The organism is Promicromonospora sp. NPDC050249 (genome assembly GCF_040656015.1).
Classification (GTDB): domain Bacteria; phylum Actinomycetota; class Actinomycetes; order Actinomycetales; family Cellulomonadaceae; genus Promicromonospora.
In genome coordinates, this window is sequence record NZ_JBFAKY010000030.1 from 1 (window position 1) to 57,671 (window position 57,671).

Annotated in this window: 50 protein-coding genes, 1 tRNA gene and 1 pseudogene (1 of these 52 running past the window's edge); 10 read left to right on the top strand and 42 right to left on the bottom strand. The window is 71.5% G+C overall.

The window, feature by feature from the left end; translation table 11 throughout:
* Nucleotides 1–179: 179 nt before the first annotated feature.
* Nucleotides 180–1,826 (bottom strand): ABC transporter substrate-binding protein, encoded by a 1,647-nt coding sequence (locus AB0I32_RS21220; RefSeq protein WP_357509623.1) that lies wholly within the window; start codon nt 1,824–1,826, stop codon nt 180–182.
* 227 nt (nt 1,827–2,053) lie between these two features.
* On the opposite strand from AB0I32_RS21220, the gene AB0I32_RS21225 reads away from it, so the two are divergent.
* A complete protein-coding gene (locus tag AB0I32_RS21225) occupies nt 2,054–2,857 on the top strand; it encodes a class I SAM-dependent methyltransferase (RefSeq protein ID WP_357509625.1) in 804 nt (267 codons plus the stop codon).
* Between the two features lie 146 nt (nt 2,858–3,003).
* On the opposite strand, the gene polA is transcribed toward AB0I32_RS21225, so the two are convergent.
* The gene (gene polA, locus AB0I32_RS21230) at nt 3,004–5,733 is read right to left on the bottom strand and encodes a DNA polymerase I (RefSeq protein ID WP_357509627.1); all 2,730 of its coding nucleotides are present in this window, start codon (nt 5,731–5,733) and stop codon (nt 3,004–3,006) included.
* Between the two features lie 121 nt (nt 5,734–5,854).
* Between polA and AB0I32_RS21235 the strand changes: the two genes are divergently transcribed.
* Nucleotides 5,855–6,196 (top strand): hotdog fold thioesterase, encoded by a 342-nt coding sequence (locus AB0I32_RS21235; RefSeq protein ID WP_357509705.1) that lies wholly within the window; start codon nt 5,855–5,857, stop codon nt 6,194–6,196.
* Between the two features lie 98 nt (nt 6,197–6,294).
* Here the strand turns inward: AB0I32_RS21235 and AB0I32_RS21240 are convergent, their stop codons facing one another.
* Nucleotides 6,295–6,942, bottom strand: a complete 648-nt coding sequence (locus tag AB0I32_RS21240; protein WP_357509629.1) for a GNAT family N-acetyltransferase — start codon at nt 6,940–6,942, stop codon at nt 6,295–6,297.
* Nucleotides 6,943–7,067: 125 nt separating this feature from the next.
* Nucleotides 7,068–7,676 carry a response regulator gene (locus AB0I32_RS21245; protein ID WP_357443562.1) on the bottom strand — a complete coding sequence of 203 codons (609 nt, stop codon included), beginning with the start codon at nt 7,674–7,676 and terminating at the stop codon, nt 7,068–7,070.
* Nucleotides 7,677–7,813: 137 nt separating this feature from the next.
* Between AB0I32_RS21245 and AB0I32_RS21250 the strand changes: the two genes are divergently transcribed.
* Nucleotides 7,814–7,897, top strand: a tRNA-Leu gene (locus AB0I32_RS21250).
* A 22-nt stretch (nt 7,898–7,919) separates the two neighbouring features.
* Here the strand turns inward: AB0I32_RS21250 and AB0I32_RS21255 are convergent.
* From AB0I32_RS21255 to AB0I32_RS21390, 28 genes and pseudogenes are all read right to left on the bottom strand, one after another.
* Nucleotides 7,920–8,732: an oxidoreductase gene (locus AB0I32_RS21255; protein WP_357509631.1), complete on the bottom strand. Its 813-nt coding sequence runs from the start codon at nt 8,730–8,732 to the stop codon at nt 7,920–7,922.
* Nucleotides 8,733–8,833: 101 nt separating this feature from the next.
* Entirely contained in the window at nt 8,834–10,507 is a 1,674-nt protein-coding gene (locus AB0I32_RS21260) for a RyR domain-containing protein (protein WP_357509633.1), read from the bottom strand.
* Nucleotides 10,508–10,629: 122 nt separating this feature from the next.
* On the bottom strand, nt 10,630–12,066 hold the full coding sequence (gene pyk / locus AB0I32_RS21265) for a pyruvate kinase (RefSeq protein WP_357509635.1): 1,437 nt from the start codon (nt 12,064–12,066) through the stop codon (nt 10,630–10,632).
* Between the two features lie 70 nt (nt 12,067–12,136).
* Nucleotides 12,137–13,615, bottom strand: coding sequence for a glutamate synthase subunit beta (locus AB0I32_RS21270; protein ID WP_357509637.1), 1,479 nt, complete (start codon nt 13,613–13,615; stop codon nt 12,137–12,139).
* Nucleotides 13,608–18,179, bottom strand: coding sequence for a glutamate synthase large subunit (gltB, locus tag AB0I32_RS21275; protein WP_357509639.1), 4,572 nt, complete (start codon nt 18,177–18,179; stop codon nt 13,608–13,610). The genes AB0I32_RS21270 and gltB overlap by 8 nt, the downstream gene beginning before the upstream one ends.
* A gap of 114 nt (nt 18,180–18,293) precedes the next feature.
* Entirely contained in the window at nt 18,294–19,304 is a 1,011-nt protein-coding gene (gene lgt / locus AB0I32_RS21280; RefSeq protein WP_357509707.1) for a prolipoprotein diacylglyceryl transferase, read from the bottom strand.
* A 74-nt stretch (nt 19,305–19,378) separates the two neighbouring features.
* Nucleotides 19,379–20,311, bottom strand: coding sequence for a tryptophan synthase subunit alpha (gene trpA, locus AB0I32_RS21285; RefSeq protein WP_357509641.1), 933 nt, complete (start codon nt 20,309–20,311; stop codon nt 19,379–19,381).
* Nucleotides 20,308–21,582, bottom strand: a complete 1,275-nt coding sequence (gene trpB / locus AB0I32_RS21290) for a tryptophan synthase subunit beta (RefSeq protein ID WP_357509643.1) — start codon at nt 21,580–21,582, stop codon at nt 20,308–20,310. Before trpB ends, trpA begins: the two co-directional genes overlap by 4 nt.
* A gap of 11 nt (nt 21,583–21,593) precedes the next feature.
* A complete protein-coding gene (gene trpC, locus AB0I32_RS21295; protein WP_357509645.1) occupies nt 21,594–22,409 on the bottom strand; it encodes an indole-3-glycerol phosphate synthase TrpC in 816 nt (271 codons plus the stop codon).
* A gap of 212 nt (nt 22,410–22,621) precedes the next feature.
* On the bottom strand, nt 22,622–23,089 hold the full coding sequence (locus tag AB0I32_RS21300; protein ID WP_357509647.1) for a DUF2752 domain-containing protein: 468 nt from the start codon (nt 23,087–23,089) through the stop codon (nt 22,622–22,624).
* On the bottom strand, nt 23,073–23,381 hold the full coding sequence (locus tag AB0I32_RS21305) for a DUF4190 domain-containing protein (protein WP_357509649.1): 309 nt from the start codon (nt 23,379–23,381) through the stop codon (nt 23,073–23,075). Before AB0I32_RS21305 ends, AB0I32_RS21300 begins: the two co-directional genes overlap by 17 nt.
* Nucleotides 23,382–23,385: 4 nt before the next feature.
* Entirely contained in the window at nt 23,386–23,646 is a 261-nt protein-coding gene (locus AB0I32_RS21310; protein ID WP_357509650.1) for an HGxxPAAW family protein, read from the bottom strand.
* A gap of 60 nt (nt 23,647–23,706) precedes the next feature.
* A complete protein-coding gene (locus AB0I32_RS21315) occupies nt 23,707–24,345 on the bottom strand; it encodes a Trp biosynthesis-associated membrane protein (protein ID WP_357509652.1) in 639 nt (212 codons plus the stop codon).
* Nucleotides 24,342–25,973, bottom strand: a complete 1,632-nt coding sequence (locus tag AB0I32_RS21320) for an anthranilate synthase component I (RefSeq protein ID WP_357509654.1) — start codon at nt 25,971–25,973, stop codon at nt 24,342–24,344. The genes AB0I32_RS21315 and AB0I32_RS21320 overlap by 4 nt, the downstream gene beginning before the upstream one ends.
* Complete coding sequence (gene hisI / locus AB0I32_RS21325; protein WP_357509656.1) at nt 25,970–26,386, bottom strand: phosphoribosyl-AMP cyclohydrolase; 417 nt, start codon at nt 26,384–26,386, stop codon at nt 25,970–25,972. The genes AB0I32_RS21320 and hisI overlap by 4 nt, the downstream gene beginning before the upstream one ends.
* Nucleotides 26,387–26,992: 606 nt before the next feature.
* Nucleotides 26,993–27,979 carry a type IV toxin-antitoxin system AbiEi family antitoxin domain-containing protein gene (locus AB0I32_RS21330; RefSeq protein ID WP_357509658.1) on the bottom strand — a complete coding sequence of 329 codons (987 nt, stop codon included), beginning with the start codon at nt 27,977–27,979 and terminating at the stop codon, nt 26,993–26,995.
* 533 nt (nt 27,980–28,512) lie between these two features.
* The gene (locus tag AB0I32_RS21335) at nt 28,513–30,405 is read right to left on the bottom strand and encodes an ABC transporter ATP-binding protein (RefSeq protein ID WP_357509660.1); all 1,893 of its coding nucleotides are present in this window, start codon (nt 30,403–30,405) and stop codon (nt 28,513–28,515) included.
* Complete coding sequence (locus AB0I32_RS21340; protein WP_357509662.1) at nt 30,402–32,351, bottom strand: ABC transporter ATP-binding protein; 1,950 nt, start codon at nt 32,349–32,351, stop codon at nt 30,402–30,404. Before AB0I32_RS21340 ends, AB0I32_RS21335 begins: the two co-directional genes overlap by 4 nt.
* A gap of 200 nt (nt 32,352–32,551) precedes the next feature.
* A complete protein-coding gene (gene hisF / locus AB0I32_RS21345; protein ID WP_357509664.1) occupies nt 32,552–33,322 on the bottom strand; it encodes an imidazole glycerol phosphate synthase subunit HisF in 771 nt (256 codons plus the stop codon).
* Nucleotides 33,322–34,290, bottom strand: a complete 969-nt coding sequence (locus AB0I32_RS21350) for an FKBP-type peptidyl-prolyl cis-trans isomerase (protein WP_357509666.1) — start codon at nt 34,288–34,290, stop codon at nt 33,322–33,324. The genes hisF and AB0I32_RS21350 overlap by 1 nt, the downstream gene beginning before the upstream one ends.
* Before the next feature lie 91 nt (nt 34,291–34,381).
* Nucleotides 34,382–35,743 (bottom strand): Pup--protein ligase, encoded by a 1,362-nt coding sequence (gene pafA / locus AB0I32_RS21355; RefSeq protein ID WP_116675647.1) that lies wholly within the window; start codon nt 35,741–35,743, stop codon nt 34,382–34,384.
* 341 nt (nt 35,744–36,084) lie between these two features.
* A pseudogene (gene prcA, locus AB0I32_RS21360) lies at nt 36,085–36,768 on the bottom strand (proteasome subunit alpha); the annotation flags it as partial.
* Nucleotides 36,765–37,598, bottom strand: a complete 834-nt coding sequence (gene prcB, locus AB0I32_RS21365) for a proteasome subunit beta (protein ID WP_357509709.1) — start codon at nt 37,596–37,598, stop codon at nt 36,765–36,767. The gene prcB and the pseudogene prcA, both read right to left, overlap by 4 nt.
* A gap of 1 nt (nt 37,599) precedes the next feature.
* Entirely contained in the window at nt 37,600–37,797 is a 198-nt protein-coding gene (locus tag AB0I32_RS21370; protein WP_116675649.1) for a ubiquitin-like protein Pup, read from the bottom strand.
* Nucleotides 37,798–37,893: 96 nt separating this feature from the next.
* On the bottom strand, nt 37,894–39,555 hold the full coding sequence (gene dop, locus AB0I32_RS21375) for a depupylase/deamidase Dop (RefSeq protein ID WP_357509711.1): 1,662 nt from the start codon (nt 39,553–39,555) through the stop codon (nt 37,894–37,896).
* A gap of 142 nt (nt 39,556–39,697) precedes the next feature.
* A complete protein-coding gene (arc, locus tag AB0I32_RS21380) occupies nt 39,698–41,359 on the bottom strand; it encodes a proteasome ATPase (RefSeq protein ID WP_357509669.1) in 1,662 nt (553 codons plus the stop codon).
* A gap of 141 nt (nt 41,360–41,500) precedes the next feature.
* Nucleotides 41,501–42,514 carry a tRNA (adenine-N1)-methyltransferase gene (locus tag AB0I32_RS21385; protein WP_357509671.1) on the bottom strand — a complete coding sequence of 338 codons (1,014 nt, stop codon included), beginning with the start codon at nt 42,512–42,514 and terminating at the stop codon, nt 41,501–41,503.
* Between the two features lie 82 nt (nt 42,515–42,596).
* On the bottom strand, nt 42,597–43,769 hold the full coding sequence (locus AB0I32_RS21390; protein ID WP_357509673.1) for a site-2 protease family protein: 1,173 nt from the start codon (nt 43,767–43,769) through the stop codon (nt 42,597–42,599).
* A 93-nt stretch (nt 43,770–43,862) separates the two neighbouring features.
* Between AB0I32_RS21390 and AB0I32_RS21395 the strand changes: the two genes are divergently transcribed.
* Nucleotides 43,863–44,780, top strand: a complete 918-nt coding sequence (locus AB0I32_RS21395; RefSeq protein ID WP_357509675.1) for a PD-(D/E)XK nuclease family protein — start codon at nt 43,863–43,865, stop codon at nt 44,778–44,780.
* A 160-nt stretch (nt 44,781–44,940) separates the two neighbouring features.
* On the opposite strand, the gene AB0I32_RS21400 is transcribed toward AB0I32_RS21395, so the two are convergent.
* Nucleotides 44,941–45,630 (bottom strand): HAD family phosphatase, encoded by a 690-nt coding sequence (locus AB0I32_RS21400; RefSeq protein ID WP_357509677.1) that lies wholly within the window; start codon nt 45,628–45,630, stop codon nt 44,941–44,943.
* A gap of 99 nt (nt 45,631–45,729) precedes the next feature.
* On the opposite strand from AB0I32_RS21400, the gene AB0I32_RS21405 reads away from it, so the two are divergent.
* The gene (locus AB0I32_RS21405) at nt 45,730–46,290 is read left to right on the top strand and encodes an HD domain-containing protein (protein ID WP_357509679.1); all 561 of its coding nucleotides are present in this window, start codon (nt 45,730–45,732) and stop codon (nt 46,288–46,290) included.
* Nucleotides 46,291–46,322: 32 nt separating this feature from the next.
* On the opposite strand, the gene AB0I32_RS21410 is transcribed toward AB0I32_RS21405, so the two are convergent.
* The gene (locus AB0I32_RS21410; protein ID WP_357509681.1) at nt 46,323–46,865 is read right to left on the bottom strand and encodes a hypothetical protein; all 543 of its coding nucleotides are present in this window, start codon (nt 46,863–46,865) and stop codon (nt 46,323–46,325) included.
* 127 nt (nt 46,866–46,992) lie between these two features.
* Nucleotides 46,993–49,329 carry a hypothetical protein gene (locus AB0I32_RS21415; protein WP_357509683.1) on the bottom strand — a complete coding sequence of 779 codons (2,337 nt, stop codon included), beginning with the start codon at nt 49,327–49,329 and terminating at the stop codon, nt 46,993–46,995.
* A 187-nt stretch (nt 49,330–49,516) separates the two neighbouring features.
* Between AB0I32_RS21415 and AB0I32_RS21420 the strand changes: the two genes are divergently transcribed.
* Together AB0I32_RS21420 and AB0I32_RS21425 are read left to right on the top strand one after the other, a co-directional pair.
* Nucleotides 49,517–49,936 carry a hypothetical protein gene (locus AB0I32_RS21420; RefSeq protein ID WP_357509685.1) on the top strand — a complete coding sequence of 140 codons (420 nt, stop codon included), beginning with the start codon at nt 49,517–49,519 and terminating at the stop codon, nt 49,934–49,936.
* Between the two features lie 96 nt (nt 49,937–50,032).
* Nucleotides 50,033–50,599 carry an HD domain-containing protein gene (locus AB0I32_RS21425; RefSeq protein ID WP_357509687.1) on the top strand — a complete coding sequence of 189 codons (567 nt, stop codon included), beginning with the start codon at nt 50,033–50,035 and terminating at the stop codon, nt 50,597–50,599.
* Here AB0I32_RS21425 and AB0I32_RS21430 read toward each other — a convergent pair.
* Nucleotides 50,592–51,101 (bottom strand): NUDIX domain-containing protein, encoded by a 510-nt coding sequence (locus tag AB0I32_RS21430; RefSeq protein WP_357509689.1) that lies wholly within the window; start codon nt 51,099–51,101, stop codon nt 50,592–50,594. The two genes, AB0I32_RS21425 and AB0I32_RS21430, sit on opposite strands and share 8 nt — an antisense overlap.
* The gene (locus AB0I32_RS21435; protein WP_165827218.1) at nt 51,065–51,826 is read right to left on the bottom strand and encodes a helix-turn-helix transcriptional regulator; all 762 of its coding nucleotides are present in this window, start codon (nt 51,824–51,826) and stop codon (nt 51,065–51,067) included. Before AB0I32_RS21435 ends, AB0I32_RS21430 begins: the two co-directional genes overlap by 37 nt.
* Nucleotides 51,827–51,977: 151 nt before the next feature.
* Here AB0I32_RS21435 and AB0I32_RS21440 point away from each other — a divergent pair, with 151 nt between their 5' ends.
* On the top strand, nt 51,978–52,265 hold the full coding sequence (locus AB0I32_RS21440) for a hypothetical protein (RefSeq protein WP_165827219.1): 288 nt from the start codon (nt 51,978–51,980) through the stop codon (nt 52,263–52,265).
* Between the two features lie 105 nt (nt 52,266–52,370).
* A complete protein-coding gene (locus AB0I32_RS21445; RefSeq protein WP_357509691.1) occupies nt 52,371–53,249 on the top strand; it encodes a PAC2 family protein in 879 nt (292 codons plus the stop codon).
* Nucleotides 53,250–53,369: 120 nt separating this feature from the next.
* On the opposite strand, the gene AB0I32_RS21450 is transcribed toward AB0I32_RS21445, so the two are convergent.
* The 3 genes from AB0I32_RS21450 to AB0I32_RS21460 all read right to left on the bottom strand — a co-directional run bounded on the left by AB0I32_RS21450 (nt 53,370) and on the right by AB0I32_RS21460 (nt 55,991).
* A complete protein-coding gene (locus AB0I32_RS21450) occupies nt 53,370–53,585 on the bottom strand; it encodes a hypothetical protein (protein WP_116675661.1) in 216 nt (71 codons plus the stop codon).
* Nucleotides 53,586–53,696: 111 nt separating this feature from the next.
* Nucleotides 53,697–55,007 (bottom strand): cysteine--1-D-myo-inosityl 2-amino-2-deoxy-alpha-D-glucopyranoside ligase, encoded by a 1,311-nt coding sequence (gene mshC, locus AB0I32_RS21455; protein ID WP_357509693.1) that lies wholly within the window; start codon nt 55,005–55,007, stop codon nt 53,697–53,699.
* Nucleotides 55,008–55,070: 63 nt separating this feature from the next.
* On the bottom strand, nt 55,071–55,991 hold the full coding sequence (locus tag AB0I32_RS21460; RefSeq protein ID WP_357509695.1) for an undecaprenyl-diphosphate phosphatase: 921 nt from the start codon (nt 55,989–55,991) through the stop codon (nt 55,071–55,073).
* 68 nt (nt 55,992–56,059) lie between these two features.
* On the opposite strand from AB0I32_RS21460, the gene AB0I32_RS21465 reads away from it, so the two are divergent.
* Nucleotides 56,060–57,034 (top strand): aldo/keto reductase, encoded by a 975-nt coding sequence (locus tag AB0I32_RS21465; protein ID WP_357509697.1) that lies wholly within the window; start codon nt 56,060–56,062, stop codon nt 57,032–57,034.
* A gap of 34 nt (nt 57,035–57,068) precedes the next feature.
* On the opposite strand, the gene AB0I32_RS21470 is transcribed toward AB0I32_RS21465, so the two are convergent.
* On the bottom strand, nt 57,069–57,389 hold the full coding sequence (locus tag AB0I32_RS21470) for a primosomal protein (RefSeq protein ID WP_357509699.1): 321 nt from the start codon (nt 57,387–57,389) through the stop codon (nt 57,069–57,071).
* Nucleotides 57,390–57,512: 123 nt separating this feature from the next.
* Nucleotides 57,513–57,671: the 3' portion of a VOC family protein gene (locus AB0I32_RS21475; protein WP_357509701.1), read on the bottom strand. 240 nt of this gene lie beyond the right edge of the window; only the last 159 of its 399 coding nucleotides appear in the window; the start codon falls outside the window, past its right edge — the gene reads right to left on this strand; the stop codon is at nt 57,513–57,515.

Below are 57,671 nucleotides of genomic sequence, written 5' to 3' on the forward strand. Positions count from 1 at the left end.
CCGCCCTTGCCCCTGCGTTCTCCCCCCCCCCACGCTCCTCCCTGGGCGGCCCACCCCCCACACATCCGTTAATACCATTCTTCCCCGCGCCCGGGGGGGGGGGGGCGGGCGGCCCCCCCCCCCGACCTGAGCACTTCACCCTAAGGCGCGATGCGCCCTAGGTGTGTCATCGGGTTCCCTTACTCCGAGAACGTGATGACGCTGTAGACCTCGTCCTGCACCGGCGAGACCGGGTAGTCCTGGACCTGCTCCGTGAAGGCGAGCGACGGCACGGGGCTGGCGAGCGGCACGCCAGGCAGGAACTCCATCACGGCCTCGTTCGCGGCCTTGTACTGGGCCTCCTGCTGGTCGACGTCGGCGTACCGCGCGTCGCTCAGGCTCTTGAAGAGGTCGGGGTCGTTGAAACCCCACTCGGACGACTCGGCGCCGAAGAAGGTGCCGATGAAGTTGTAGGTGTCGTTGTAGTCACCCGTCCAGCCGAGCAGGTGCAGACCGTGGTTCTCGCTGCCCTGGATGGTGTCGAGGTAGGTGGGGCTCCACGGCTCCGGGGTCGCCTTCACCGTGATGCCGACCTCCTCGAGGTCTGCCGAGATGGCCTCGTAGATCGCCGCGGCGTCCGGCATGTACGGACGCGAGACGTCGGTCGGGTAGTTGAACTCGAGCTCGAGGTTCTCCTGCCCGGCCTCCGCCAGGAGGCTCTTCGCCTTGTCCTGGTCGAACTCGTACTCCGTCACGTCCTCGCTGAAGCCGGAGACGATCGAGGGCACGAACTGCGTGGCGACCTCGGTGCCCTCGGGCAGCGCGGCGGCGACCAGCGCCTCCTTGTCGATCGCGTGGGCGATCGCCTGGCGGACGCGGATGTCGTCGAGCGGCTTCTGCTTCTGGTTCATGCCCAGGTACAGGATGTTGAACGGCTCGCGGTCCAGGATCTGGTAGCCGGACTCCTTCAGGGCGTCGACGTCGGCCGGGGCGACCAGGTCGTAGCCGTCGATGTCGCCGGCCTCGAGCGCCTGGCGGCGCGCGGTGCCCTCGGCGATCACCGTGAAGACGATGTTCTTGACGTCCTTGATCTCGCCCCAGTACCCGTCGAACGCCTTGAGTGTGACCGACTCGCCGGCCTTCCACTCGCCGAACGTGTACGGGCCGGTGCCGACCGGGTGCGCCGTGGCGTACTCGGAGAGCTCGGGAGCGTCCTCGGCACCGCCGACCTCGTCCGCCTTGAACTCCTCGAGCGCCGCGGGCGACTGCATGGAGAACGACGGCAGCGAGAGCGCCGGGACCAGCTCGGGCAGGGGGCTCTTCAGCTTCACGACCGCGGTCGCGGCGTCCGAGGCCTCGCACGAGTCGTACTTGCCGTTCTCGCCCTGACCACCGAACACGTGCGTGTAGTAGTACGACAGCGACTCGGACGCGGCCAGGCCGGTCCAGTTGGCCCACCGGTCGAAGTTGAAGCACACGGCCTCGGCGTCGAAGTCCGTGTCGTCGTGGAACTTCACGCCTTCCTTGAGGTGGAAGGTGTACTCGAGGCCGTCCTCGCTGATGTCCCAGCTCTCGGCGAGCAGGGGCGCGGGGTCGGCGGTGCCGGGCTCGACTCCGACGAGGCCCTCGAAGATCTGGCGTGCGACCCGGAACGACTCGCCGTCACTGGCGAACGCGGGGTCGAGCGATCCGGGGTCTGCGGACGCGGCGAACACGAAGGTGTCCTTGCCGCTGCCCTCGCCGCTGCCCTCGGGGTCCCGCTCGCTGGCGACACATCCACTCAGAGCCACTGCGAGCGCAGTCACCAGGGTGACGCCGCCCGCAAGGCGCGTAGCGCGTCGACGCATGGCACTCTCCTTCCTCGAGCGCATCGGCGAGCCCGGGTTCGGGACACGACGACACGCAGACGTTTGCGCCTGACCTTAGGAGCCTTCTCGTTGCCTGCGTATTTCGCTTCCCTGACCGGAATCCAATCGTGACCCTTTTGTTATGGCTGCTGCTGTGGTATTCGCCCGCGACTCATAGACACAGCCGTACGAAACCATAGGAAGCAGACAGGCGCGATGATTGCCTCGTGAGCGACGACCAGCCCGTGTCCTTCGGCTACCGCGACCTGCCCGACGACGCCGGGGCCGCCCGGGCGTGGTGGGACGCCAATGCCGACGAGTACCTCGACGAGCACCGCGACTTCCTCGGCGACGCCGGCTTCCGCTGGGGCCCCGAGGGCCTGACCGAGGCGGAGGCCGGCCTCCTGGGCGACATCGACGGGCGCGACGTGCTGGAGGTGGGGGCCGGGGCGGCGCACTGCTCGCGCTGGCTCGCCTCCCGCGGGGCCCGGGCCGTCGCCACCGACTACTCGGCGGGCATGCTGGCGGGTGCGGAGCGCCTCGACGCCGCCACGGGCGTCGTCGTGCCGCGGGTTCAGGCGGACGCCAGGGCGCTACCGTTCGCGGACGGTTCGTTCGACGTCGTGTTCACGTCCTTCGGCGCGCTGCCCTTCGTGCCCGACGCCGTCCCGGTGCACCGGGAGGTCGCCCGCGTGCTGCGGCCCGGCGGCCGCTGGGTGTTCTCCGTCACCCACCCGCTGCGGTGGGCGTTCCCGGACGACCCGACCCTGCGCGGCCTGACGGCGTCGCGCTCGTACTTCGACCGCCGCCCGTACGTCGAGGCCGACGCCGCCGGCCGGGTCCTGTACGCGGAGTACCACCGCACCGTGGGCGACCACGTGCGCGACGTCGCCGCAGCGGGCCTGCGGCTGACGGACCTGGTCGAGCCGGAGTGGCCGGAGTGGAACGACCAGGTCTGGGGCGGCTGGGGCCCGGAGCGCGGCCGCTACCTCCCGGGCACGGCGGTCTTCGTCACCGAGCTGCCGAAGTAGCACCCTGGCGAAGGAGAACCCTGGCGAAGGAGAACCCTGGCGAAGGAGAACCCTGGCGAGACAGAACCCGAGCGATCCGTCATGAGCCGCTGGAGCTCTCCTTCGCCCTGGTTCTACTTCGCCGAGGTTCTACGTCGTGGAGAGGGCTAGTGGCCTGCCTCGTGCCAGGTGGCGCCCGTGCCCACCGAGACGTCGAGCGGGACGGTGAGCTCGTAGGCGGCGCCCATCTCGCTGCGCAGCACTTCCTCAGCCGCCTCGCGCTCGCCCGGGAAGACCTCGAGCACGAGCTCGTCGTGCACCTGGAGCAGCAGGCGGGAGGAGAGCCCGCGCTCGTCCAGCGCGGTCTGCACCTTGAGCATCGCGAGCTTGATGATGTCGGCTGCGCTGCCCTGGATCGGCGCGTTGAGCGCCATCCGCTCGGCCATCTGCCTGCGCTGCCGGTTGTCGCTCGTGAGGTCGGGCAGATAGCGGCGCCGGCCGAGGATCGTCGCGGTGTACCCGGTCGCCCGCGCCTCCTCGACCACTCCTGACAGGTAGTCGCGCACGCCACCGAACCGCTCGAAGTAGTCGTCCATGAGCGTCTGCGCCTCGCCCGTGGCGATGTTGAGCTGCTGGGACAGGCCGAAGGCGCTCAGACCGTAGGCCAGGCCGTACGACATGGCCTTGATCTTGGAGCGCATCTCCGCGGTCACGCCTGCGGGCTCCACCTCGAACACGCGCGAGCCCACGTACCGGTGCAGGTCCTCCCCCGAGTTGAACGCCTCGATCAGGCCCTCGTCGCCCGACAGGTGCGCCATGATCCGCATCTCGATCTGGCTGTAGTCGGCGGTCAGCAGCGACTCGTAGCCCTCGCCGACCTGGAACGCGCGCCGGATCTGCCGGCCCGCCTCCGTGCGGATCGGGATGTTCTGCAGGTTCGGGTCGGTCGAGCTGAGGCGGCCCGTCGCTGCGATGGTCTGCTGGAACGTGGTGTGGATGCGCCCGTCGGGGGCGACCGACCTGAGCAGCCCCTCGACCGTGGTGCGCAGGCGCGACACGTCGCGGTGCGCGAGCAGGTGGGCAAGGAACGGGTGCTCGGTCTTGACGAACAGGTCCTGCAGGCTCGCCGCGTCGGTCGTGTACCCGGTCTTGATCTTCTTGGTCTTGGGCATGCCCAGCTGGTCGAACAGCACCTCCTGCAGCTGCTTCGGGCTGCCGAGGTTCACCTCGCGGCCGATCACGGCGTACGCCTCGGCGGCGGCGTCGGCGACCCCCTGTGCGAACTGCTTCTCCAGGCCGGTCAGGTACTCCGTGTCGGCGGCGATGCCGATGCGCTCCATCCGCGCCAGCACGCCGGACAGCGGCAGTTCGACGTCGTCCAGCAGGTGGGTGGCGCCGCGGTCGGCGAGCTCGCCCTCCAGGGCGGTCGCGAGCTCTGCCACGCCGTGGGCCCGCACGGCCTCCGCCTGCCCCTCGGACTCACCTTCGAGCGACAGGTCCAGAGCACCCTGGGCGCCCTCGGCCTGTGCGACCTTGAGCTCCCGGCCGAGGTGCCGCACCGCGAGATCGCCCAGGTCGTAGCCGCGCTGGTCCGGGTAGCACAGGTAGGCGGCGAGCTCGGTGTCGAAGGCGACGCCCGCGAGGTCCATGTTCCGCGCGGCGAGCATGTGCGCTGCGGCCTTCGCCCCGTGCAGGATCTTGGGCGCCGCAGGGTCGGCCAGCCAGGCCGCGAGCGCCTTCTCGTCGTCGGGTCCGAGCTGCGTCAGGTCGAGGTAGGCGGCCTCACCGTTCGGCTCGGCCACGGCCACGGCCCACGCGTCCCCGCCACCCGCGACGGTCGTGCCGGCCACGTCGACGCCCACGCGCTCCGAGCGGGCGGCGAGCCAGGCGCCGAGGGCGCCAGGGGCGACGTCGGCCAGGTCGAGCTCGACCCCGCCGGCCACCGGCGCCTCCTCTGCGGCGGCGCCCGCGGGGTCGACGGCGAGGAGCCGGTCGCGCAGCTGGCCGAACTGCAGGGTGTCCGAGACGAGGTGCACCGCCTCCCGGTCGAAGCCCTCCAGGGCGAGGTCTGCCACGCCGAGCGGCAGCTCGACGTCGGTCAGGAGGGCGTTCAGCTCGCGGTTGACCCGGACCTGGTCCAGGTTCGCGCGCAGGCTCTCGCCGGCCTTGCCCTTGACATCGGAGGCGGCGTCGAGCAGTGCCGCCAGGCCGCCGTACGCGGTGATCCACTTGGCGGCGGTCTTGGGGCCGACGCCGGGTACGCCCGGCAGGTTATCGCTCGTCTCGCCGACGAGCGCCGCGAGGTCCGGGTAGCGCTCGGGGGGCAGGCCGTACTTGGCCTCGACAGCTGCCGGGTCCATGCGGGCCAGCTCGGACACGCCCTTCTTGGGGTACAGGACGGTGACGTCGCCGTTCACCAGCTGCAGCGTGTCGCGGTCACCCGAGCACACGAGCACCTCCATGCCCGCTGCCCTGGCCTGCACGGCAAGCGTCGCCAGGATGTCGTCGGCCTCGATGCCGGCGAGCTCGATCGAGGAGATGCGCAGCGCGTCGAGCACCTCCTTGATGAGCGGGACCTGTCCCTTGAACGCGTCCGGCGTGGCGTCCCGCGTGCCCTTGTACGCGGGGAACCGCTCGGTGCGGAAGGTGACGCGGCCCGCGTCGAACGCCACGCCCAGGTGCGTGGGCTGCTCGTCGCGCAGCAGGTTCGTCAGCATCGACGTGAAGCCGTATACGGCGTTGGTGATCTGTCCTGAGCTGGTCGCGAGGGTGTCGGGCAGCGCGTAGAACGCCCGATAGGCCATGGAATGGCCATCGATCAGCAGGAGACGGGGGCGGCCCGAGGAAGGCTTGTCCGGAGTACGGCTTGGCACGGTGGAGGTCACGCCTGACAACATAGCCCGCATGACTGACACGAGCGCTTCCGCTGCGCCTTCCGAGCCCACGATCGACGAACCCGCGATCGACTGGAAGGCCCTGTACGCCGGAGCCGAGACGACGGGCACGCTCTTCGAGCGAATGGAGATGGAGCTGCTGGAGCTCGCGCCGGACCGCGCGGTCGGGCGGATCCCGGTCAAGGGCAACACCCAGCCGGCCGGGCTGCTGCACGGTGGCGCCTCGGTGGTGCTCGCCGAGACGCTCGGCTCGCTCGCCGCGCAGGCGCACGCGGGCCCGGGGAAGCAGACGGTGGGCATCGAGGTCAGCGCCACGCACCACCGCGGCGCCCGGGAGGGTTACGTCACGGGTACGGCGACGGCGGTCCACCTGGGCCGCACGACGGCGTCGTACGAGATAGCCATCACCGACGAGGCGGGCAAGCGGGTGTGCACGGCCCGCCTCACCTGCATGATCCTCGGCTGAGCGCAGAGTGCAGCGCAGGGTGAGGGCCGAGGAACGAGGCACTCGCCCGGAGCGGAATGCCGCGCTCAGCCGACAGAAGGCAGAGCAGAGCTGAACGCTCAGCCGGCCTTCGCCGGGCGGCGGGACGGCGCGCCGCCGCCCACCGGGCGCATGTCGATGGGCCCGGACTCGAGGACGGAGCGGGCGCGACGCCGGCGGGCGATGAGGTCCTCGAGGCCTACGCGGGCGAACCGGCGGCCGGCGTGCGCGCCGTCCCGCGCCGCGGCGTCGGTGGCGAGACGGCGCTGGAGCGCCACGACCGACGCCACACGGTGGCCTGCCGCCGGGGCGAACCCGAGCCGCGCGAGGAAGCGCTGTACCCCGCGGTTACCGGGCACCGGCGCGGAGTAGATGTCCTCGCACCCGTGCTCCGCCGCGAGATCGGTGGCCGCGCGGAGCAGCGCGTGCCCGACGCCGTGGCGACGCGCCCGCGGCGCGACGAACACCATGTCGAGGTACAGGCTCGCGCGAGGAGCGAAGAGGTACGCCGCGACGACCCGGCCCAGGACGACACCGGCGACCTGGCCGTTCTGCTCCGCGACGAGCACGTGTCCGCCGGCGGCGAGCAGCACGCTCAGGTGCTCCAGCAGCCGACCGGTGTCCTGGGCTCCGAGCTGGGCCCCGGTCGGCGAGTCGTCGCGCGCCTCGGCGGCCAGTGCGGCGACGGCCGGCAGGTCGTCCTCGCGGGCAGGGCGTATAGCGAGCACGCTTGTCTCCTTCCGGGATCTGGGCTTCCGGACCGAGGGCCCGGCTGAGCGGAGAGACTAGTCCTCACCCGGCCGACAGAGAACACGCGAACCGCAATTTCACCCGCTCTAGAGCGAGGTTCGCGTCAGGCGCCGACCTGCTCGATGACGGCGTCCGCGACCTCGCGCATGGTGAGGCGACGGTCCATCGACGTCTTCTGGATCCAGCGGAACGACTCGGGCTCCGACAGGCCCATCTTGGTCATCAGGAGGCCCTTGGCACGGTCGACGCGCTTGCGGGTCTCGAAGCGTTCGGTGAGGTCAGCGACCTCCGCCTCCAGCGCACCGATCTGCGAGTAGCGCGAGATCGCGATCTCCACGGCGGGCAGCAGGTCGGCCGGGGTGAAGGGCTTCACCACGTACGCCATGGCACCGGCGTCGCGGGCGCGCTCGACGAGCTCGGTCTGCGAGAACGCCGTGAGCAACACCACAGGAGCCGCGTGGGCCTTGCCGATGCGCTCGGCCGCCGAGATGCCGTCCAGCTCGGGCATCTTCACGTCCATCACCACGACGTCGGGCTTGAGCTCGATCGCCAGGTTCACGGCGGTCTCGCCGTCGCCGGCCTCACCCACGACGTCGAACCCGGCCTCGCGCAGGGTCTCCACGACGTCCATACGGATGAGGGCCTCGTCCTCGGCCACCACGGCGCGGCGGGAAGGGCGGGCGGGAGCTGCCTCGGGCTCGGCGTCGATCATCGGGGGCAGATCCAGGGAAAGCTTCTCGGTGTTCTCGTCGGTCACGGGGTACATCCTACGTCCCGCGTACCCGGGCTTGGGGCCTGGACCAGGGGTGTGGTTCGATGTCCGCCGGGACATGTTTCACGTCCCGGCGGGCCGGGTTGGCGGAACAGGCAGACGCGGCGCTCTCAAAAAGCGCTGTCCGAGAGGACATGTGGGTTCGAGTCCCACACCCGGCACAACATTCTCACCACGGAGAGCTCACCGGACCGAGCGCAGGATCATCTCGTCGAACGCGCGGTCCGGCAGCGTCCGGCCGAGGCGCAGCAGGTCCTCCGCCATGAGGCCGACGGCGTAGCGGGTCTCCGGCTGGTCGGCCTCGATGGCCTGTCGCACCACCTCGGCGACCACCGTGGCCTCGGAGCCCTGCTGGTCAGGTCCTGACCCCATGCGTCCAGCCATGCCGGCGGCCATGTCCTGGTAGGCACCCTGGCCGGAGAACTCGCGGAGCTGCTCGGCGGCGTGGTCACCGAACTCGGTACGGATGATGCCCGGCTGGATGATCACGACGTCGATCCCGAAGTGCCCGACCTCCATCCGGAGCGTGTCGGAGAGCGCTTCGAGCCCGTGCTTGGCCGCGTAGTACCAACCGCCGAGGGGCATCGCGATCTGGCCGGCCACCGACGACACGTTGACGATCGTGCCGGACCCCTGCGCGCGCATGTGCGGCAGCACGAGCTGCGCCAGCCGGGCCGGAGCGAGCAGGTTCAGGTCGAGGTACTCACGCGCCACACCGAGCGGTACGTCCTCGACCGCGCCGTGCAGGACCGTCCCCGCGTTGCTGACCAGGACGTCGATCCGCCCTTGCTCCGCGATCACCGTCTCGACGAGCCGGTCGAGGTCATCGGGGTCGCACAGGTCGGTCGGGACGACGTGCCCGCCCGCCGCGCGGACGACGTCCATCCGCTCCACGCGCCGCGCGGCGCCGTACACCACGTACCCCGCGCCGAGCAGGTCGAGCGCTGTCGCGAGCCCGATCCCCGACGAGGCTCCCGTGACAAGACACACCTTCATCGTTCACACCTCTCCGGCACAGGTCCGATGGACGGGCAGTGCCCCGCCGGAGCGGGGAGCAACGGCCATCCTGCCAGGTGACGCGCCCGTCCCCCGGACGGTCAGGTCATCGCGGCGGGCACCGGGCGCTCGTCGTACCGCACGACCTCCAGCCCGAACTCCGCGAGGATCTCGGGCAGCAGCCGCACCACGTCGCGGTCCTTCTCCCGGTTCTCCTCGGGCAGCTCGGACCACGGCACGCCGATCATCGGGTGCACCTTGGCGGCGTCGTCCCGGACGGGACCGCTCCGCCAGCCCTGGTCCACCCGCACCGACTCCCACAGCTCGTGCTCCGCCTCGGCGAGCTTGTCCAGCTCGGCGCCCTCGAACACCACCTCTGGCGCCCCGTCGCGCGGCGCGATGGTCGCGCCCATCCGCGACAGCCGCGCCGGCAGCCCGACCACCCAGCCCCGGTTGGAGGCCCGTAGGTCCTCCGAGAGGTCCTCCCAGCGGACCATCGCCGGGACCTCGCCCCAGCGGACGCCGCGCTCGCGCTGGTTGCGCAGGTAGACGTGGTGCACGGCCCGCGCGATCCGCTCGTACATGTCGGCGTGGGCGCGGGCCTCCTCGCGCTCGACGTCGGCGAGCAGGTCGCGCATGGTCACCGTCCGCAGGCGGCCGTCGAGATTGTCGAGAACCCGCGAGGCCTCGGTGCCGAACGCACCCGTCAGGCCCGCCAGGCCGTCGAGCAGGAGCACGAGCGACCCGGGGCCGCCGTGCCACAGCTTCGTCGCGGTGAGGGCCACCCGCAGCGATCTGCCGTCCGAGGCGTGGCAGACGTAGACCACGTCCGGCGCCCCGAGGCTGCCCGTGCCGAGCGCCGGCGCGACGCGCAGCTCGATCTTCTCCGCCACGGGCGACCAGCGGGTCCGGAGCGCCTCGACCACCTGTTCGGCGTCGTCCGCGAGCAGGTCGACCGCCAGCCGGACGCCGTCCCCCGCGAGCTCCCACTCGCGGGCCAGGCCGACCACCAGCGCCTTCGCGAACTCGCCGGAGCCGACGACCAGCACCTGCGTCAGCGGGGCGGGACCGCCCGGTGCGTCCACCATGCGCCGCACCTCGCGCACCGCGAGCGCCTGCGCGGCGATGACGTCGAGCGTGAAGAAGTCGACGCCCGGTTCGGCGCAGCTCAGGTGCCGCGCCTGGAGGGCTACGCCGAGGTCCGGGTCGCTGACGTGGGCGTACAGGCGCTGGGGCCCCCTGCCCGCCGCGCGGACGGCGCTCTCCGCCTCCGCGACGGCCAGCACGTTGGCCGTCGCCTCGTCCGTGTCCTCGCCGCACGCGTACAGGACCGTCGCGCCCGTGAGGCCGACGTCGTGCAGACCGGAGGCGTCAGGGGTGCGCAGGACCCGGTGGCCTGCCGCCTCCAGGGCCGCGGTGACGGTGTCGGCGGCGTCGGTCTCGCCGACGACGATCGCGTGACCGCGAGCGCGGCGGTCCCTGAACCGGCGGATCTCCCCGGTGAACAGGGCGCGGGCGGCCTCGAACAGCGCGTAGACCGCGGTGGCCGGGGCGAGGAACCGCGCCACCTGGAGCTGCCAGGAGAGCGGTCCGCCACCGCTGGCGGGGTCGGCACCCATCACGAAGAGCTGCAGGTCGTGGTAGACGACGTCGTACCAGGTGCGGTCCGGCTGGTGGCTGGTGTCGAGCGCGAGGCCCCACCACCCGAGACCGAGGGAGACCACGACGAGGACGGCGAAGCCGAGGCGGGTCCAGGGAAAGGAGGTGCGGGACACGAGAAGGAACAATAGCGACATCTCCCCCGACCCCGAACACACGAAAGCTGAGTGCGTGATCTTCGCCCTGCAAATCGGATTTGCAGGGCGAAGATCACGCACTCAGCTTGCTAGGACCAGCTTCAGTTCGCGCTGCGGCCGTCGGTGTGCGAACCGATGCGGTGCACCAGGATCGAGTTGGTCGTGCCCGGGACGCCGACCGGCGCACCCGAGACGACGACCACCAGGTCGCCCTTCTCGGCGAGGCCCTGGTCCTGCAGGGTCAGGTCCACCTGGTCGACCATCGCGTCGACGTTCTCGACCTTCGGCACGAGGTACTCGGTGGTACCCCACGTCAGCGCGAGGGTGTTGGCGACGTGCTGCTCCGGGGTGAAGGCGAGCAGCGGGATCGACGAGCGCAGGCGGGACATCCGGCGTGCGGAGTCACCGGACTGCGTGAACGTCACGAGGTACTTGACCCCGAGCGTCTCGCCGATCTCGGCGGCGGCACGCGTGATGGCGCCACCGCGGGTGTGCGGCGTGGAGCCGAGGGGCGCGATGCGCTCCCGGCCCGCCTCCTCCGTGGCCTCGATGATCCGGGCCATGGTCTCGACCGTGATGATCGGGTAGTCGCCCACCGAGGTCTCACCGGACAGCATCACGGCGTCGGCACCGTCGAGCACCGCGTTGGCGCAGTCCGAGGCCTCGGCGCGGGTCGGCGTCGGCGACGTCGTCATGGACTCGAGCACCTGGGTGGCGACGATGACCGGCTTGGCGTTGCGCCGCGCCATCTCGACGATCCGCTTCTGGACGAGCGGCACCTGCTCCAGGGGCATCTCGACCGCGAGGTCACCGCGCGCCACCATGACGCCGTCGAACGCGGCGATGATCTCGGCCAGGTTGTCGACGGCCTGCGGCTTCTCGATCTTGGCGATGACGGGGACCGTGCGGCCCTCCTCCTCCATCACGCGGCGGACGTCCTCGTAGTCCTTGGCGGACCGCACGAACGACAGCGCGATGAAGTCGGTGCCGAGCTGGAGCGCCCAGCGCAGGTCGGACTCGTCCTTGTCGGACAGGGCAGGCACGGACACAGCGACGCCGGGCAGGTTGATGCCCTTGTTGTTCGAGACGGGGCCAGGGACCTCGACCTCGGTGACGACCCGCGGACCGTCGACGGCGGTGACGCGCACGCGCACCTTGCCGTCGTCGATCAGCAGCGGGTCGCCGATCTTGGCGTCGTTCGGCAGACCCTTGTGGGTGGTCGACACGATCTCCCGGCTACCGAGGATGTCCTCGGTGGTGATGGTGAAGGTGTCGCCCTTGTTCAGGAAGTGCTTCTCGTCCCCGGCGAACCGGCCGAGCCGGATCTTGGGGCCCTGCAGGTCGACGAGTACGGCGACCGACTTTCCGGCCGCCTTCGCGGCCTCACGCACGTGACGGTAGACCGCCGCGTGCGCCTCCTGCTCGCCGTGGCTGCGGTTGATCCGCGCCACGTTCATGCCGGCGTCTACGAGTTCCCGAAGTTTCTCCGGCGACTCCGTGGCGGGTCCGATGGTGCACACGATCTTGGCTCTGCGCATGTCTCCAGCCTAGGCAGGTGGGCGCCGCAGCGCCCTGTGGGGGTGAACAACTCCCGGTGAAGTTCTCGGGTCACGACCGCAGAGCGAACGTGCGCGGACGCACCGGGGCAGGCAGCTCGGTGCTGCCCTGCAGGTAGGTATCAGCCGCGGCGGCCGCTGCGCGGCCCTCCGCGATGGCCCACACGATGAGGGACTGCCCGCGACCGGCGTCGCCGGCCACAAAAACTCCGGGCAGGCTTGCAGCGTAGTCCTCGCCGCGGGCGACCAGGCCACGCTCGGTGACCTCGATGCCGGTCTGCTCCTCGAGCACGCCGGTCTCGGGGCCGGTGAAGCCCATGGCCACGAGCACGAGGTCCGCGGGGATCTCACGCTCGGTGCCCGGGGTGGCCGCACGGCGGCCGTCGGGCAGGTACTGGGTCTCCGCGACCTTGAGGGCGCGGACGTTGCCGTCGGCGTCGGGCAGGAACTCGACGGTCGAGGCGAGGTAGGTCCGCTCGCCACCCTCCTCGTGCGAGGTCGAGACCTCGAACAGGATGGGGTCGGTCGGCCACGGCTGGTTCGCCGGGCGCTCGGTCGGCGGCATCTTGCCGATGGCGAGCGTGGTGACGCTCGCGGCGCCCTGGCGCAGCGCGGTGCCGAGGCAGTCCGAGCCGGTGTCGCCGCCGCCGATGATGACGACGTGCTTGCCCTCGGCCGACGGCGCACCCTCCGGCAGGACGTCCGGCGTACCGGCAGCGACCGCGTGGTTGGCGGGGGTCAGGTAGTCCATGGCGAAGTGGATGCCGGCCAGGTCCCGCCCGGGCAGGGGCAGGTCGCGCGGCACCGTGGCACCCGTGGCGACCACGACGGCGTCGAACCGGCGGCGCAGGGCGTCCCAGCTCATGTCCGTGCCGATCGCCACGCCGGTCCGGAACCGCGTGCCCTCGGCCTCCATCTGCGCCAGACGGCGGTCGATGTGCAGCTTCTCGAGCTTGAAGTCCGGGATGCCGTAGCGCAGGAGGCCGCCGACGGCGTCGTCCCGCTCGTAGACGACGACGGTGTGGCCGGCGCGCGTCAGCTGCTGCGCGGCAGCGAGACCCGCGGGCCCGGAGCCGACGACGGCGACCGTCGAGCCCGTGAGCCGCTCCGGCACGTGCGGCGTGACCAGGCCGCGGGCGAACGCCTCGTCGATGATCGAGACCTCGACGTTCTTGATCGTCACCGCCGGCTGGTTGATGCTCAGCACGCAGGACGACTCGCACGGCGCCGGGCACACCCGGCCCGTGAACTCCGGGAAGTTGTTCGTGGCGTGCAGACGGTCGATCGCGTCGGCCCACTGCCCGCGCCACACCAGGTCGTTCCAGTCCGGGATCAGGTTGCCCAGCGGGCAGCCCTGGTGGCAGAACGGCACACCGCAGTCCATGCAGCGGCCGGCCTGCTCCTTGAGGAACGGCTGTCCCTCCGCACGGTGCGCGTGGGTGTCCTTCCAGTCGCGCAGCCGGACCTCGACGGGCCGGTTCGGCGGGAGCTCCCGCTCGGTGACCTTGAGGAATCCTCTGGGGTCAGCCACGTGCCACCTCCATGATCTGGTCCCAGACGGACGGGTCCCACTGGGTCTTTCCGGAGACGTCGGCGCCTGCGGCCTCCGCCTCGCTGAGGGCCAGGCGCACACGCGCCCAGCCGGGCGGCAGCATGCGGGTGAACCGGCCGCGTGCCGCGGCGGGGTCGGCGAGCAGCTCGGCCGCGACGGCCGACCCGGTCTCCGCATGGTGCCGTTCCAGGAGCCCGCGCACGGTCTCCCACTCGGCGTCGGTCAGCGCCTCGAGCGAGAGCTCGCCCGCCTCGAGAGCCGCCTGGTTGACGCGCGAGACCCGCAGGTCCAGGAAGTACGCGGTGCCACCGGACATGCCTGCGCCGACGTTCCGGCCCGTGGGCCCGAGCACCAGCACGGTACCGCCCGTCATGTACTCGCAGGCGTGGTCGCCCACGCCCTCCGCGACGAGGGTGGCACCGGAGTTGCGCACGCCGAACCGCTCCCCCACGCGACCGCGCAGGTAGACCTCTCCGGACGTGGCGCCGTAGCCGATGACGTTGCCGCCGATGACGTTCGCGCCGTCGAGCACCGACGCCTTGTCCGGGCGGACGGCGATACGGCCGCCCGACAGGCCCTTGCCGACGTAGTCGTTGGCGTCCCCGAACAGGCGCAGGGTGATGCCGCGGGGCAGGAACGCGCCGAGCGACTGGCCGGCCGAACCGGTCAGCGTGACGGAGATCGTGTCGTCGGGCAGGCCGGCGCCGCGGTACCGCTTGGTCACCTCGTGGCCGAGCATCGTGCCGACCGTGCGGTTCACGTTCCGGATCGGCAGCTCGATGTGCACCGCCTCACCACGTTCGAGGGCCGGGGCCGCCGCCGTGATGAGCTGGTTGTCCAGCGCCCGGGCGAGGCCGTGGTCCTGCAGCGTGGTGTGCCGCAGCGAGGAGCCCTCCTTGAGCTGCGGCTTGGCCAGCACGGGGGTCAGGTCGAGCCCCTGCGCCTTCCAGTGGTCGACGGCCTTGCGGGTGTCGAGCACCTGCACCTGGCCGACGGCCTCCTCGAGGCTGCGGAACCCGAGCGCCGCGAGGTGCTCGCGCACCTCCTGGGCGATGAACTCGAAGAAGTTCACGACGAACTCGGGCTTGCCGGTGAACCGGGCACGCAGCTCGGGGTTCTGCGTGGCGACGCCGACCGGGCACGTGTCCAGGTGGCAGACGCGCATCATGACGCAGCCCGAGACCACCATCGGCGCGGTCGCGAAGCCGAACTCCTCGGCCCCGAGCAGCGCGGCGACGATCACGTCACGGCCGGTCTTCATCTGGCCGTCCACCTGCACGACGATGCGGTCGCGCAGGTCGTTGAGCACCAGGGTCTGCTGGGTCTCGGCCAGGCCGATCTCCCAGGGCGTGCCCGCGTGCTTGAGCGACGTGAGCGGCGAGGCGCCGGTACCGCCGTCGTGCCCGGAGATCAGGACGACGTCCGCGTGCGCCTTGGAGACGCCCGTCGCGACCGTGCCGACGCCGAACTCGCTGACCAGCTTGACGTGCACGCGCGCATCGGGGTTGGCGTTCTTCGCGTCGTGGATCAGCTGCGCCAGGTCCTCGATGGAGTAGATGTCGTGGTGCGGCGGCGGCGAGATGAGCCCGACGCCCGGCGTCGAGTGCCGCGTGCGCGCCACCCACGGGTAGACCTTCGGCCCGGGCAGCTGACCGCCCTCGCCGGGCTTGGCGCCCTGCGCGAGCTTGATCTGGATGTCCGTGGCGTGGGTCAGGTACTCCGACGTCACGCCGAACCTGCCGGACGCGATCTGCTTGACGCGCGAGCGGCGCTCGTCGTCGTACAGGCGCTCCGGGTCCTCGCCGCCCTCGCCCGTGTTGGACCGGCCGCCGAGGCGGTTCATCGCGATCGCGAGCGTCTCATGCGCCTCGGCCGAGATGGAGCCGTACGACATGGCGCCCGTGTTGAACAGCTTCACGATCTCGCTGACCGGCTGGACCTCGTCGATCGGCACCGGCTCACGGTCGGGGCTGAAGCGCAGCAGGCCGCGCAGCGTCATGAGGCGGTTCGACTGCTCGTCGACGCGCCGCGTGTACTGCCGGAAGATGTCCATCCGGCCGGACCGCGTGGCGTGCTGCAGGCGGAAGACCGTCTCGGGGTCGAAGAGGTGGTCCTCGCCGTCGCGCCGCCACTGGTACTCGCCACCCGTGGTGAGCCGCTCGCCGGGCTTCTTGTTGCCCGACGGCGGGTACGCCTCGGCGTGCCGTGCCGCGACCTCTGCCGCGATGACGTCCAGGCCGATGCCGCCGAGCCGCGACGTCGTACCGGTGAAGTAGTCCTCGACCAGGTCGTGGGACAGGCCGATGGCCTCGAAGATCTGGGCGCCGCGGTAGGACATGATCGTGGAGATGCCCATCTTGGACATCACCTTGAGCACGCCCTTGCCGAGCGCCTTGATCAGGTTGGCGACCGCCTTCTCCGGCGTGACGTCGAGGTAGCCGCGGCGGGCCAGGTCCTCGACGGTCTCCATGGCCAGGTACGGGTTCACGGCGGCCGCGCCGTAGCCGATGAGCAGCGCGACGTGGTGCACCTCGCGCACGTCGCCGGCCTCGACCACGAGCGACACCCGGTTGCGCGTGTGCTTGCGCACCAGGTGGTGGTGCACGGCGCTGGTCAGGAGCAGCGACGGGATGGGCGCCAGCTCGGAGTTGGCGTCGCGGTCCGAGAGCACGAGGAAGCTCGCGCCCTCCTCCACGTACCGGTCGACGTCGGCGAAGATCTCCTCGAGCCGGGTCAGGAGAGCGGCGCCGCCGCCCGAGACGTCGTAGAGGCCCTGGATGGTCTCGGCCTGGAAGACGCCCTCCAGCTCCTTGTCGCGCTCGACGTGCACGACCTTGGCGAGCTGGTCGTTGTCCAGCACCGGGAAACCGAGCACGAGCTTGCGCGCGTGCTCGGGGATGTCCGCGAGCAGGTTCGGCTCGGGCCCGATGGCGCTACCGATGGCCGTGACGAGCTCCTCGCGGATCGCGTCCAGCGGCGGGTTGGTCACCTGCGCGAACATCTGCGTGAAGTAGTCGAACAGCAGTCGGGGGCGCTGCGAGAGCACCGCGACGGGCGTGTCGGAGCCCATGGCGCCGAGCGGCTCGCCACCCGTGGTCGCCATCGGCGACAGGATGATCTTGAGCTCTTCCTCGGTGTACCCGAAGGCCCGCTGCCGACGACGCACCGAAGCCGGGCTGTGCGCCACGTGCTCCCGGTCCGGCAGGTCCTCGAGGCGGACCGAGTGCTCGCGGATCCAGTCGCCGTACGGGTGCATCGACGCGAGGCCGGACTTGATCTCCTCGTCCTCGATGATCCGGCCGGAGCCGGTGTCCACGAGGAACATCTTGCCGGGCTCGAGGCGGCCCTTGCGGACCACCGTCGCGGGGTCGATGTCGAGCACGCCGGCCTCGGAGGCCAGCACGACCAGCCCGTCCTCGGTGACCCACCAGCGGCCGGGGCGCAGGCCGTTGCGGTCCAGCACGGCGCCGATCAGGGTGCCGTCGGTGAACGTGAGGGAGGCCGGGCCGTCCCACGGCTCGATGAGGTTCGCGTTGTACTCGTAGAAGGACCGCAGGGCCGGGTCCATGCTGGAGTGGTTCTCCCAGGCCTCCGGCACCATCATGAGCACGGAGTGCGGCAGGGACCGCCCGCTCAGGTGCAGCAGCTCGAGGACCTCGTCGAAGCTCGCCGAGTCGCTCGCCCCGGGCGAGCACACCGGCTGCAGCGCCTTCAGGTCACCGAGCAGCTCGGACTCCATGGTGCCCTCGCGCGCCGCCACCCAGTTGCGGTTGCCGCGCACCGTGTTGATCTCGCCGTTGTGGGCCAGCAGCCGGAACGGCTGGGCCAGGGGCCACGACGGGAACGTGTTGGTGGAGAACCGCGAGTGGACCAGGGCGAGCTCGGTGGCGTACCGGGGGTCGGACAGGTCCGGGAAGAACGGCTCCAGCTGCGCGGTGGTCAGCATGCCCTTGTACGTGAGCGTGCGGGCGCTGAGCGAGGCGAAGTACAGCCCCAGCTCGATCTCGGCACGCTTGCGCAGACGGTACGTGCGCCGGTCCAGGTCGATCCCGGACAGGCCCCGCGAGGGGTCGGCCACGACGATCTGCCGGAACACCGGCATGGAGGCGCGCGCCGTCGGGCCGACGATCCCGGCGTCCACCGGGACGTCGCGCCATGCCAGGACGTCGAGCTTCTCCTCGGCGGCCAGCGCCTCGACCCGGCGCACGACGGCGTCGCGCTCCGCGTCGTCGGTGGGCAGGAACGCCGTACCGATCGCGTACATGCCCGCTGGCGGCAGGTCGACGCCCACCACGTCACGGATGAACGCGTCGGGAATCTGGGTGAGGATCCCGGCGCCGTCGCCGCTGTCCTCCTCAGCCCCCACCGCGCCGCGGTGGTCGAGGTTCAGCAGGGCGGTCAGACCGGCATCGACGATGTCTCGCCCGGGCGTGCCACGCAGGGTCGCCACGAAGGCGACGCCGCACGCGTCATGCTCGGCCGCCGGGTCGTACAGGCCCTGTGCGGGCATCCCCACCTGTTGTGTCGGCAACGGCTTGGTCATGGGTCCTCACAGGCACCCGGCCGTAGCCGGGCGCAGTTCCTTGCGATGGTCCGGGACGACGGCGGCCCGGTCGGTCAGGGGGCTCGTCGGCCGGTGGTCCCGGCGCCGTGCCCCTCAGGTGCGCGCGGAGCTGTCCGCGTCGGACTTCTCCACTGCTGCTGTCTTTACTTCCTCCGGCTCGGCGGCTGCCGCACCGGTCCCTGCACTTGCTGGGTCAGGCTCTGGGTCAGGCTCTGGGTCGGCCGGACTCCCGGCCGACGCATCGTCCCCCTCCGGCCGCAGCCGTACCGACTCTTCCCTGGTGGGGAACTTCCGAGCCAGCACCACCGAGACCACCAGGGCCGCGAGGCCCAGGAGGATCGACGTCCAGACGTTGAGGCGTAGCCCCAGCACCAGCTCCGCATCGTCGATGCGGAGCATCTCGATCCAGACCCGTCCGAGAGTGTAGAGCAGGACGTACGCCCAGAATACCCGCCCATGACCCAACTTGAACCGACGGTCTAGAAAGAGCAGAACCCCGGCCATCAGGAAGCACCACAGGAGCTCGTACAGGAACGTCGGGTGGAACAGCGTGCCCTCGGGGTACGCCACGCCCGTCGCAGGGTTCGACACCACGTGCTCGGCATCGATGCGCAGGCCCCAGGGCAGCTCGGTGGGCTGCCCGTACAGCTCCTGGTTGAACCAGTTGCCGAGCCGGCCGACGCCCTGCGCGACCAGGAGACCCGGCGCGACGGCGTCGGCGAAGGACGAGAGCCTGACGCCCTTCTGCCGGCAGCCCAGCCAGGCCCCGACGGCGCCGAGCGCTATCGCGCCCCAGATGCCGAGGCCGCCCTCCCAGACGTAGAGCGCCGTGATCGGGTCGCCCCCGCCCGAGAAGTTCTCGCCGAAGTACCGGTCGGGCGAGGACAGCACGTGGTAGATCCGGCCCCCGACGATGCCGAACGGCACCGCCCAGAACGCGACCTCCAGGACGTCCTCCGGGTTGCCCCCGCGCGCCTTCCAGCGCCTGGCGGTCATCCAGAGGGCGATCGCGATCCCCGCGAGGATCGCCAGCGCGTAGGCACGCAGCGGGAAGATCCCGAGGTACCAGGTGTGCTCGGAGGGGCTGGGTATCTCTGTGACGATCCCTGTGACGGGCGCAGCGGGCAGCAACGCAGGCAGCTCGACGTACAGAGCAGCCGGCAGTGCGGTCAGCAGCGTCACAGAGCCTCTCCGGAAGTGGTCACGCCGCCGGGCACGGCGGCATCGGGTGTATCGGTGGGCGCGGTAGCGCGCGCCGACCGTACCCCGGCGGCGAGGTCTTCCGTCACCTCGGCCAGATTCGTGAGACGGACAGCCCAGTCGGCGTCCGTGAGCGGACCGTCCGAGAGCAGCGGACGCACCAGAGCGGAGCCGACGATGACGCCGTCGGCGAAGCGACCCACCTCGGCCGCCTGCGCCCCGGTGGAGACACCGAGGCCCACGCAGACGTTGATCGCGCGGGCCGCGCGGGTGTCGATGACGAGCTGTTCGGCGCGCGAACCCACCTGGGTCCGCTCCCCCGTCACGCCCATGAGCGACGCCGCGTAGACGAAGCCCCGCGTCGCGTCGACGGTGAGGCGCAGCCGCTCGGTCGTCGAGCTCGGGGCCACGAGGAACACGCGGTCCAGCCCGTGCGCCTCGCTCGCGGCGAGCCAGTCGGCGGCCTCGTCGGGGATCAGGTCGGGCGTGATCAGCCCGGCGCCGCCCGCGGCGGCCAGGTCGCGTGCGAACGCGTCCGGCCCGTACTTCAGCACCGGGTTCCAGTAGGTCATGACCAGCACGGGGACGTGCGGCGCGTAGTCGGTCAGCTCCCGCACCACGCGGAACACGTCGGTGACCCGCGCGCCCGCGTCGAGCGCGCCCTGCGCCGCCTGCTGGATCACCGGCCCGTCCAGCACGGGGTCGGTGTACGGGACGCCGAGCTCGATCACGTCGACGCCGTGGTCCACGAGCGTCTTGAGCGCCTCGATCGACCGGTCGACGGTCGGGTAGCCGACCGGCAGGTAGCCCACCAGGGCCGCCCGGTTCTCCTGCTCGCGCAGGTGGGCGATCAGGTCGCCCGACTGCCGTCCGGTGTGCGGCCCGGTGGCCGGCTCCGTCACAGTGCTCATCCCCGGCCCTCCTGCCGCTCGAGCTCTTCCGCTGCCACACCCTCGTCGAGGAGGCCGAACCACCGGGCCGCCGTCGCCACGTCCTTGTCCCCGCGACCGGACAGGTTCACGAGGATCAGGAGCGGCTCGCCGTCCGGCCCGGTGCGCCCCTGCTCGGCCGCCGCCTTGCCGACGCGCAGCGCGCCCGCGAGGGCGTGCGCCGACTCGATCGCCGGGATGATGCCCTCCGTGCGGCACAGCAGGCGGAACGCCTCCATGGCCTCGTCGTCGGTCACCGGCTCGTAGGTGGCGCGGCCCAGGTCGTGCAGCCAGGCGTGGGCCGGGCCGACGCTCGGGTAGTCCAGGCCCGCCGACACCGAGTGGCTGGGCAGGGTCTGGCCGTCGTCGTCCTGCAGCAGGTAGGACTTGGCGCCGTGCAGCACGCCGAGCGCGCCGCCGCTGAACCGGGCGGCGTGCCTGCCCGACTCGACACCCTCGCCGCCGGCCTCGAAGCCGCGCAGCTCGACGTCCTTGTCGTCGAGGAACGCGTTGAAGATGCCCAGCGCGTTGGACCCGCCGCCCACGCACGCCGCGACGACGTCGGGCAGGCGGCCGGCGCGCTCCAGGATCTGCTCGCGCGCCTCCTCACCGATGATGCGGTGGAACTGGCGCACCATCTCGGGGAACGGGTGCGGACCCGTGACCGTGCCCAGGAGGTAGTGGGTCGTCTCGACGTTGGCCACCCAGTCGCGCAGGGCCTCGTTGATCGCGTCCTTGAGGGTGCGCGAGCCGATCTTCACGGGCACGACCTCGGCACCGAGCAGGCGCATCCGGGCCACGTTCAGGGCCTGGCGCCGGGTGTCCTCCTCGCCCATGTAGACCACGCACTCGAGGTCCATCAGGGCGGCGGCGGTGGCCGTGGCGACGCCGTGCTGGCCGGCTCCGGTCTCCGCGATGAGGCGCTTCTTGCCCATGCGCTTGACCAGCAGGGCCTGCCCCAGCACGTTGTTGATCTTGTGCGAGCCGGTGTGGTTGAGGTCCTCGCGCTTGAGGAAGACCCGCGCGTCGCCGGCGTGCGCGGCGAACCGCTGCACCTCGGTCAGCGGGCTGGGCCGGCCGGTGTACTCCCGGTGCAGGCGCTGCAGCTCGGCGGCGAACTCTGGGTCGTCGGCCGCCTTGCGGAACTCGGTGTCGAGCTCGTCGAGCGCGGCGATGAGCGCCTCGGGCACGAACCGCCCGCCGTACTGACCGAAGTACGGGCCGGAGACGTCGGAAAGCTTCACGGAGGTCACCTCGGATCCCTTCAAGCCGGACGGACGGACCGCAGCGACGGGTGCGAGCCCGCTGCGACGAGGTCGGCCACCGAGGCGCGCGGCGCGCCGTCGGTCACCAGGGCCTCGCCCACCAGGACGCCGTCGGCGCCGGCGCGGGCCATCTCCATCACGTCGTGCGGGCCACGGATGCCGGACTCGGCGATCTTGATCACGTCGTCCGGGATGTACTCGGCGAGGCTGCGGAACAGGCCGCGGTCCAGCTCGAGGGTCTTCAGGTTGCGGTGGTTGACGCCGACCACCCGGGCGCCCGCACCGACGGCGCGGCGGACCTCTTCGAGGTTGTGCGCCTCGACCAGGGCGGTCATGCCGAGCGAGTGCACGCGCTCGACGAGCGACTCGAGCACCGTCTGCTCCAGGGCGGCGACGATGATCAGCACCAGGTCGGCCCCGTGCGCACGCGCCTCCCACACCTGGTACGGCGTCACGATGAAGTCCTTGCGGAGCACCGGGACGTCCACCCGGCCACGCACGGCGTCCAGGTCGGCGAGCGAGCCGTTGAACCGGCGCTGCTCGGTGAGCACGGAGATGGCGGACGCGCCGCCGGTCTCGTACTCGACGGCGAGCGCTGCCGGGTCGTCGATCTGCGCCAGCGAGCCCTTGCTGGGGCTCGAGCGCTTGACCTCGGCGATCACCGAGACGGCGTCCGCCTGCTTGAGACGACCGAGGCACTCGAGGGCCCCGGGCACCGCGGTGGCACGCTCCTTGAGCGCGTCGAGAGGCACACGTGCCTCACGCTCCGCGAGGTCCTCACGAACCCCCGCGACGATGTCCTCCAGGACCGACATGTAATGAGCCTCCCCGTGCCCTTGCTCTGCCCTCGTGCTACGCCTCGTACGTTTGCCGGGGCGATCGCCCCATGGCCATCGTAGGCGGATCCAGGGTGTGGTCCTGACCACTCCCGGACCGTGAGACGACGTCCCGTCAGATCCCGGGCCGGGAGTGGTCCGAGGACTCCCTGGGGATCACCTGACCGGGCCCAGGGCCGGGTCGGACCGGGTCAGACCCAGGGAGTCAGGTAAGGCTGCAGCCCCGGGAGGTTGCGTGCCACGAAGAACGCCAGCGCGACGCCGAGGGTGACCCAGCCGGCGGTGCTGGACAGGCCCTTGACGGGCCGGCCGCGTGCGGCGGACACGAGCCACGCCAGCCAGAGGACCACCACGACCGGGGCGGTCACCGTCCACAGCGCGTTCGCCGACCAGGCGCCGGCCAGGTCGAGATGGGCCAGGTCGTGCGTGGCGCGCAGCCCGCCGCACAGGGGGCAGGCCAGGCCCGTCAGCTCCAGCAGCGGGCAGAACCCGTAGGAGCCGCGGACGTGGGGGTCGCGCAGAGCGAGCAGCAGCGTTGCCGCGCCGACCGCTGCGCCCGTGAGCAGCGGCGCCCGGAGCGCCGAGAGGACGGCGGGCCGGGCGCTGCTGGGGGTGGAGGGGTCGGAGACCTCGCCGGAAACTTCAGGAATCGGGCCCACCCGCCAGGAAGCGGGCGATCACCAGCACGATGACCACGGCAAGGACCGCGAGCGAGATCCAGCCCAGCACGACGCCGGTCATCGCCATGCGCTCGTTGTCCGCCTCGCCGGCGCGCACGGCCCGGCGGCCCTGGTTGCCGATGATGATGGCGGGGATTCCGGTGATGGCGCCCAGCAGGAGCACCACCGACGCGATGCCCAGCACGAGCGACCAGGCCCCCAAACTGTTCCGGGGGTACGCGGCAGGCCGCGCGGGCATCGTGAGGTCGGTGGTCGTCTCCGTGGTCGTCATGGTGCTACCGCTGGACCTTCTTCTGGCCCATGCCCAGGTTGCGCAGCACCAGGCCGACGATCAGCGAGGCACCGATCACCACGAAGCCGAGCACGAAGATCACCAGCCAGGCCGACGAGGACTGCGCCACGATGACACCCCACGAGGCGATCAGCGCACCCAGCGTGATGCCGGCCATCGTCACCCAGGCGGCGACGGTGTGGCCATGGTTGTTCGGCGGGACGCCCGGCGGCAGGTAGGCGATCTCGGACTTGTTCTCGGTCATCGCGGGTGGGTGCCTTTCGTGTCGTGCGGTACGCGCTCAGCCTAACCGTTCCAGGTCAGGTCAGCGGCCCGTGGGGTCGTCGCCCCGGGACAGCGCGTCCCAGGCGTCGTGCGGGTCGATCTCGTCGTCGGGTCCGACGGCGGTGCCGTCGTCCGCGGCGGAGGTTCCGGTGGTGGCGCCGGCGCTCGTGCCGGTGGTGGCGCTGCCCGACGCCGCGGTGTCCGCGCGCTCGTGCCGGCCCGACGTCGCCGTCCAGCCGCGCGCCGCGATCGCGCCGCAGACCGCGACGACCACGGCGAGCACACCCGAGGCGACAGCGGCCCACGGCCACGCGGTGAGCGTCACCGGTGACGTGAGCTCGGTGACGCCGCTCGTCGCGGACGCGGCGGCGGTGGCGGCGGGCGTCGGGTCGCCGACGACGACGAGCGTGCTCGCCACCACCAGCACCCCGGCCGCAGCCGCGACCAGCAGGGCCACGTACCGGGCTACCCGGCCGGTGAGCGCGCAGGCGATGCCGGCGGCCAGGAGCACGAGCGCCCCTGCGCCGACCCCCGGCGCGGCCGAGGTGCCTGCGGCGGCTACCGCCACCTCGGGCTCCAGGGCAGTGGTCACCGTGGTCGTGACCCAGGTGGGCGAGCCGGTGCCGAACGTCAGCGCGCCCAGGACCAGCAGTGCGAGGACGGTGCGGGTGCGCGTCACTTGTCGTCCCCGTTGTTCCGCAGCGGGGTCTTCCTCGGCGGGGTCTTCCCCAGCGGGGCGAGCCGGGACGCGAGCTGGATCGCCCGCACCGCCGCGGCGGCCTTGTTGCGCGACTCCGCGTACTCCAGGGCGGGCACCGAGTCGGCGACGATGCCCCCGCCGGCCTGCACGCTGGCGCGGCCGTCCGCGATGTACGCGGTGCGGATGGCGATGGCCATGTCCATGTTGCCGCCGAAGTCGAAGTAGCCGCAGACCCCGCCGTAGATGCCGCGCGAGGCGGGCTCGAGCTCGTCGATCAGGGCGATCGCCCGGGGCTTGGGCGCCCCCGACAGCGTGCCTGCCGGGAACGTCGCCCGCAGCGCGTCCAGGGCGCTGCGGCCGGCGCGGAGCCGGCCCACCACCGTCGAGCACATGTGCATGATGTGGCTGAACCGGCGCACCTTCATGAACTCGACGACCTCGACGCTGGTGGGCTCGCACACCTTCACCATGTCGTTGCGCGACAGGTCGACCAGCATGATGTGCTCGGCCCGCTCCTTCGGGTCGGCCAGCAGCTCCTCGCCCAGCTCTGCGTCCTCCTCGGGGTGGGCGCCGCGCGGCCGGGACCCGGCGATCGGGTAGGTGGTGACGTGGCCGTCGTCCACCTTCACCAGGGTCTCTGGGCTGGAGCCGACCACGGCGAACTCGGCGCCGTCCGGCTTGGCCAGGTGGAAGTAGTACATGTACGGGCTCGGGTTGATGGTCCGCAGCGCCCGGTAGACGTCGAGCGGGTCGGCCGGGCAGTCCAGGTCGAGGCGCTGGGACAGCACCACCTGGAACACCTCACCGTCGCGGATCGCCTCCTTGCCCGCGAGCACCGCGTCCTCGAACTCCTCCTGCGTGGAGCGGAACTCCAGCTGCGGCTCGGGGCCCTCGACGACGACGGAGGTGACGCGCGGCCCGGCCGCCGCCAGCTGCGCCGCCATGGCGTCGAGCCGGGCGACGGCGTCCGCATAGGCCTCGTCGACGCGCTCGTCCGTGGCGTCGGCGTTGATCGCATTGGCGACCAGCCACACGGTCCCCTCCCGGTGGTCCACCACCGCGAGGTCGGTGGCGAGGCACAGGGCGAGCTCGGGCGCGCCCACCTCGTCCGGGGCGGTCGCCGGGAGGGTCGGCTCCCAGTGCCGCACGATGTCCCAGCCCAGCACGCCGGCCAGACCGCCGGTGAGCGGCGGCAGGTTGGCCACGCCGGGCGTGCGGAGCGCCACGAGGGCCGCCTCGAGCACGTCGACGACATCGCCCTCCGTCGGGACCCCGACGGGCACGTCGCCGGTCCAGACGGCACGGCCGTTGTCGCTGGTCAGGGTCGCGCGGGATGCGACGCCGACGAACGACCAGCGCGCCCAGACGCCGGACTCCGCCGACTCCAGGATGAAGCTGCCCGGCTTGCTCTGCGCCAGCGTCCGGTAGAGGCCGACGGGCGTGGCGTCGTCGGCCAGCAGCGGGCGGACCACCGGGATCACCCGGCGGTCGGAGGCCATCTCCCGGAACTCCGGCAGGCTCGGCCAGGTGCGCCCCCAGGGCAGGTCGGCGGGCGCGGTCGCCGCGCGGGCCCCGTGGGGATCGAGCTGGGTGTCGAGCTGGGTCACCGGTGCTCCTCGTATCGCTGGTTGGCGTCCTGCGGCGTGCCGTCGTGCCGGTCGCGTTCGCCGACCACGGCGCCGAGGTCGCCCCCGGCCTCGAAGCAGGTGCGGGTGCCGGTGTGGCACGCGGCGCCGACCTGGTCGACCTGGACCAGCAGGGCGTCGCCGTCGCAGTCCATGCTCACGGCCTTGACGTACTGGGCGTGCCCGGACGTGTCGCCCTTGCGCCAGTACTCCGAACGGCTCCGGGACCAGAAGGTCACCCGGCCCTCGGTGAGCGTGCGGCGCAGGGCCTCGTCGTCCATCCAGCCGACCATGAGCACCTCGCCCGTGTCGTGCTGCTGGACGACGGCGGCGACCAGGCCGGCGTCGTCCCGCTTGAGTCGGGCAGAGATCGTGGGGTCGAGAACTTCGGGCACCTGAGAATCCTGCCACGTCGCGGGCCGACGGCGGTGTGATGTCCGCCGTCGGCCCGCGTCGAGGAGCGATCCGGTCCCGCCACGCCGAACCGACACCTGAACGTCGATCCGGGTGCCGAACCGAAAGTTGAACGTCCATCGGGGTGCCGAACCGTCGCCAACACGTCGATCCGGGTGCCGAACCGAGAGTTGAACGTCGATCGGGGTGCCGAACCGTCGCCGATAGGTCGATCCGGGTGCCGAACCGAAAGTTGAACGTCCATCGGGGTGCCGAACCGTCGCCAACACGTCGATCCGGGTGCCGAACCGAAAGTTGAACGTCGATCTACCGCTCGATGGACGTCCAGCCTTCGGTTCGACACCTTGATCGACGTGTCGGCGACGGTTCGGCGCGGAGAGATCCGGTGTCCGACGGGCAAGCTGCGGTTCGGCACTCGCCGCTGGACGTTCAAATTGCGGTTCGGCGCCGGCCAACGCGTCGGTACTCCGAACAGGACGCTCAGGGGCGACCCACCCTGTCGAACCGCAGGTTGATCAGCTCTCGATGTCGGACGGCGACCGCTTGTCCGGCACTGCGCGCATCGGCACCTATCGGCACTGCGCGCATCACGTCCCGTCGTCCGACGACCTCGGCCCGGGCGATCGCGACAGCCCGTCGTTGTACCTGTCCAACGTCGCGCGGACCTTGCCGGACACCCCGCCGGGCCTGTACACCGCATCCTTGCGGAAGTGCAGGACCACAGCCGAGACAGCAGCGATGTCGTTGTGCCGCTCGGTGTCCGCGGCCAGCGCCGCCACGTCGTGGTGCTCGTCGCTGTCGATCTCCGCGATCAGGATCCGGCCGTCCTTGAACGTCCAGCCGAGATCGCCCCGGCGCACGACGCCGGACAGGTCGCGCACCGGCACCTGCAGCGCGTCCGGCGGCACGCCGTGGTCGACGCAGTCCAGCCGAGCCCGGGACTCGGACGGCGACTCCGCCCGCGCGTCCACCTCGCCGAAGTAGCCGTGCCTGGTCGCGATCCCCCTCCTGCCGCGTGCTCTGTCATGGATCTCGTCGAGCTCGTCCAGAGTGACGAACCCTCTGTTCAGGATGTTGTCCATGACCCCGACCGCATGGAACCGGTCCATCTCCGGCACTGCCTGGACGAGCGCCCAGTCCACGGTCGCCACTGCGATCCCGTCGACCTCGGTGACGGTCATCCCGCCGTCGAACATCCGGGCGTGGATGCCGTCCCGCGAGTAGGCGCGGCGCCCGCCGGGAAGTGCCGCCAGCGGCTCGAGCGTCGTCGGCAGGCCCCAGACACCATGGAGGGCGAGCGCGCATGCGCCGACCACCACGGAGTCGGGCCCGAGCGCGAGCTTCGCCGCGAAGGCAGCCCGACGTCGCCGTCGGTCAGGGTGACGAGACGCGATCGGCGTCGGGTCGGTGTCGTACACACCGCGCGTGACTCTCCGCCACGCTCCCGAATCGAGCAGGCCGGCGACACGCGTGAGTGACACACCGAGCTCGCGGCACTGCGCGGTGGTGATCAGGCCTGCTTGTGCCTCCGCAATGATCGCGAGATCGCTGGGGAGCTCGATCCGTCGTCCCATGCCGCCAGCCAACGCCACCGGACCGAAACGAGAGCGCCTCGTGCAGCCGGCCTGTGCAAGAACGCCGCCCGACGGCGGGTGTGGTCGCGCTCAAAGGGCTCTGCCGCCGTCGACGAGGGCTACCCGGGCCTCTGAGAATTCGGCCGTGATGCACGGCATGCGGCGGCGCGGTCGTCGGTGGCCGTCCGTCCCATGGACCCGGTCGGCGGTCGCTGTCCGTCCCGTGGGCGCGCGCAGAGGCCGCCCGTCGCTCGCCGTCCGACACACTGCGTGGCCGTGCCGCCGAACCGCCACGTACAGGTCTTCTGGACCAGTCCGCTCGACGTCGAACCGAAGCTCGCGCGTGAGTCCGCCAGCGCCTTCGGCGCCGAACCGAAACCTATCTGTCCATCCGGGTGTCGAGCCGAAACCTGCACGTCCGGATCGAGCCGAATGAACGTGCAGGTTGCGGTTCGGCGCGGTGATGGGGCGTTAGGTTGCGGTTCGGCGCGCTGGTGGGGGTCAAGGTTCGGTTCGGCGCCGGCGACGAGTCTCTATCGAGTCTGGGCCACCCAGCTCGCGTGCATGCGGGCGTAGATGCCGTCCGCCGCAGCGAGCTCGTCGTGCGGGCCGACCTCGGCGACGTGGCCCTCGTCGACCACCACCACCAGGTCGGAGGCCTCGGCGGTCGAGAGCCGGTGCGCGATGGTGATCGTGGACCGGCCGGCCGTGAGCGAGTCCAAGGCCCGCGCGATGCGGACCTCGGTCGCGGGGTCCACCGCCGACGTCGCCTCGTCCAGCACGAGCAGGTCCGGCTGGGCGAGGTAGGCACGGGCGATCGCGACGAGCTGCCGCTCCCCCGCCGACAGCGACTCGCCCCGCTGGCCGACCTCGGTCTCCAGCCCGTCGGGCAGGTCGGCGACCCAGTCCGACAGGCCGAGCTCGGCGAACGCCTGCTCGACGGCGGCACGCGTCGCGGCCTGGGTCTCGACAGGCTCTGCCGACGACGAGGGCTCGACCGACGACGCCACCGAGCCCCGCAGCCCGTACGCCGCGTTCTCGAGCACCGTCCCGTCGAACAGGAAGCCCTCCTGCGGCACCAGCACCACCCGCTCGCGCAGCGACGCGAACGCCAGGTCGCGCAGGTCCACGCCGTCCAGCTCGACCGCGCCCGCCGTCGGGTCCATGAGGCGCGTGACGAGCTTGGCGATGGTCGTCTTGCCGGACCCGGTCTGTCCCACCACCGCGACCTTGGTGCGCGGCGGCAGGTCGAGCGTCACGCCGTGCAGCACCTCGGGGCCGTTCGGGTAGGAGAACCGGACGTCGCGCAGCGTCACGCGGGCGGGCCCGCGCTCCTGCGTCACCGCGTCCGGCTTCTCGGCCACCTGCACCGGGGTGTCGATGACGGCGATGACCCGGCGCCAGCCGGCCACCGCGTTCTGCAGCTCGTTGAGGATCTCTGTGGCCATCTGCACCGGCCCGGTGAACAGCTGCACCAGGAACAGGAAGGCCACGAGCTGGCCCGCCGTCAGGCCGCCGCCCACGCCGAGCAGCGTCCCGACGACCACCACGATCGCCAGCACGAGGTTCGAGATGAGGACGCCCGACGAGAAGGTCGCCGCGACCAGGATCTGGGACCGGGCCTGCGCCCGGCGGGTGTCCTCGACGGCGGCACCGATGCGCCGTCCGGTGCGCTCCGACACACCGTACGCGCGCACCGTCTCGGCGCCGACGACGGCCTCGGAGATCGCGCCGAGCATCGCCCCGACCCGCTCGCGCACCAGCGTGTAGGCGCGGTTCACGTACTTCTGCCCGAACCGGATGATGAGGAACATCGGGATGAAGGCGACCCACACCACCGCCGTCAGGATCGGCGAGTAGACGAGCATCAGCCCGGTCGCCACCACGATCTGCAGGGCGCTGACGAGCAGCATGATGCCGCCCCACTGGACGAACAGCGACACCGTGTCGACGTCGTTGGTCACGCGCGAGACCAGCGCGCCCCGCCGCTCGGTGTTCTGCGTCAGCGTCGAGAGGTCGTGCACGTGCCGGAACGCCTTGACGCGCAGCGTCGCGAGCCCGGCCTCGGCCGAGCGGAACAGGCGCACGTTGACGAGCGCCGCGCACAGGCCGGCCAGCACGAGCGCGCCCGCCGCCAGCGACGCGAGGAGCGCCACCCGGCCCACCTCGGGCCCGGCGTCGGCGAGGATGCCGACGTCGATGGTCTGCTGCACCGCGAGCGGCACCACCACGCGGCCGACGGCGGCGAGCGACGCCAGGCCGAGCGTCAGCCACATCCCCCTGGCGATCTCGGGGCTGATCTCGATGCCCCGGCGCAGCGTCGCGAAGACACCGAGGTTGCTCGTCGACTCGATGCGGGTGCCGTCGGCATCGAGCAGGTCCTCCGGCACGTCGGTCGCTTCACGCTCGTCCGTCGCCGCGGTCATCCGGCCACCTCTTCCAGCTTCTCGTCCAGCACACCGGCGGCAGCGGCGTCGGCCCGTTCCTGCTCCCTGCGTTCCGTCTCGACCTCGTAGGCCGTGGCGAGCTCGCGGTAGCCGGGGTCGCGCGCCATGAGCTCGTCGTGCGTCCCGGCGTCGACCACGCGGCCGCCCTCGACGTGGATGACGCGGTCGGCGAGCGCCACCGACGACATCCGGTAGGCGACCATGATCACCGTGGTGCCCGGCGCCTGCCCGGGGTCCGCACCTGTCGCTGGGACTGCCTGGTCAGCAGCAGCCTGGTCAGCGGCCCGTTCGTCGGCCCGGTCCGCCAGTCCGCGCAGGATCTCCTGCTCCACGCGCGGGTCGACGGCGCTGGTCGCGTCGTCGAGCACGAGGAGGCGAGGGCTGCGCACCAGGGCGCGCGCTATCGCGAGGCGTTGCCGCTGTCCGCCGGACAGGTTGGCGCCGCGCTCGCCGAGCGGCGCGTCGAGGCCGCCGGCGAGCTCCCGCACGGTGTCCGCGAGGCGGGCGAGCCGCAGGGCTTCCCAGACCTCGTCGTCGGACGGCGCGCCGGGCGCTCCCTCGTCGGCAAGGGTCACGTTGGCGCGCACCGTGTCCTCGAAGATGAACGTGGTCTGGGTGACGAACGCGACCTGGGCCGGGATCTCGCCCTCGGCAAGGGTCCGCGCGTCGGTGCCGTCGAGCAGCACGCGCCCGCGCGTGGGGTCGGACAGCCGGGCCAGGAGGCTCACCAGCGTGGTCTTGCCGGCGCCGGTGGTGCCGACGACGGCGACCGTCGTACCGGGCTCGACGTTCACGTCGACGCCGTCGAGCAGGGTGATCGACCGACCGCGGGCGCCACTGATCGCGGGGACGTCGACGCCGACGTCCTCCAGGCGGACGGCGAGGCCGGGCTGGCCGGGAGTCCGGGGCAGGCGGGCGTCGCCGTACTCGAGGGCGCCCGTCGAGTCGACGACCTGCGCGATGCGCTCGTAGCCGACCAGGGCACGCGGCAGCTCCCCGAGCACCCAGCCGAACGCCTGCACGGGCACCGTCATCATGGTGAGCAGGTAGGCCGCGGTGACGATGTCCCCTGGCTCGACGTCACCGGTGGAGATGCGCCACGTGCCGACGCCGAGCACCAGCAGGGTGCCGACCGCCGGCAGGGTCTGGATCACCGGGTCGAACAGCGAGCGGACGATGCCGACGCGCACGTTCGCGGCGCGCAGCTCCTGCGTGCGCGCGTCGAACCGGTCCTCCTCGCGGTCCTCGGTGCCGAGCGACTTGACCAGCAGCGCCGCCTCGAAGCTCTCGTGCGCCGCGTCGGCGACGTCGCCGCGCAGGCGCTGCGCCCGGGTCACCGCGGGTGACATGTGCCGCTGGTAGACGGCGTTCACGCCCACCGTGACGGGGATGACGGCGAGCGCCGCGAGCGCCAGCCAGGGGTCGATCGTCAGGAGCAGGACGATCGAGACGCCGATCATGACCACGACGCCGAGCGCGAACGGCAGCGGGTTGAAGACGCCGGTGGCGGCCTCGGTGTCCGAGGTGGTGTGGTTCAGGAGCTGGCCGGCCGGGTGCGCCCGGTGCCACGAGGCAGGCAGGCGCAGGTACTGGCGGGTCAGTGCGGTGCGGTGGCCGGCCTGGATGCCCACGAAGCCGTAGCCCGCCCAGATGCGGCGTGCGGCGACGGACACGGCGAGCGACAGTGCGACGGCGCCGAGCACGAGGCCGCCGAGCCAGACCCGGTCGCGGGCGACCTCGTCGCCGGCGATGGCGGGGACGACGACGGAGTCGGTGGCCCAGCCGACCGCGCGGCTCACGCCGACGGTGAGGGCGCCGAACATCGCCGAGGCGCCGACGGCCAGGACGTAGATGCCGGGGTGGGCGCGCATACCGCGCCACATGAGTGCGAGCGACCGGCGCACACGAGAGCCGGTCAAGGCCATCGGTCTGGATCGCGGGGCGTCTGGGGGCACGGAAAGACCTCGCTTCCTCGGGGACAGCAGAATTTTCTCACGGCACGGGAATCGATTCGACAGTTTTTCGCCGCAGGCGTCGTCGACGTTAGGACCTCGACTTTGGTTGAGGTCAAGGAGGGGTCCCGACAGGCTCGGTCCGCGGTGGTCGAGCCTGTCGAGACCTGGCGTCAGCGGACGTCGATGCCCGCCGCGCGCATGGCGTCCTTGACCTGGCCCACCGTCAGCACGCCGAAGTGGAACACCGACGCGGCGAGGACGGCGTCCGCCCCTGCTTGCGCCGCCTCCACGAAGTGCTGGGGCGTGCCGGCGCCGCCGGACGCGACGAGCGGTACGTGCACCCGATCCCGCACGGCGCGGAGCATCTCCAGGTCGAATCCGGCGGTGGTGCCGTCGGCGTCCATCGAGTTGAGCAGGATCTCCCCGGCCCCCAGCACGGCTACCTTCTCCGCCCACTCGACGGCGTCGATCCCGGTCCCGCGCCGTCCACCGTGCGTGGTGACCTCGTAGCCGGAGGGGGTGGTGACGTCGCCCGTGACGCGGCGCGCGTCGACGCTCAGCGTCAGCACCTGCGAGCCGAACCGCTGGGCGATCTCGGCGATCAGCTCGGGCCGCGCGATCGCGGCGGTGTTCACGCCGACCTTGTCGGCGCCCGCGCGCAGCAGCCGGTCCACATCGTCGGTGGAGCGGACGCCGCCGCCCACGGTGAGCGGTACGAACACCTGCTCGGCGGTGCGGCGCACGACGTCGACCATGGTCTCCCGGTCGCCGGACGAGGCCGACACGTCCAGGAACGTGAGCTCGTCGGCACCCTCGGCGTCATACCGGCCGGCGAGCTCCACCGGGTCCCCGGCGTCCCGCAGGTCGGCGAAGTTGACGCCCTTGACCACTCGGCCCGCGTCAACGTCCAGGCACGGGATCACGCGGATCGCGACAGACATCAGCCCTCCTTCTTCTCAGGTTCGTCCTCGGTACCCGCCTCGCGCGGATCGAGTGTGTGGGGGTCGGGCTCGTGCGCGTCGAGGATGTCGACCACGTACACCACCGTCTCGCCGGCCAGCTGGCTCTTCGTGTTGGCATGACCGTCCTGCGGTGGCACCACCAGCATGACCTGGGAGCCGACGGTCTGTTCCACCAGCCCCTGGTCCCAGCCCTCGACCAGCCTGCCGATGCCGATCTCCGCGGACTGCGGCGGCGCGCCCTCGGTCCACGTCGTGTCGACCACGCCGCCGTCGCTCCAGCGCACGGCGGTGAACTCGACGGTCAGGATCTGACCGGCGCGCACCTGTTGCCCGGACCCGCGGATCAGCGGGTGCACGACCAGCTCGGACGGCGGCTCGACGCCGCGCGGGACGCGTACGGTCGGCGCTCCGAGGTCGTCGAGGCGTACCTGCGGCAGGCTGCTGCCCGGTGCCTCCCCCGCGACGCCCGACGCACGGGTGGGCAGCACGTCGACGACCAGCAGCACCGGGACGCCGTCCTGCTCCTCCATGAGCGCGAGGCGGGCCCCGACGCGCTCACCCTCGAGCGACTCGAAGAGATGGCTGCCGAGCGACTTCTCGGTCATCGTGTACGCCGCGGGCGCGGTCTGGAAAGTGTTCTGCAGCTCCGTGCCGTCCCTGCCGTCCTGCGCGTAGAGGTTCAGCAGCACCGGGTCGTCACGCTCCAGCACGTCCCCCGTACCTGGCCAGACCGTACGCGAACCCGGCTGCACGACGGCGAACGGCTTCTCGTACTCGAGCGTGGGCGGGGCCCCGCTCGTGCCCGTGACCTGCAGCGGCGCCTGCGATGCGGTGGACGTCGGCGGGGGGCCGACCTCCACCGGCAAGGACGCGGGTGCGCACGCCGTGGTCACCGCCACCGCCGTCGCTGCCAGCGCACCGACGATGACGCGTAACCAGGAACTCACCAGCCGATTCTCCCACGACGCGACAGCGCCCCCGGAACAATCGGTGCCCCGGGACCGACCCTGTGGCCGCTCCCGGGGCACCCGCTGGTGGTCACATGCTCTCGATCAGGCGCTCCACCCGGTCGTCGACGCTCTTGAACGGGTCCTTGCACAGCACCGTGCGCTGCGCCTGGTCGTTCAGCTTGAGGTGTACCCAGTCCACCGTGTAGTCCCGGCGGGCCTCCTGGGCCGCCCGCACGAAGTCGCCGCGCAGCTTGGCCCGGGTGGTCTGCGGCGGCAGGGCCGTGGACTCGAAGACCTCCAGGTCGGTGGTGACCCGCTCGACCATGCCGCGGGCTGCGAGCAGGTTGTACAGGCCCTCGGTGCGGGAGATGTCGTGGTAGGCCAGGTCGAGCCGGGCGATGCGCGGGTCGTCGAGGCCCATGCCGTGCTTCTCCTGGTACCGCCGGATGAGCTTGAGCTTGATGGCCCAGTCCAGCTCCCGGTCGATGAGCGACAGGTTCTCCGCCTCCAGCGCGCGCAGCCCGCGCTCCCACAGGTCGAGCACCTGCTTGACCACCGGCGTGACCTCGAGGTTCGCCTCCACGAGCTCACGGGCACGCTCGTAGTACTCCGACTGGATCTCGATGGCCGTCATGGTCCGGCCGTTGGCCAGCGTCACGGCGTGCTTGCCCGTGCGGTCGTGGCTGATCTCCCGGATGGCGCGGATCGGGTTCTCGAGCGTGAGGTCCCGCATCGGGACCCCGGCCTCGACCAGCCGCAGCACCAGGTCCGTCGAACCCACCTTCAGCATCGTGGTGGGCTCGGCCATCGAGGAGTCGCCGACGATGACGTGCAGCCGGCGGTACAGCTCGGCATCGGCGTGTGGCTCGTCGCGCGTGTTGATGATGGGACGCGACCGTGTGGTCGCGCTGGAGACCGCCTCCCAGATGTGGTCGGCGCGCTGCGACAGGCAGAACACCGCGCCGCGCGGCGTCGAGAGCACCTTCCCCGCCCCGACCAGGATCTGCCGCGTGATGAGGAACGGCACGAGCACGTCGGACAGCCGCGAGAAGTCTCCCGACCGCCGCACCAGGTAGTTCTCGTGGCACCCGTAGGAGTTGCCCGCCGAGTCGGTGTTGTTCTTGAACAGGTGGATCTTGCCCGGCAGGTCCTCGTGCTCGAGGCGCTGCTGCGCGTCCGCCACGAGGCCTTCGAGGATGCGTTCACCGCCCCGGTCGTACGAGACGAGCTGGCGCACGTCGTCGCACTCCGCCGTCGCGTACTCGGGGTGCGATCCCACGTCGAGGTAGAGGCGGGAGCCGTTCCTCAGGAACACGTTCGAGGAACGGCCCCACGCCACCACCTTCCGGAACAGGTAGCGGGCGACCTCGTCGGCAGACAGGCCACGCCCGTCGTCGGCAGCGCACGTCACGCCGTACTCGGTCTCGAGACCGAAGATCCTGCGGTCCATGGACTTCCCCTCCCTGTTCGCGGAACGTGCTGCTATCGGTCGGTGCCGGGCGAGTCGCCGGACGTACCCGGCCCCTCGTCGGGCTTTTCCTCGCTCGGGGACTCGTCGGTGGTGTCGTCCGCCGGGGCTGCCGCCCCGGCGTCCGGCGTGGTGGTGTCGGCCTCGGTCTCCGTGTCGGTCGCGCTGCTCGTCTCGGCAGCGTCGGCCGGGTCAGCCGTCTCCGGCGGCACCGTGTCCGCCGTGCCCAGGCCCGGCGTCGCCGAGCCCACCGCGACGTCGTCCGACGGCGGAAGGTCGTCGGACGGCACCGCTTCGCCCTCCGCGGGCTCCGCGCCGTCGGCGAGCAGGTCGGCCAGGACCTGACGCGTCAGACGTCGGAACGACCGCCGGGGCCGGTCCCGCTCCAGGACGGCCACCTCGAGCTGGGCCGCCTCGATGGTGCGCGACGCCGAGCCCTCGCCCGAACCCAGGGCCGCCACGGCGAGCCGCAGTGCCTCGCCGAGCGACATGTCCTCGCGCCAGCCCTCCTTGACGCGCCGGCCGAGCTGCTCGGCCTGCCCGCCCATGACGACGAAGCCGTGCTCGTCCGCCACCGTGCCGTCGTAGGTGAGCCGGTAGATCTGGTCGTCCGCCGACTCGGCACCCACCTCGGCGACGACGATCTCCACCTCGAGGGGCTTCGACTCGGTGATGAACACGGTGCCGAGCGTCTGTGCGTACGCGTTCGCCAGGCCCCGCGCCGTCACGTCGGACCGGTCGTAGGAGTAGCCGCGCATGTCGGCGTACCGCACGCCGGCCACCCGCAGGTTCTCGAACTCGTTGTACTTGCCCACGGCCGCGAAGGCGATGCGGTCGTAGATCTCCGAGATCTTGTGCAGCGCACGCGAGGGGTTCTCGGTGGCGAACGCGATACCGCCGTCGTAGGCGAGCACCACCACGGACCGTCCGCGGGCGATGCCCTTGCGGGCGAAGTCCGCCCGGTCCTTCATCAGCTGCTCGGGCGAGACGTAGAACGGCATGTTCATGCGAGGTGCCCCCTCTCTCGGCGCTGCGCCACGATGTGCTCCGCAACACGAGCGACTTCCGCGTCCTCGATGCGCTGGTAACCGTCGGCGGACACCGTGGCGACCACGGGGAAGATCCCGCGGACGGTGTCGGGACCGCCCGTCGCGGAGTCGTCGTCCGCGGCGTCGTACAGCGCCTCGACCGCCACATGGACAGCGGCCTCCGCGTCCATCCCACGCCGCCAGAGCTTCTTCATGGCGCCCCTGGCGAAGAGCGAGCCGGAGCCGATGCCGTGGTGCTCGTGCTCCTCGTAGCGACCGCCCGTCGCGTCGTAGCTGAAGATGCGGCCGGTCTCCTTGTCCAGGTCGTAGCCGGCGAACAGCGGCACGACCGCCAGCCCCTGCATCGCCATGGGCAGGTTGGCGCGCAGCATCGTGGCCAGGCGGTTCGCCTTGCCCGTGAGCGAGAGCAGCGACCCCTCGATCTTCTCGTAGTGCTCGAGCTCGAGCTGGAAGAGCCGCACCAGCTCCAGCCCGATACCTGCCGAACCGGCGATGCCCACTGCCGAGTACTCGTCGGCAGGGAACACCTTCTCGATGCTGCGGCTGGCGATCATCGGCCCGGCGGTCGCACGGCGGTCACCCGCCAGCAGGACCCCGCCGTCGAAGGTGAGCGCCACGATCGTGGTGGCGTGCGGGGCAAGGGTCGCCGGGTCGGTCACGCCGGCGGGCATGACCCGGTTCCCAGGCAGGCGGTCAGGGGCGTGCTCGGCCAGGAAGTCCACGAAGGACGACGATCCCGGACGCAGGAAGGCGTCCGGGAGTCGTCCTGTGGTGCGGTCTGCGCTCAGGTCACTGCCCACCCTTCTGGACGAATCCACGAACGAACGACTCGGCGTTGGTCTCCAGCACCTCGTCGATCTCCTCCAGCAGGGCGTCGACCTCGTCGTCGTCCTTCTGCGCCGCCGCTGCGGCGGGCGCCGGGGCCTCCGCGTCGTCGTCCGGAGTGCGGTCCTCGTGTGACGGGTTGATTCTTTCCTGACCGGCCATGATCGCCTCCTGGTGATTCACTGACGTATTACTGGTCTCGAAGCCTAGGCCCTGACCTCATGTATTGACCCTAGGCGGTGACACTGACATCCACGGTCACCTTCTTCCGGAGAGTCCCGCGAGCAGGGTCGCGGCGTCGGGGCTCGCATCGAGCAGCGCGCCGATGTGGCGGCGCGTGCCGCGGGTCGGGTCGAGCATCGGCACGCGCTGCAGGGCCTGCGACCCGTCGACGTCGAAGATGACCGAGTCCCAGCTCGCCGCGGAGATCTGACTCCCGTACCGAGCCATCACCTCACCCCTGAAGTAGGCGCGGGTGTCGGTCGGCGGGTGCTGCACCGCTCGCGCGACGCTCTCCTCGTCGACCAGCCGGTCCACCGCCCCCTTGGCGAGCAGCCGGTGGTAGATGCCCCGCTCGGGCCGCACGTCGGACCACTGCAGGTCCATGGCGTGCAGGCGCGGGTGGTCCCACTCCAGGTTGTCGCGCGAGCGCAGGCGGTCCAGCAGCCGCAGCTTCGCGACCCACTCGACCTCGCGCGCGCAGGACGCCGGATCCGTGCCCAGCCGTTCGACGACGGACGCCCAGCGGTCGAGCACGGCGTCCGATTCCGCGTCCGTACCGAGCACCTTCAGTGACCGCCGGACGATGTCGGTGACCTCGCCCTGGACCTCCAGCGCGGTCATGGTCCTGCCGTCCGCCAGGTCGAGCCGCGCGGTCAGCGCGAGGTCGCGCGAGACCTTCTGCACGTCGCTCACCGGGTCGGCCAGCCGGAGGGCGCCGAGCTCTGTCCGCGCGTCGACACCGGCCTCTGCCAGCTCGTCGAGGTGCTCCAGCACCCACAGCACGAGCGACGTCGTGCCCATCTTGAGGTAGGTGGGCACCTCCATCAGGTTCGCGTCGCCGAGGATGAGGTGGAGGCGGCGCCACCGCTGCCGATCGGCGTGCGGCTCGTCGCGAGTGTTGACGATGGGCCTGCGCAGCGTGGTCTCGAGGCCGATCTCGGCCTCGATGTAGTCGGCGCGCTGGGAGATCTGGTAGCCGGCGGTGCCGCTCGTCGCGCCGAGGCCCACGCGGCCGGACCCCGTGAACACCTGCCGGGTGACGAGGAACGGGGTGATGAGCTCGGCGAGCGTCGTGAAGGGCAGCGACCGGTCCACGAGGTAGTTCTCGTGGGTGCCATAGCTGGCACCCTTGCCGTCCACGTTGTTCTTGTACAGCACCACCTCGCTGCCCGGGAAGCCCGCGAGCTCCCGCAGGGCCGCGAGCATGACCCGCTCCCCTGCGACGTCCCAGCGCACGATGTCCTCGGGCGACATGACCTCGGGCGAGGAGTACTCGGGGTGGGCGTGGTCCACGTACAACCGGGCGCCGTTCGTCAGGATGACGTTCGCGGCGCTCGGGTCGTCGTACTCCTCGGCGGCGGGCCGCTCGACCTCCTGCGTCGAGCCGGACCGGCGTCGGCCACGGCCGGGCAGACCAGGCTCCACGACCGGCACCTGCCCGGTCACCGGGCCCGACGGCGCGGGCAGCGCCGGGTCGTCGGTCAGCATCGAGGGCTGCGCCGAGGCGCGGTCGAGATGGAACCCGCGCGCGTCCTGCAGCGGGTCCTCGTCGTCGTAGTCCCAGCGAGCCTTGCCGCCCCGGCCCTCGGAACGCGTGGAGATCGCCCGGTAGGTCGTCACCACCTGGCTGGAGAGCAGCATGGGGTTGGCCAGTGGACGGCCTGGCTGCAGGACTCCGTACTCGGTCTCTATGCCCATCACACGACGTACGCTCACGTTCACCACCCTATGCCGCAGTAGTCCCGCTGGTCGGTCACTTGATCAGCCGCGCTGACCGGTCCCGTCGGCGAGGCAGGGTCCGCGCCCGCCGGACGGACGCGGACCCTGCCTCGACGTGCTGTCAGAGGTACTGACCCGTGTTCTGGACGGTGTCGATGGTGCGCGGCGTGGCGCCCTCGCCCTTCTTCTGGACGATGGTGCGGATGAAGACGATGCGCTCGCCCTTCTTGCCGCTGATGCGCGCCCAGTCGTCGGGGTTGGTCGTGTTCGGGAGGTCCTCGTTCTCCTTGAACTCGTCGACGCACGCGGTCAGGAGGTGGTCCACACGGATGCCCTTCTGCCCCGTGGCCAGGAAGTCCTTGATCGCGTTCTTCTTGGCACGGTCGACCACGTTCTGGACCATCGCGCCCGAGTTGAAGTCCTTGAAGAAGAGGGTCTCCTTGTCCCCGGACGCGTAGGTGACCTCGAGGAACTGGTTCTCCTCGTCCTCCGAGTACATCCGCGACACGACCGACGTGATCATGCCGTCGAGCGCCTCGGCCATGTTGTTGCCGTACTCGGCCAGGTCGTCGGGGTGGATCGGCAGGTCCTTGGTGAGGTACTTGCCGAAGATCTCCTTGGCCCCCTCGGCGTCGGGCCGCTCGATCTTGATCTTCACGTCGAGGCGTCCTGGGCGCAGGATGGCCGGGTCGATCATGTCCTCGCGGTTGGACGCGCCGATGACTATGACGTTGTCGAGCCGCTCCACGCCGTCGATCTCCGCGAGGAGCTGAGGCACGATGGTGGTCTCCACGTCGGAGGAGAGACCCGTACCGCGGGTGCGGAACAGGGACTCCATCTCGTCGAAGAAGACGACGACGGGCATGCCCTGGCTGGCCTTCTCCCTGGCGCGGGCGAAGATCAGCCGGATGTGCCGCTCGGTCTCACCGACGTACTTGTTGAGCAGCTCCGGACCCTTGACGTTCAGGAAGAAGCTCTTCGCGTTGGGGTCGCCCCCGTTGGCGCGGGCCACCATCCCGGCGAGGGAGTGTGCGACGGCCTTGGCGATGAGCGTCTTGCCGCATCCGGGCGGGCCGTAGAGGAGCACACCCTTGGGCGGGCGCAGCCCGTGCTCCCGGAACAGGTCGGGGTGCGCGAAGGGCAGCTCGACCGCGTCGCGGATCGCCTCGATCTGCGGGCCGAGGCCACCGATGTCCTCGTACTCGATGTCCGGGACCTCTTCGAGCACCAGCTCCTCGACCTCGGACTTGGGCACGATCTCGAACACGAAGCCGCTGCGCGTGTCGACCGTGAGCGAGTCGCCCACCCGGAGCGGGGAGTCCATCAAGGAGCCGGCGAGGCGCACCACCCGCTCCTCGTCAGCGCGACCGACCACGAGCACGCGGTCACCGCCCAGCATCTCCTTGACGGTCACCAGCTCGCCCGTGCGCTCGTACTCGCCCGCCCCGACGACCGTCATGGCCTCGTTGAGCTTGACCTCCTGGCCCGGGCTCAGTCGCGTGACGTCCAGGCTCGGGCTCGCGGAGACGTGCATCTTGCGGCCGGCGGAGGAGATGTCCACCGAACCGTCGGTGTGCGCCCCCAGGAACACGGCGTACGTGCCCGGCGGCTTGGCGAGATCGTCGAGCTGCTTCTTCAGCTCGACGATCTGATCGCGCGCTGCCCGGAGCGCCTCCGCCAGACGCTCGTTCTTGGCTGAGAGGAGGGCAATCTGGCGCTCGTAGTCGCGGTTTGGCAAAGACTCGTTCTCGGGATGGTTGTATCCTGACGTGTTCTCGGTCATGACATCCCCTCTCGTAGGGCCCGGGAGGCGACCATATGACGCAAACGCCTCCGAGAACAGCACCTTAAGCACAGTCACTGACACACCGGGAGTAAGAACACCCGTTTGAGACGTCCGAGGTACGCGATCGTTACAGCCCGTTCACGCGGGCGGGAGGTTCGCGTCCTCAGGTGCCACGCCCAGGTCACGGCGAACCTTACGGACCTTCTTGTCCGATATGGCACGCTCCCCCAGCTCCTCGGGAGTCCACTCCGCTTCGGCAGTCGCGGGGTACGCACCCTTGGCAGGACGCCGTTTCCGCTCGGGTGCGACCACCCCGTCGGCCATCCGGCGGGCGATGATGAGGAAGCCCGTGTGGCCGATCATCCGGTGCTCGGGACGCACGGCCAGACCCTCGAGGTGCCACCCGCGGATCATCGTCTCGAAGGCCGCCGGCTCGGTGAACCGACCGTCCGCACGCAGATCTTCCGCTGTGCGCGAAAGTTGGGTCGTGGTGGCCACGTAGCAGACGACGACGCCGCCGGGCGCGAGCGCCGAGGCGACCGCTTCGACGTTCTCCCACGGTGCGAGCATGTCCAGGACCACGCGGTCGACGGTGCCCGGCTCGGCCACCTCTGGCAGCACGTCGGAGAGGTCGCCGACGGACAGCTCCCACGCCGGGTGCGGCCCGCCGAAGAAGGTCTCGACGTTGCCCTTGGCGATCGCCGCGAAGTCCTCGCGCCGCTCGATCGAGTGCACGTGCCCGGCGTCGCCGACCGCACGCAGCAGGGACATCGTCAGCGCGCCGGAGCCGACGCCGGCCTCGACGACGCGCGCGCCCGGGTAGATGTCGGCCATGGCGACGATCTGCGCGGCGTCCTTCGGGTACACGACGGCGGCACCGCGGGGCATCGACAGCACGTAGTCGGCCAGCAGCGGGCGCAGGGCGAGGTACTCGATGTTGGCGGTGTTGACCACCACGGAGCCCTCGGGCTGCCCGATGAGCTGCTCGTGCTGGAAGTAGCCCCGGTGCGTGTGGAACGTGCCGCCGGGCTGCAGCGTGATGGTGTGCAGGCGATTCTTGGGGTCGGTCAGCTGGACCTTGTCGCCCACGCGGAACGGGCCGCGGCGCTGCTCGGCGCCGGTGGCGACAGGGGTGTCGGTGGGTGTGGTCACGACCGACCATCCTAAGCGCTGGGCCGGGACAGCGCGTGCGCCGGGCTGGATCCTGGAGCCGGGCGGGGCGTCGGGCGGGGCGTCAGGTGGCGCGGATCGCCCGTGCGACGTCGGCGAGGTCGAGCACCCCGGTGACCCGGCCGTCGTCGACGACCGGGACGAGCCTGGCTCCGCCCGACCGCTGGGCCAGCCGCGTGAGCAGGTCGGTGCCCGACAGCGCCGGGGGCACGGCCGACCCGGGCACGAACGGCACGGCCACGGCGTCGACCAGGGTCAGGCCGCGGGCCGACTCCGGGACCGCCGTGACGGCGCCGCCGTCGATCACCGCGATGGGGACGCCGCCGTGCCCCACGACCACGACGTAGTGGGACGGCGTGCCGCCGCCCGCTGCCGCAGCCCGGGCCTCGAGCGCGTCGGCGACGGTGGAGCCGAGCGGCACGAGGACGGCGGGCCCGGCGAGCCCGGCGGCGGTCAGACCGTCGACCGCCTCCCTGCGGCGGCCGTTCGTGATCGCGGCGCCCGCACCGGCCCAGAGGAACGCCCCGATCAGCGCGGACAACAAGACGTTCGTGATGTCCGGGGTGACGCCCCGCAGGTACGGCACGACCAGCGCCCAGAGCAGGACACCGACTGCGACGACGCGACCGGCCCAGCCGGCCACGACGGTGCCGGTGGTGCGCTTGCCCGTGACGGCCCAGACGATGGCTTCGAGGATCTGGCCACCGTCGAGGGGCAGTCCAGGGAGCAGGTTGAACGCGCCGACGAACGCGTTGGACGCCGCGCCGGCGAACAGCAGGAGCGTCGGCACGTTCAGCACCGGCGAGGCCTGGTACGCGAACCAGAACACCGCCGCGAGCGCCAGGTTCGTCAGGGGTCCGACGACGGCGACCAGGAAGCCGTCGAGCGGCCGGCCCAGGCCGCCGGTGTAGGCGGTGTGGCCGCCCCAGAGCGTGACGGCGAGCTCGGTCACGTTCTGGCCGCGCGCCCTGGCGACCAGTGCGTGCGCGGCCTCGTGCAGGAACACGGAGCCGAACAGGAGCAGCACGAACACGAACGCGACGAGGTAGGCGCCCGCGCCGAGCCCTGGCGCGAGTCTCTGCACGTTGGGCACGAACAGGATCGTCAGGACGAAGGCGGCGAGGAACCAGGACCGCGTGACGATGACAGGTGCCCCGGCCACGCGGCCGATGACGAACCCTTTCGAGCGCTGCGGGGAGGGCGGTGCGGGCGTGGAGGCGGGCTCCGAGGTGGTCACCGGACAAACCTATCCGGCCTGTCGCGCTCGGGGGCGCGGCACGCTGTGGATGGCTGCCCGGGGATGTCGGTGACCGCACCTAGGGTTGGGGCCATGACGACGACGGAGGTATCCCAGGAGCCGGTCCCGGACGTGACGGCGGAGGCGGTCGGCACCGTGTCGGCCGTGCGTGCGCCGTCGCGGCCGCCGGCTCTGTCGCCGTCCCGCGCGAACGACTTCATGCAGTGCCCGCTGCTGTTCCGGTTCCGCACGGTGGACCGGCTGCCGGAGCCCCCGTCGGCCGCCGCCGCGCGTGGGACGCTGGTGCACTCGGTGCTGGAGCGGCTGTACGACGCCCCACTGGGTGAGCGCACGCTGGCCGCGGCGAACGACCTGCTGCCCGGCGAGTGGGACCGGCTGCTGGAGGCGGACGACCGGTACACGTCGCTGTTCACGGACGGGGTCGGCCCGGACGGGCAGGACCGGGCGGGCTGGCTGGCGGGCGCGGGTTCGCTGCTCGGCACGTATTTCACGCTGGAGGACCCGAACCGGCTCGAACCGGCGGAGCGGGAGCTCCTGGTGGAGTCGCAGCTCGACGGCGGCCCGCTGCTGCGCGGAATCGTGGACCGGCTGGACGTCGCGCCGACCGGCGCCGTGCGGGTTGTCGACTACAAGACCGGCAAGTCGCCGCGTCCGGGCTACGAGTCGTCGGCGGTGTTCCAGATGCGGTTCTACGGGCTGGTCCTGTGGCGCGAGCGCGGGGTGCTGCCCAAGATGCTGCAGCTCGTGTACCTGGGTGACGGCCAGGTGCTGCGCGGCGAGCCCACCGTCGAACAGCTGGAGCACACCGAGCAGAAGATCCGCACCATCTGGTCGGCCATCGAGGACGCCGCCCGCACCGGGGTGTGGAAGCCTCGCCGGACGAAGCTGTGCGGCTGGTGCGCGCACCAGTCGCTGTGCCCGGAGTTCGGTGGCACTCCTCCGGAGGTCCCGGACGGTGCGATCCCGCTGCGCCTGGGCATCACCGTGTGACGTCGCGGCGGTACCAACCGTCGGGAGGGCTCGGCGGACGAGCTCGGCGGACGAGCTCGGCGGACGAGCTCAGCGGACGAGCTCAGCGGACGAGCTCAGCGGACGAGCTCAGCGGACGAGCTCAGCGGACGAGCTCAGCGGACGAGCTCAGCGGACGAGCTCAGCCCAGCAGGTCGACGACCTCGCCCGACGCGATCCGCGCGAGCATCTCGAGGTCGATCTGCTTGAGCGAGGCCGCCCGGTTGAGGCCTGGCCGGGGCGGCACGGGCACCTCGGCGGGCACACCGAGGGTGCGCGCGCCCGAGGCGAGCGCGGACGTGATCCCGGGGTGGGAGTCCTCGATGGCCACGCAGTCCTCCGGCCGGGCGCCGAACAGGCCGGCGGCCACGAGGTACGGCTCCGGGTCCGGCTTGCCGTGCGTGACCTCGTCACCGGTGACGAGGTGAGCGAAGGTGCCGGCGGGGGCGCCGTCGGCCACCACCTCGGCCTGGCTGCGGTAGGACATGGTGACGATCGCGCACGGCACCTGCGCGGCGCGCAGCTCCTCGAGCAGCTCCAGGACGCCGGGCCGCCACGGCACACTCTCGCGCAGCTGCTCGTTCACGCGGGCCACGAGCCAGCTCACGATCTCGGCGGGCTCGAGCGGCACGCCGGCGTCGCGCAGCATGGTGCCGGTGGTGAGGAGGGCCTGCCCGACGGCGCCGAGGGCGTCCTCGTGCGTCCAGGTCGCACCGTGTGCCGCGACGATCTCGCGCTCGGCGCGCATCCAGTAGGGCTCGGTGTCGACGAGGGTGCCGTCCATGTCGAACAGGACGGCGGCGGGAAGGACTGCGGAGGAGTCGCGAGGCACCGGCACATCGTAGGTGGCGACCTTGTACGCCCGGTAACCGGCGAGGGTCGCGCGCGTGACGCTCCGCCGAGCCGCGCGGGAATGCCGGACGATAGCGCCATGACGCACACCGCCGCATCCGGCATCGCCGCCTTCACCTTCGAGATGGGCGTGCTCAAGCGCCTGCGTCGCTCCGGCTGGTGGCAGGTCGGGGTACGGGACCCGGAGTCCGTCGCCGAGCACAGCCTGCGGGTCGCGCAGCTCGCCGCGCTGCTGGCCGCCGAGGAGGGCGCCGACCCGGCACGCGCCGCCTACCTCGCGCTCTGGCACGACTCCCAGGAGACCCGCATCACCGACCTGCCCCACACCGCCCGCCCGTACGTCACCAAGCCCGACAACGTCGCGGTCACGCGGGACCAGGTGGCTCCCCTGCCGGCCGCCGCAGCAGCGACGGTCGTCGACGCCGTGACCGAGTTCGAGGCGCAGCAGACGCCCGAGGCGCGTTGCGCGCGCGATGCCGACAAGCTGGAGTGCCTGGTCCAGGCGGTCGAGTACCGGCACAGCGGCCAGGCCGGGGTGCAGGAGTGGATCGACTCGTCCTACGCAGCCCTGCGCACGGAGGTCGCGAAGCGGGTGGCGGATGCCGCCCTCAGCCTGTCCCCCATGAGCTGGCGGGACTGAAGCCGGCACGACTGAGGCGAGCGGCGAGCGGCTCAGTCCGCGAGGAGCCGCTCGGCGCGCTCCGCCTGGTCGGCGTCGAGCTCGGTCCGGTCGAACGCGGCGACCGCCTTGTCGAAGGTCCGGTTCACGACGGGCTTGATCTCCACGACGCCGACCGGGGACACCATCGCCTCGTCGTACTCGGCGATCCACGCGTCGATGTGCGCCACATAGGCGTCCCTCGCCTGGTCGAGCTCGCCGCCGTCCGGCAGGCTCACGGCCTCGGCGTCCTCCTTGGCCGACAGGACCTCGGCCCGCGCGTCCTCGGCCAGCGCGGGCACGTCCGTCATGAGCGCGGTGGCCAGCTTTTCCTGCCGCCGGGCGTCGGAGGTCGCCTCGATCTCGTCGAACCGCTGCGCGATCTCGTCGATGTAGTCGCGCATCGTCGACTCGCTGTGCTCCACGGCGTCGAGCAGCACGTCCGCGGGCTCCCTGCCGCGCTCGGCCTGGGACCAGGCGATGCCGCTGCCGGCGCCGGCGACGACGAACGCTCCGACCGCAGACAGCAGTACCCGGTGATCTCGCAGGTTGCGCATTACTTCATACTCACCCGAACCGGGGGTCCTCTGCGCACCTCCCGGTGTGATTCGTGACGGAGCAATCCGACATTTGCCCCTCTTTCGGGCGGAGAATCTTGCCCGTACGCCCTTCGGCCGACAGAAGTCAGCGACGTCGCACCGTCTCCAGCCGCTCCAGCCGCTCTGCCGCCAGAGCCGCTCGGTTCATGCCGGCGCGAATGTACGGCGCGTCCGTCCCGGCGCTCTTCGGGTAGAAGATGCCCAGGTTGATGAGGCTGACGAAGCACGCGTAGACCAGCTCGTCGTGCACCAGCCCCAGCGACAACAGCGTGCCGATGCCCACGATCGGGACCAGGTAGACCGCCACGGTCGGCTGCCACGCCGCCAGCCGGCCGAGCGTAGCGATCTCGCCCCGCGGCACCGACGAGAGACCTGCGGCACGGGCACGCGCGTTCGTGTCCCACGCGAACCAGAGGCAGGCCTGGACGGCCACGGCGAAGGTGACGTGCCCGACCAGGGTGCCGAGCGGCCACCAGTCTCGCTGCACGAGCGTCGGCAGCACCACGTAGACAGCGGGCAGGACCGCCAGGGACCGCAGGCCCACCTCGGCGGCCACTGCCCGCACCCGCGCCGCCCGCCCGCGGGGCATCGCCCAAACGGTGCTCAGCTCGGCGAGGACGTTCAGGTACAACCGGGCACTGACCAGCGCGAACGTCAGCGTGACGAGGCGTACCGGGAGGTTTCCCCACGGGTCGGGGATCGGGTAGTCGTCCGCCCGGACGTCGTCGAGGAACCCCAGACCGATCCCTGACGTGCCGGACACCTCGTCCGCCATCTCGAACCACCTCGCCTGCCAGGACAGCCCCAGGTCGCGTGACCACCACGTCACGACCAGCGCGGTCGCGCACCACAGGAGCACCGCGCAGAGCCAGGCCCACCGCCGCAGCCGGCGCGCCTGCCGCAGGTGTACCGCACCGGTGCCGTCGCGTACCTGGCCGCTGCGTACCTGCAGCATCCGACGCTGCCTGGCCACCGTCCCGGCGCCGGGCGACAGGTCCCACAGCCGCTGGAGACGGCCGCGCGGACGCTCCCTGCCGTCCTGTTCAAGGATCGCCACCTCGTCCCGGAAGATCCGGCCCACCTGTTCGAACGTCGGGGCGGCCGGATCGACCGGCGTGACGAGGAGCCGGCGGCGCGGGTCGGCGTCGGTCAGGTCCTCCAGCAGCCGGGCCAGGCCGACCGCGGCAACGTAGAACTGGTCGGGCACCGTGCCGTCCGCGTTGTGCGGGATCCCCGCGACGCTGATCAGCAGCGCGCCCAGCGAGTAGAGGTCGGCACGCGGATGCCCGACGCCGTCGCGCCGCACCTCCGGCGCCGTGTACACCCCGTCGCCTCTGACCTGGCCCGCGATCGACCGGGCGTGCAGGTGGCTGACACCCAGGTCGACGAACCGCAGGCGGAACCGACCTGGTTCCGGCCCCCGATCTCGCTCCGTCTCGACGATGATGTTCGACGGCGTGAGGTCGTCGTGCCGGCGGCCCTCCCGCTCGAGGTCGGCCAGCGCGGTCAGGAGGGCGCCGCCCAGCTCGCGGAGCGCATCCGTGTCGATGGGGCGGAGGATCTCCCTCGCCGGCGCCAGCGGGCGGGTGGTCGCCAGGTGCGCCAGGTGCTCGCCGAGCGTGCGACCACGGATCAGGTCCATGAGGATCCAGCTGTCATGGCTGGCCCACACGCGCACCGCCGGCGAGCCCTCCCCGGCGTCGAGCCTGCCGTGCTCGGCGAGGTAGCCCCGCGTCGCGGCCGTGATGACGGGGATCGCGCGGTACGGGTGGATCAGGCACTTCAGCGCGAACACGGCGGTCCGGCCCTGCGACGGTGCGGCGGCCCGGCCGGTGAGGATGATCGACGTCGTGCCGTGCCGGTGGAACTCGAGGCTCGCGACGTCGATCGCCGCCCACTCCGCCCGGGTCGCGGAGGACGGCGGAGCGCCCGCACGCAAACCCCTCGGCGCTCCGCCGCGTGTGCTCAGCGGCGCGTCCGGATCGTGCAGCGCGACGATCGCCCGGCGCACGTCGGGATCGGCCACCAGCGCGGCGCTCAGCTCCTGCGCCGTCGTGCCGGCCAGCGTGACGTCCGGCGCCGCGTCACCGTGGAACCGCATGCGGTCCGAGCAGTGCATCGCGACCAGGGTGAGCAGGTAGAACCCGAGGAACCCGACGGCACGCGGGTCGAGCGGAGAGGCGGCGTCCCGCTCCGGCCACCAGTGCCACAGGCCCTCGATCTCCGCGCTACGGGACACCTGGAACCGGTCCGCGTACGCGCGCTCGTCGAGCGGGACGTCGAGCAGGGCGACGTGCCAGTCCTGGGTCCGCCAGCCGTTCAGCGCGGCCGGGCGCACCGACCCCGCCGGACGCCCCGGACCGGCCGCACGACCGGCCAGCTCCGCCACGACGGCGGTGAGCTGCTCGAGCGTCGCTCTCACCGCTGCCACCTGGTCACGACCCAGGACGATAGCGGAGCGCTGGCCTCGCAGGCTGGGCAAACGCGCCGGTCGGTGGAGCCCGCAACTCACAGCCTCGCCGCGCGCACCGCGACGTCCTGGGTGATGCTGGCCCACGATCGGCGGCCACGGCCGACGACCCCGGTAGCACCGACGAGGAGGAATGACCGTGTTCGGACCCGATTTCTTCGAGCGACTCTCGCAGCGGACGTACTACGACCTCGACGGCAACCCGATCACCCAGGACCAGTGGTCGGTGCTGCGCCGCGGAGCCGGCAGCGGCCACGTCGCGCGCGACCACATCGGCTTCTACCACGTCTCCACCGTCTGGACCGGTATCGACTCCACGGCTTCGGCGGACGACGACAACGGCCACTCCCACGCCCACGGTCGCACCCCGCTGATCTACGAGACGATGGTCTTCGTCGAGCGGCTCGACCCGGACGGCATCCTGTCCGAGGACGACAAGCTGGACTGCACCGAGGAGTACGCAGAGCTGCACGCCACGCGCGACGACGCGCTCGCCGGCCACCACCGCACGACGGCGATGGTCCGCGACTGGATAGTCAACGGCCGACCGGAGCTCTGACGACGGAGGTTCAGGATGCAGACCAGCACACGTCCCCCGACCACGCCCTTTGTGTCCCGTCGCGCCGTGCGCGGCACGGCGCTCTACGGTGAACCGATGCACGGAACCATCCCGCGGGAGCTGGACCCCGCGGGCGCACAGGCACTGCTGACCGCGCTCTTCGAGCCCGGCGCCGACCGCCTCGCGCACTCCCTGGGCGTCGGCCGCCGCGCCGAGCAGGTCGCACGTGTGCTCGGCAGCCCGGACCTGCTCGTCTCCGCCGCCTACCTGCACGACATCGGCTACGCCGCAGCGGCCCGTGACACCGGCCTGCACCAGCTGGACGGCGCCCGCTACCTCGCGCGGCTGGGGGCCCCGGCAGAGCTGACCGGCCTCGTCGCGCACCACACGGAGGCCACGGTGGAAGCCGCGGAGCGCGGCCTCGACGCCGCGCTGCGGCGCGAGTTCCCCGAGCCCGCCCCCGAGCTGCTGGACCTGCTCACCTACTGCGACATGACCACGTCGGCCCGGGGTGAGCCGGTGACCGTCGACGAGCGGTTCGAGCGCATCTACGACCGTTACCCGCCCGACCACCTCGTGTCCCGCAGCATGCACGACGCCGAGCCGCGGCTGCGCCGGCTCGTGTCCGGGATCGAGCGCCGGCTGGGGCTGCCCTTCAGGTGAGGAAGGGCTGCGTCCGCGTCGGGTCCACCGCGTGCTCGATCCGCAGCCGCATCGAGGGGTGGATCTCCAGCTCGCCGAGCTTGTCGACCTGCTGCCACACGACCTCGCTCGACTCCACCGAGGTCCGTGCCGTGCCTCCGGTGACCGTGCCGCGCATGCAGATGGAGAACTGGGCGCGGACCTCGCCGTCCGAGTAAACGATGACATGCCGGGGATCGGTGTAGATGCCCACCAGGCCGGTGATCCGCACGCGGTACCCGGTCTCCTCCTCGGTCTCGCGGACGCCGGCCTCGCGGACCGTCTCCCCGGGGTCGATGCCCCCGCCGGGCAGCGCCCAGAGGTCGTTGTCGGTGCGGTGGATGAGCAGCAGCCGTCCGGCGTCGTCCTGCACCGCCACCGTCACCGACGGGACCACGGAGTTCACGGGCGGAGCGGCCGGGTCGTCGAAGTAGTCGAACCGCATGGTCAGGCCACCCTGTCCGAGTCCTCCGTCCGAGGCCATGCCTCCAGAGGTTTGGCGGCCGTCCAGACCCGCTCGAACCCTGCCTGGTAGGCGGGCGCCATCGACGCCTCCGGACCGTCCTTGAGGTGCAGCAGCGGGTTGGCCCCGGCGGGTGAGCCCCACACGTGGGTGTTGACCAGCAGGTCGTCGTCGAACCGGAAGGTCGTGGCGTACAGCGTGCGGTCGTGCAGACGTACCTCGACGCCCGGTGTGCCGAGCGCGGGCGCCAGGTAGGCCAGCACCAGCGCGATCCGCCCGGCGAGGCCCGTGCCGCCCTCCTCCTGCGTGCGGACGGCCACGGCGGCGCCCTCAGGGTCACCGAGCAGCAGCCGCACCTGCACGCCGCGTGCCGCCATGGTGACGATCTCCGTCGTCAGGTCGAGGGTCTGGTCGGGCAGGAACGTCGCGGCGAACGCGTGCAGCTCGAACCGCTGCTCCACGCCGGCGAGGAAGGCGCGCCAGGTGCCGGCCGGCATGGCGCGGCGCGCCGGGTACACCCCGACGATCTCCTGCGCCGCGGCCTCGGCCCGGTCGACGTCGCCCCAGAGCGCAGCGACGTCGCAGCCCAGCGCGTCGGACACCGCCACCCGGTGGCGCGGGTGCGGCGTGCGACCCTGGGCCACCCAGCGCTCGACCGTCTTCGGGTCCACGCCCACGGCAGCCGCCAGCCGCACCTGGCTCAGGCCTGCCTGAGCCATCGCTGCGACCAGTCGTTGATTTCTCATCGTGAATACCCCCAGGGACGTATCTATCACCGAAACGTCCCGAGCGCTGCCGATGGCACGTCCCGTGCTTTGACGCACAGTTGTCTCAGCCAGTTGCCCCATGCCCACCCTCGTGCCCGTCCCCTGCCCGATCCACGCTCCGGAGAGTCTCGTGAACCCCATTGCGACGCAGTCGGTCACCGAACGTCTCGGCGATGTCATCGATCTGCTGCGGCACGTTCGCGCGGACTGGATAGAGGTCCTGACGGTCACGCCGGAGCGGGTGTGCCTGCAGCCCTGGCACCTGGACGACGGCGAGAGCATCGCCCGCGCGCTGGGCCTCGACCACGCGATCGACCAGCGCATGATGGAACCCGGCTACACGCTCTGGACCGGTACGTGGCGCGGCGTCGAGGTCCAGGTCCGCGGCGCGCTGCGCGCCGGCGTCCCGGTGTTCTGACCTTTACCTCGGGTCCGCCGCCGACGTTCACCCGCCGATTCGCCCGTCCGCGAACGCGACCGCGCCCCTGGCCACGCCGGGCGTCCCACACCATAGGCTGGGGGGATGACCGACGCGCATCACGAGCAGCCGGAGCAGGCCTCGCCTCGCCAGACCGTGCTCCTCGCTGCCTTCGAAGGTTGGAACGACGCGGGAAGTGCTGCCACGTCGGCCCTCACGCACCTGGCAGAGGTGTGGGGCGCAGAGAAGGTGACAGAGCTCGACCCCGAGGAGTTCCACGACTTCCAGGTCAACCGGCCGTACATCTCGCTGGACGACGACGGCAAACGCTCCATCACCTGGCCGACGACGTCCATCTCGGTGGCCCAGGTGGGCGAGCGCAAGGTGGTGCTGGTGCACGGCGTCGAGCCGTCGATGCGCTGGCGCAAGTACTGCGAGGAGCTGCTGCAGGTGGCCGACGACCTCGGGGTGCGGACGGTGATCACGCTCGGCGCCCTCCTGGCCGACGTGCCGCACACACGGCCCATCCCGATGACCGCCACGTCCGACAGCGTTGGCCTGCAGGCGGTGCTCGACATCGAGGCCAACACCTACCAGGGCCCGACCGGGATCGTCGGCGTGCTGCAGCACGAGGCGGCACAGCGCGACCTGCAGTCCGTGAGCCTGTGGGCGGCGGTGCCGCACTACGTCGCCAACCCGCCGTCGCCCAAGGCGACGCTCGCCATCCTCACGCGCGTGGAGGAGATCCTCGGCGAGCCGGTCCCCATGGGCGAGCTGCCCGACGACGCCGCGGCCTGGCAGCACGGCGTGGACGAGCTGGCGTCCGAGGACTCGGAGATCTCCGAGTACGTGGCGCAGCTCGAGGAGGCGAAGGACACCGCCGAGCTCCCTGAGGCCTCGGGCGACGCGATAGCGCGGGAGTTCGAGCGCTACCTGCGCCGGCGCGACACCGGGGGCAAGGACAGCGGTCCGGAGAAGCTCTGACCGGCACAAGAAACCGGCACAAGAAACCGGCACAGCAAACCGGCACAGCAAACCGGCACAGCAAAAGAGGCCTGAGCCCAGCGGGCTCAGGCCTCTTTCATTCGGTTTCGGCGGTTGGGTTCACACGCTGCTGGAAATCGGTTCGATCCGCACTCCGGCGTCCGGACCGTGAAATCCCACCCACGTCTCGAGACACCGTGCGGCGTCCTCTACGCGGTCATAGACCGGTGCATATCCTGGTCCGTTGCGCACCACGCGATAGCGCGTGCTGCACCGGGGCGTCGTCGTGACGGTGACCCGGGTCTCGCCCGTGAAGTCTTCCTCGTACTCCGTCATGCTCCCCATCCTGCCCCGGGTTAAATACAAACGGAAGCAGGGGTCAAAACTAACCCGTCCGGCGCCTGGCGTGGCGCTGGCCTACCTGGCCCAAACCGGACACCCACCCGCTCAAAGACGCACTCCGAGCAGGGCATTTACCGTACGGGCCATGATTCCCGGAGCGCCCTCCTCGTCCGCGGAGGTATCCCGCGTGGGGTCGAGGGAGAGCTCGGCCCAGGCGTCGACGGCCGCCAGCGCGGACGGCGCGTCGAGGTCGTCCGCGAGCGCCGCGCGAACCGCGGCGAGGGTCGCGTCGGCGGACGGGCCGCCGTTGCCCGAGACCGCGTCGCGCCACCGGACGAGCCGCGCCTCGCCCTCGGGCATCGAGGTCTCGTCCCACTCCCACTCGGTGCGGTAGTGGTGGGCCAGCAGGGCCAGCCGGATCGCCATGGGGTCGTGGCCGGCGTCGCGCAGGCGGGAGACCAGGACGAGGTTCCCGAGCGACTTGCTCATCTTCTCGCCCTCGTAGCCGACCAGGCCCGCGTGCACGTGCGTGCGCGCCCCGGCGGGCTCCGCGCCCTCGGGAACCGGACACAGGACGCGCAGGTGCGACGTCGACATCTCGTGGTGCGGGAACAGCAGGTCGGAACCGCCGCCCTGCACGTCGAACCGCTCCCCCGCGGCCAGGCCGAGCCCGTCCCGGGCGATCACCGCGCACTCGATGTGCCAGCCGGGGCGTCCGGTGCCCAGCGGGCCGCCGTCCCACGCCGGCTCGCCCGGGCGCTCACGGCGCCACAGCAGCGGGTCGAGCGGGTCCTTCTTGCCCTCGCGGTCGGGATCGCCGCCGCGCTCGGCGAAGTCGGCGAGCGCCTGCTCGCGGCTCTGCCGCGCGACGGTCCCGAAGCGCGGGTCGGCGGTGAGGTCGGCGTAGACGTCGCCCAGCTCCGGCGTCGGGCCGCCCGCACCCGGCTCCAGCGGCAACCGGTACGCGGCGCCCGACTCGAGCATGGCGGCCACCGCCTGCGCGACGTCGGGCACGGACTCGACGGCACCCGTCCATGTCTGCGGCGGGATGACGCCGAGCGCCGTCATGTCCTCGCGGAACAGCGCGGTCTGGGAGGCCGCGAGCTCACGCCAGTCGACACCCGTCGCGTTCGCGCGCTCCAGCAGCGGGTCGTCGACGTCGGTCACGTTCGAGGTGTAGACGACGTCCTTGCCCGTATCAAGCCAGGCGCGGACCAGCAGGTCGAACGCGACGTAGGTGTTCGCGTGCCCGATGTGGGTGGCGTCGTACGGCGTGACGCCGCACGCGTACAGCCGGGCCTGCGGCCCTGGTGCCGCCTCGACGAGCTCACCGGTGGTCGAGTCGTGGACCCGCACCGGGTCGGAGACGGGGAAGCCGGGAAGCTCGGGGACTTGGGGTGTGGGCCAGGCGTGCACGCGACCAACGATAACCGCCGCCCACGACGCTCCCGGACCACGTCAGGGCGCCGGAGATGTGTTCTACGCGACGCCGCCGGTCGCGTCGATGGTGCCCGACACGAGCAGCCACACGACGAACCCGGCGAGGGCGAACCGGTAGAACACGAACGGCTTGTAGGAGTAGTTCCCGATGATCTTGAGGAACCCGATGATGACCGCGTAGCCGACGCCGAAGGCGATGATCGTCGCGATGATCGTCGCGCCCCAGCCGGGCGCCCCGGCCGGGAGCGGCTCGCCGAGGGTCTTGAAGAGCTGGTAGAAGCCCGAGCCCAGCACCGCGGGCAGCGCGAGCAGGAACGAGTAGTCGGCCGCGGCCTTCCGCGTGAAGCCCATGGTGAGGCCCGCGGTGATCGTGCCGCCGGAGCGGGAGACGCCCGGCACGAGCGCCAGGGCCTGGGCCAGGCCGAAGCCGAGGGCGCTGGGCCCCGTCAGCGACGTCAGCTCGCGCTCCTGGCGCCCGAAGATGTCGGCAAGGAGCAGGAGGAGCCCGAAGAACGTGAGCGTGAAGACCGTGATCCAGAGGTTGCGGAACGTGGTCTCGATGGCCTCCTCGAACAGCAGCCCGAGCAGGACGATCGGGATCGAGCCGAAGATGATGTACCAGCCCATCGCGGCGTCGTGGTTCGCGCCCGAGCCGGGGCGGCCGTGCCGCAGGTCCACCGAGCCGGACCGCGCCCCCAGGCCGGTGCGCGCGCGCCAGCCGCTGCCGTTCGCGCCCGTCAGGGCCTTGAACCAGGCGACGAGGATCGCGCCGATCTTCTTGCGGTAGTAGATGATCACCGCGAGCTCGGTGCCGATCTGCGTGATCGCGGTGAAGGCCGCGCCGGGATCGCCCGAGCCGATCAGCTCACCGACGATCCGCAGGTGGGCCGACGACGAGATCGGCAGGAACTCGGTAAGGCCCTGGACCAGGCCCAGAAGAATCGCTTCCCAGGGAGTCACGGGCGGTGACACTACCTCACGGCGCGCCTCCGGACGCACCCGCCGGGGCCGCGGGTAGCCTGCCCGACATGGAACGACGCCGCGTAGGCAGGTCTGGCCTACGGGTCTCCGAACTCGGGCTCGGGACCATGACATGGGGCCGCGACACCGACGAGATCGACGCGGCCGAGCAGGTTCGGGACTTCCTCGACGCCGGCGGCACCCTCGTCGACACCGCCGCCAGCTATGCCGACGGCGACTCCGAACGCGTCATCGGCACGCTCCTGTCCGGCAAGGTGGCACGCAACGAGCTCGTGCTCGCCACCAAGGCGGGCATCCGCTCGGAGTCGCGGTCCGACGGCGGCTCTGGCCGCGTCGTGGACGCCTCCCGCGGCGCGCTGCTCGACAGCCTCGACGAGTCGCTGCGGCGTATGGGGACCGACCACGTCGACCTGTTCCTCGTCGCCTGCCCCGACCCGAACACCTCGCTCGAGGAGACCTGCAACGCGCTGCGCATCGCCGTCACCACGGGGCGCGCCCGCTACGTGGGGCTGAGCAACCACCCGGGCTGGGCCACCGCGCGCGTGGCGACGCTGCTCGAGCCCGACGTCGGCCTGGCCGCCGTCGAGCTCGAGTACTCCCTGCTGCAGCGCGGCGTGGAGCGCGACGTGCTGCCCGCCGCCGACGCGCTCGGGGCTGGGCTGCTCGCCTGGTCACCGCTCGGGCGCGGCGTGCTCACCGGCAAGTACCGGCGCGCCATCCCCGCGGACTCCCGGGCGGCCGGGGCACTCGCCGGCTTCGTGCAGCCGTACCTGGAGGGTTCGGCGTCCGCCGTCGTCGAGGCGGTGGCGACCGCCGCCGAAGGACTGGGCCGTACCGCCGGGGAGGTGGCCATCGCGTGGCTGCTGGAGCGCGAGGGCATCGCCTCGGCGATCGTGGGCGCGCGAACGCCCGCGCAACTCCGTTCATCGCTCCAGGCCGCGAGCCTGGAGCTGCCCTACGAGGTGCATGCCGCCCTCGACGACGTCTCCGCCCCCGAGATCGGTTACCCGGAACGCTGGTGACCGTACCGGCGTCCGTGCCCGCGTTCGTGCCGGGTCAGCGCTGCTGCGCAGGCTGCGGCTCGTCCTCCTCCACGGACTCCCCTGCCTCGTCCAGGTCGTCGTCGAAGTCGATGTCCTCGAGATCCTCGTCGTCGTCATCATCGTCGTCGTCGACCTCGTCGGCCAGGTAGAACGGCGTCACTTCGCCGAACACCGTGGCCAGGGACTCCTCGTACACCTCGTAGGCGTCGGCAAGCACGTCGTACGCGTCGTCGACGGCGGGGTCGTCGTCACTCCGGCGAGTGGCGACCGCGTGGTGATGGGCCTCGAGTGCGGCAATGAGGCGATCGAGCGCGGCACGCGGTTCAACGGTCATGCCTTGAACTGTAGCGCCAGGTCCGCACACGTGGGATCGCAAATTCGGATCGTTACTGGCCAACCTGTAGGCCACCGCGGGCGTCGCCCGCGGTGGCCTCGTGCCGCGCACTCCGGGGCCGGGCTACTTCGTGAACCTGTCGCGGGCCGCGGCGCCGACCGGGGTGAAGAAGTTGACCAGATTGCCGTCGGGGTCGCGGAACAGCAGCGACCGGTTGCCCCACGGCATCGTGGTCGGCTCGTTGACGAACACGTCGACCGTCTCGCGGAGCACGGGGTAGAG

What these genes read in the sequence shown, in the direction of transcription:
- AB0I32_RS21220 (WP_357509623.1), bottom strand. Translation starts at nt 1,826, where the DNA reads ATGCGTCGACGCGCTACGCGCCTTGCGGGCGGCGTCACCCTGGTGACT.
- polA (WP_357509627.1), bottom strand. Translation starts at nt 5,733, where the DNA reads ATGTTGTCAGGCGTGACCTCCACCGTGCCAAGCCGTACTCCGGACAAG.
- AB0I32_RS21235 (WP_357509705.1), top strand. Translation starts at nt 5,855, where the DNA reads ATGGAGATGGAGCTGCTGGAGCTCGCGCCGGACCGCGCGGTCGGGCGG.
- AB0I32_RS21245 (WP_357443562.1), bottom strand. Translation starts at nt 7,676, where the DNA reads ATGATCGACGCCGAGCCCGAGGCAGCTCCCGCCCGCCCTTCCCGCCGC.
- AB0I32_RS21255 (WP_357509631.1), bottom strand. Translation starts at nt 8,732, where the DNA reads ATGAAGGTGTGTCTTGTCACGGGAGCCTCGTCGGGGATCGGGCTCGCG.
- pyk (WP_357509635.1), bottom strand. Translation starts at nt 12,066, where the DNA reads ATGCGCAGAGCCAAGATCGTGTGCACCATCGGACCCGCCACGGAGTCG.
- gltB (WP_357509639.1), bottom strand. Translation starts at nt 18,179, where the DNA reads ATGACCAAGCCGTTGCCGACACAACAGGTGGGGATGCCCGCACAGGGC.
- trpA (WP_357509641.1), bottom strand. Translation starts at nt 20,311, where the DNA reads ATGAGCACTGTGACGGAGCCGGCCACCGGGCCGCACACCGGACGGCAG.
- trpC (WP_357509645.1), bottom strand. Translation starts at nt 22,409, where the DNA reads ATGTCGGTCCTGGAGGACATCGTCGCGGGGGTTCGTGAGGACCTCGCG.
- AB0I32_RS21305 (WP_357509649.1), bottom strand. Translation starts at nt 23,381, where the DNA reads ATGACGACCACGGAGACGACCACCGACCTCACGATGCCCGCGCGGCCT.
- AB0I32_RS21310 (WP_357509650.1), bottom strand. Translation starts at nt 23,646, where the DNA reads ATGACCGAGAACAAGTCCGAGATCGCCTACCTGCCGCCGGGCGTCCCG.
- AB0I32_RS21330 (WP_357509658.1), bottom strand. Translation starts at nt 27,979, where the DNA reads ATGGGACGACGGATCGAGCTCCCCAGCGATCTCGCGATCATTGCGGAG.
- AB0I32_RS21335 (WP_357509660.1), bottom strand. Translation starts at nt 30,405, where the DNA reads ATGACCGCGGCGACGGACGAGCGTGAAGCGACCGACGTGCCGGAGGAC.
- AB0I32_RS21340 (WP_357509662.1), bottom strand. Translation starts at nt 32,351, where the DNA reads ATGGCCTTGACCGGCTCTCGTGTGCGCCGGTCGCTCGCACTCATGTGG.
- hisF (WP_357509664.1), bottom strand. Translation starts at nt 33,322, where the DNA reads ATGTCTGTCGCGATCCGCGTGATCCCGTGCCTGGACGTTGACGCGGGC.
- pafA (WP_116675647.1), bottom strand. Translation starts at nt 35,743, where the DNA reads ATGGACCGCAGGATCTTCGGTCTCGAGACCGAGTACGGCGTGACGTGC.
- AB0I32_RS21370 (WP_116675649.1), bottom strand. Translation starts at nt 37,797, where the DNA reads ATGGCCGGTCAGGAAAGAATCAACCCGTCACACGAGGACCGCACTCCG.
- dop (WP_357509711.1), bottom strand. Translation starts at nt 39,555, where the DNA reads ATGGGCATAGAGACCGAGTACGGAGTCCTGCAGCCAGGCCGTCCACTG.
- arc (WP_357509669.1), bottom strand. Translation starts at nt 41,359, where the DNA reads ATGACCGAGAACACGTCAGGATACAACCATCCCGAGAACGAGTCTTTG.
- AB0I32_RS21395 (WP_357509675.1), top strand. Translation starts at nt 43,863, where the DNA reads ATGACGACGACGGAGGTATCCCAGGAGCCGGTCCCGGACGTGACGGCG.
- AB0I32_RS21405 (WP_357509679.1), top strand. Translation starts at nt 45,730, where the DNA reads ATGACGCACACCGCCGCATCCGGCATCGCCGCCTTCACCTTCGAGATG.
- AB0I32_RS21410 (WP_357509681.1), bottom strand. Translation starts at nt 46,865, where the DNA reads ATGCGCAACCTGCGAGATCACCGGGTACTGCTGTCTGCGGTCGGAGCG.
- AB0I32_RS21425 (WP_357509687.1), top strand. Translation starts at nt 50,033, where the DNA reads ATGCACGGAACCATCCCGCGGGAGCTGGACCCCGCGGGCGCACAGGCA.
- AB0I32_RS21430 (WP_357509689.1), bottom strand. Translation starts at nt 51,101, where the DNA reads ATGGCCTCGGACGGAGGACTCGGACAGGGTGGCCTGACCATGCGGTTC.
- AB0I32_RS21435 (WP_165827218.1), bottom strand. Translation starts at nt 51,826, where the DNA reads ATGAGAAATCAACGACTGGTCGCAGCGATGGCTCAGGCAGGCCTGAGC.
- AB0I32_RS21445 (WP_357509691.1), top strand. Translation starts at nt 52,371, where the DNA reads ATGACCGACGCGCATCACGAGCAGCCGGAGCAGGCCTCGCCTCGCCAG.
- AB0I32_RS21450 (WP_116675661.1), bottom strand. Translation starts at nt 53,585, where the DNA reads ATGACGGAGTACGAGGAAGACTTCACGGGCGAGACCCGGGTCACCGTC.
- AB0I32_RS21465 (WP_357509697.1), top strand. Translation starts at nt 56,060, where the DNA reads ATGGAACGACGCCGCGTAGGCAGGTCTGGCCTACGGGTCTCCGAACTC.
- AB0I32_RS21470 (WP_357509699.1), bottom strand. Translation starts at nt 57,389, where the DNA reads ATGACCGTTGAACCGCGTGCCGCGCTCGATCGCCTCATTGCCGCACTC.